This is a genomic window from Thiobacillus thioparus DSM 505 (assembly GCF_000373385.1).
GTDB lineage: Bacteria > Pseudomonadota > Gammaproteobacteria > Burkholderiales > Thiobacillaceae > Thiobacillus > Thiobacillus thioparus.
Genome location: NZ_KB891328.1, coordinates 57,034 through 113,953, shown reverse-complemented (window position 1 = coordinate 113,953; position 56,920 = coordinate 57,034). Strand labels below are relative to the sequence as shown.

54 protein-coding genes and 1 other RNA gene are annotated in these 56,920 nt (G+C 63.6%); 38 read left to right on the top strand and 17 right to left on the bottom strand.

Annotated elements, in window-relative coordinates; translation table 11 throughout:
• Nucleotide 1: 1 nt before the first annotated feature.
• From soxZ to soxB, 3 genes are all read left to right on the top strand, one after another.
• Nucleotides 2–316 (top strand): thiosulfate oxidation carrier complex protein SoxZ, encoded by a 315-nt coding sequence (gene soxZ / locus B058_RS0111110; RefSeq protein ID WP_018508562.1) that lies wholly within the window; start codon nt 2–4, stop codon nt 314–316.
• Nucleotides 317–386: 70 nt separating this feature from the next.
• Entirely contained in the window at nt 387–1,232 is an 846-nt protein-coding gene (soxA, locus tag B058_RS0111105; protein WP_018508561.1) for a sulfur oxidation c-type cytochrome SoxA, read from the top strand.
• A 165-nt stretch (nt 1,233–1,397) separates the two neighbouring features.
• Nucleotides 1,398–3,143: a thiosulfohydrolase SoxB gene (gene soxB, locus B058_RS0111100; RefSeq protein ID WP_018508560.1), complete on the top strand. Its 1,746-nt coding sequence runs from the start codon at nt 1,398–1,400 to the stop codon at nt 3,141–3,143.
• Nucleotides 3,144–3,182: 39 nt separating this feature from the next.
• On the opposite strand, the gene B058_RS0111095 is transcribed toward soxB, so the two are convergent.
• Genes B058_RS0111095 through B058_RS0111070 form a run of 6 tightly spaced genes read right to left on the bottom strand, consistent with a single transcriptional unit; the run spans nt 3,183 to nt 9,679 of the window.
• Nucleotides 3,183–4,649 carry a BatD family protein gene (locus B058_RS0111095; RefSeq protein ID WP_018508559.1) on the bottom strand — a complete coding sequence of 489 codons (1,467 nt, stop codon included), beginning with the start codon at nt 4,647–4,649 and terminating at the stop codon, nt 3,183–3,185.
• Nucleotides 4,643–6,373, bottom strand: a complete 1,731-nt coding sequence (locus B058_RS0111090) for a VWA domain-containing protein (protein ID WP_026240852.1) — start codon at nt 6,371–6,373, stop codon at nt 4,643–4,645. Before B058_RS0111090 ends, B058_RS0111095 begins: the two co-directional genes overlap by 7 nt.
• The gene (locus B058_RS16880) at nt 6,370–7,350 is read right to left on the bottom strand and encodes a vWA domain-containing protein (RefSeq protein ID WP_018508558.1); all 981 of its coding nucleotides are present in this window, start codon (nt 7,348–7,350) and stop codon (nt 6,370–6,372) included. The genes B058_RS0111090 and B058_RS16880 overlap by 4 nt, the downstream gene beginning before the upstream one ends.
• Nucleotides 7,343–7,771, bottom strand: coding sequence for a hypothetical protein (locus B058_RS17900; RefSeq protein WP_018508557.1), 429 nt, complete (start codon nt 7,769–7,771; stop codon nt 7,343–7,345). The genes B058_RS16880 and B058_RS17900 overlap by 8 nt, the downstream gene beginning before the upstream one ends.
• Nucleotides 7,764–8,726: a DUF58 domain-containing protein gene (locus tag B058_RS16875; protein ID WP_018508556.1), complete on the bottom strand. Its 963-nt coding sequence runs from the start codon at nt 8,724–8,726 to the stop codon at nt 7,764–7,766. The genes B058_RS17900 and B058_RS16875 overlap by 8 nt, the downstream gene beginning before the upstream one ends.
• Nucleotides 8,723–9,679, bottom strand: a complete 957-nt coding sequence (locus tag B058_RS0111070; RefSeq protein ID WP_018508555.1) for an AAA family ATPase — start codon at nt 9,677–9,679, stop codon at nt 8,723–8,725. The genes B058_RS16875 and B058_RS0111070 overlap by 4 nt, the downstream gene beginning before the upstream one ends.
• A 223-nt stretch (nt 9,680–9,902) precedes the next feature.
• On the opposite strand from B058_RS0111070, the gene B058_RS0111065 reads away from it, so the two are divergent.
• Complete coding sequence (locus B058_RS0111065) at nt 9,903–10,160, top strand: hypothetical protein (RefSeq protein WP_018508554.1); 258 nt, start codon at nt 9,903–9,905, stop codon at nt 10,158–10,160.
• Here the strand turns inward: B058_RS0111065 and B058_RS0111060 are convergent.
• Nucleotides 10,157–10,708, bottom strand: coding sequence for a DUF1415 domain-containing protein (locus B058_RS0111060; protein ID WP_018508553.1), 552 nt, complete (start codon nt 10,706–10,708; stop codon nt 10,157–10,159). The two genes, B058_RS0111065 and B058_RS0111060, sit on opposite strands and share 4 nt — an antisense overlap.
• Nucleotides 10,709–10,798: 90 nt before the next feature.
• Here B058_RS0111060 and alaS point away from each other — a divergent pair, with 90 nt between their 5' ends.
• The 12 genes from alaS (at nt 10,799) to B058_RS0111000 (ending at nt 27,471) form a co-directional block, all read left to right on the top strand.
• Nucleotides 10,799–13,417 carry an alanine--tRNA ligase gene (gene alaS, locus B058_RS0111055; RefSeq protein WP_018508552.1) on the top strand — a complete coding sequence of 873 codons (2,619 nt, stop codon included), beginning with the start codon at nt 10,799–10,801 and terminating at the stop codon, nt 13,415–13,417.
• An 89-nt stretch (nt 13,418–13,506) separates the two neighbouring features.
• Nucleotides 13,507–15,195: a hypothetical protein gene (locus B058_RS0111050; protein ID WP_018508551.1), complete on the top strand. Its 1,689-nt coding sequence runs from the start codon at nt 13,507–13,509 to the stop codon at nt 15,193–15,195.
• A gap of 195 nt (nt 15,196–15,390) precedes the next feature.
• Complete coding sequence (locus B058_RS0111045; protein WP_018508550.1) at nt 15,391–16,821, top strand: sigma-54-dependent transcriptional regulator; 1,431 nt, start codon at nt 15,391–15,393, stop codon at nt 16,819–16,821.
• Between the two features lie 9 nt (nt 16,822–16,830).
• Nucleotides 16,831–18,141 (top strand): ExeA family protein, encoded by a 1,311-nt coding sequence (locus B058_RS0111040; RefSeq protein ID WP_018508549.1) that lies wholly within the window; start codon nt 16,831–16,833, stop codon nt 18,139–18,141.
• Between the two features lie 17 nt (nt 18,142–18,158).
• Nucleotides 18,159–19,922: a pilus (MSHA type) biogenesis protein MshL gene (gene mshL / locus B058_RS0111035; protein WP_245539300.1), complete on the top strand. Its 1,764-nt coding sequence runs from the start codon at nt 18,159–18,161 to the stop codon at nt 19,920–19,922.
• Nucleotides 19,919–21,040: a tetratricopeptide repeat protein gene (locus tag B058_RS0111030; RefSeq protein WP_018508547.1), complete on the top strand. Its 1,122-nt coding sequence runs from the start codon at nt 19,919–19,921 to the stop codon at nt 21,038–21,040. The genes mshL and B058_RS0111030 overlap by 4 nt, the downstream gene beginning before the upstream one ends.
• Nucleotides 21,041–21,047: 7 nt before the next feature.
• Nucleotides 21,048–22,745, top strand: a complete 1,698-nt coding sequence (locus B058_RS0111025) for a GspE/PulE family protein (protein WP_018508546.1) — start codon at nt 21,048–21,050, stop codon at nt 22,743–22,745.
• Nucleotides 22,746–22,764: 19 nt separating this feature from the next.
• The gene (locus B058_RS0111020) at nt 22,765–23,970 is read left to right on the top strand and encodes a type II secretion system F family protein (protein ID WP_018508545.1); all 1,206 of its coding nucleotides are present in this window, start codon (nt 22,765–22,767) and stop codon (nt 23,968–23,970) included.
• A 232-nt stretch (nt 23,971–24,202) separates the two neighbouring features.
• Complete coding sequence (locus tag B058_RS0111015; RefSeq protein ID WP_018508544.1) at nt 24,203–25,705, top strand: hypothetical protein; 1,503 nt, start codon at nt 24,203–24,205, stop codon at nt 25,703–25,705.
• Nucleotides 25,702–26,304, top strand: coding sequence for a hypothetical protein (locus B058_RS0111010; protein WP_018508543.1), 603 nt, complete (start codon nt 25,702–25,704; stop codon nt 26,302–26,304). Before B058_RS0111015 ends, B058_RS0111010 begins: the two co-directional genes overlap by 4 nt.
• Nucleotides 26,305–26,407: 103 nt before the next feature.
• Complete coding sequence (locus B058_RS0111005) at nt 26,408–26,746, top strand: hypothetical protein (protein ID WP_018508542.1); 339 nt, start codon at nt 26,408–26,410, stop codon at nt 26,744–26,746.
• Nucleotides 26,743–27,471: a type II secretion system protein gene (locus B058_RS0111000; RefSeq protein WP_018508541.1), complete on the top strand. Its 729-nt coding sequence runs from the start codon at nt 26,743–26,745 to the stop codon at nt 27,469–27,471. Before B058_RS0111005 ends, B058_RS0111000 begins: the two co-directional genes overlap by 4 nt.
• Here B058_RS0111000 and B058_RS0110995 read toward each other — a convergent pair.
• Complete coding sequence (locus B058_RS0110995) at nt 27,452–29,182, bottom strand: sensor histidine kinase (protein WP_018508540.1); 1,731 nt, start codon at nt 29,180–29,182, stop codon at nt 27,452–27,454. The two genes, B058_RS0111000 and B058_RS0110995, sit on opposite strands and share 20 nt — an antisense overlap.
• A 267-nt stretch (nt 29,183–29,449) precedes the next feature.
• Here B058_RS0110995 and B058_RS16870 point away from each other — a divergent pair, with 267 nt between their 5' ends.
• Nucleotides 29,450–30,118 (top strand): prepilin-type N-terminal cleavage/methylation domain-containing protein, encoded by a 669-nt coding sequence (locus B058_RS16870; protein WP_018508539.1) that lies wholly within the window; start codon nt 29,450–29,452, stop codon nt 30,116–30,118.
• Here the strand turns inward: B058_RS16870 and B058_RS0110985 are convergent.
• Nucleotides 30,115–32,085 carry a monovalent cation:proton antiporter family protein gene (locus B058_RS0110985; RefSeq protein ID WP_018508538.1) on the bottom strand — a complete coding sequence of 657 codons (1,971 nt, stop codon included), beginning with the start codon at nt 32,083–32,085 and terminating at the stop codon, nt 30,115–30,117. The genes B058_RS16870 and B058_RS0110985 overlap by 4 nt on opposite strands.
• 103 nt (nt 32,086–32,188) lie before the next feature.
• Between B058_RS0110985 and B058_RS0110980 the strand changes: the two genes are divergently transcribed.
• From B058_RS0110980 to B058_RS0110905, 16 genes are all read left to right on the top strand, one after another.
• Complete coding sequence (locus B058_RS0110980; RefSeq protein ID WP_018508537.1) at nt 32,189–33,175, top strand: KpsF/GutQ family sugar-phosphate isomerase; 987 nt, start codon at nt 32,189–32,191, stop codon at nt 33,173–33,175.
• Nucleotides 33,175–33,702, top strand: coding sequence for a KdsC family phosphatase (locus B058_RS0110975; RefSeq protein WP_018508536.1), 528 nt, complete (start codon nt 33,175–33,177; stop codon nt 33,700–33,702). Before B058_RS0110980 ends, B058_RS0110975 begins: the two co-directional genes overlap by 1 nt.
• Before the next feature lie 46 nt (nt 33,703–33,748).
• The gene (gene lptC / locus B058_RS0110970; protein ID WP_040724313.1) at nt 33,749–34,324 is read left to right on the top strand and encodes an LPS export ABC transporter periplasmic protein LptC; all 576 of its coding nucleotides are present in this window, start codon (nt 33,749–33,751) and stop codon (nt 34,322–34,324) included.
• 4 nt (nt 34,325–34,328) lie between these two features.
• On the top strand, nt 34,329–34,865 hold the full coding sequence (lptA, locus tag B058_RS0110965) for a lipopolysaccharide transport periplasmic protein LptA (RefSeq protein ID WP_018508534.1): 537 nt from the start codon (nt 34,329–34,331) through the stop codon (nt 34,863–34,865).
• On the top strand, nt 34,862–35,584 hold the full coding sequence (gene lptB / locus B058_RS0110960; protein WP_018508533.1) for an LPS export ABC transporter ATP-binding protein: 723 nt from the start codon (nt 34,862–34,864) through the stop codon (nt 35,582–35,584). Before lptA ends, lptB begins: the two co-directional genes overlap by 4 nt.
• A 72-nt stretch (nt 35,585–35,656) precedes the next feature.
• Nucleotides 35,657–37,090 (top strand): RNA polymerase factor sigma-54, encoded by a 1,434-nt coding sequence (locus B058_RS0110955; protein ID WP_018508532.1) that lies wholly within the window; start codon nt 35,657–35,659, stop codon nt 37,088–37,090.
• A gap of 157 nt (nt 37,091–37,247) precedes the next feature.
• Entirely contained in the window at nt 37,248–37,583 is a 336-nt protein-coding gene (gene hpf / locus B058_RS0110950; protein WP_018508531.1) for a ribosome hibernation-promoting factor, HPF/YfiA family, read from the top strand.
• A gap of 91 nt (nt 37,584–37,674) precedes the next feature.
• On the top strand, nt 37,675–38,130 hold the full coding sequence (locus B058_RS0110945) for a PTS sugar transporter subunit IIA (RefSeq protein WP_018508530.1): 456 nt from the start codon (nt 37,675–37,677) through the stop codon (nt 38,128–38,130).
• A gap of 16 nt (nt 38,131–38,146) precedes the next feature.
• Nucleotides 38,147–39,100, top strand: coding sequence for an HPr(Ser) kinase/phosphatase (hprK, locus tag B058_RS0110940; RefSeq protein WP_018508529.1), 954 nt, complete (start codon nt 38,147–38,149; stop codon nt 39,098–39,100).
• Entirely contained in the window at nt 39,101–39,937 is an 837-nt protein-coding gene (rapZ, locus tag B058_RS0110935; protein ID WP_018508528.1) for an RNase adapter RapZ, read from the top strand.
• Nucleotides 39,937–40,302: a NusG domain II-containing protein gene (locus B058_RS0110930; RefSeq protein WP_018508527.1), complete on the top strand. Its 366-nt coding sequence runs from the start codon at nt 39,937–39,939 to the stop codon at nt 40,300–40,302. Before rapZ ends, B058_RS0110930 begins: the two co-directional genes overlap by 1 nt.
• Nucleotides 40,283–40,846 carry a Gx transporter family protein gene (locus tag B058_RS0110925; protein ID WP_018508526.1) on the top strand — a complete coding sequence of 188 codons (564 nt, stop codon included), beginning with the start codon at nt 40,283–40,285 and terminating at the stop codon, nt 40,844–40,846. The genes B058_RS0110930 and B058_RS0110925 overlap by 20 nt, the downstream gene beginning before the upstream one ends.
• A gap of 121 nt (nt 40,847–40,967) precedes the next feature.
• A complete protein-coding gene (locus tag B058_RS0110920) occupies nt 40,968–41,585 on the top strand; it encodes a flavin prenyltransferase UbiX (protein ID WP_026240850.1) in 618 nt (205 codons plus the stop codon).
• The gene (locus B058_RS0110915) at nt 41,582–42,178 is read left to right on the top strand and encodes an LON peptidase substrate-binding domain-containing protein (protein ID WP_018508524.1); all 597 of its coding nucleotides are present in this window, start codon (nt 41,582–41,584) and stop codon (nt 42,176–42,178) included. The genes B058_RS0110920 and B058_RS0110915 overlap by 4 nt, the downstream gene beginning before the upstream one ends.
• Nucleotides 42,178–42,729 carry a pyridoxamine 5'-phosphate oxidase family protein gene (locus B058_RS0110910; RefSeq protein ID WP_018508523.1) on the top strand — a complete coding sequence of 184 codons (552 nt, stop codon included), beginning with the start codon at nt 42,178–42,180 and terminating at the stop codon, nt 42,727–42,729. The genes B058_RS0110915 and B058_RS0110910 overlap by 1 nt, the downstream gene beginning before the upstream one ends.
• Nucleotides 42,726–42,929, top strand: a complete 204-nt coding sequence (locus B058_RS0110905) for a hypothetical protein (protein ID WP_018508522.1) — start codon at nt 42,726–42,728, stop codon at nt 42,927–42,929. The genes B058_RS0110910 and B058_RS0110905 overlap by 4 nt, the downstream gene beginning before the upstream one ends.
• A gap of 29 nt (nt 42,930–42,958) precedes the next feature.
• Here B058_RS0110905 and B058_RS0110900 read toward each other — a convergent pair whose 3' ends face one another.
• Nucleotides 42,959–43,687 (bottom strand): tRNA threonylcarbamoyladenosine dehydratase, encoded by a 729-nt coding sequence (locus B058_RS0110900; protein WP_018508521.1) that lies wholly within the window; start codon nt 43,685–43,687, stop codon nt 42,959–42,961.
• A gap of 16 nt (nt 43,688–43,703) precedes the next feature.
• Between B058_RS0110900 and B058_RS0110895 the strand changes: the two genes are divergently transcribed.
• Nucleotides 43,704–43,904 (top strand): DUF2905 domain-containing protein, encoded by a 201-nt coding sequence (locus tag B058_RS0110895; protein ID WP_018508520.1) that lies wholly within the window; start codon nt 43,704–43,706, stop codon nt 43,902–43,904.
• A 33-nt stretch (nt 43,905–43,937) separates the two neighbouring features.
• Nucleotides 43,938–44,498 carry a transcription elongation factor GreB gene (gene greB / locus B058_RS0110890; protein ID WP_018508519.1) on the top strand — a complete coding sequence of 187 codons (561 nt, stop codon included), beginning with the start codon at nt 43,938–43,940 and terminating at the stop codon, nt 44,496–44,498.
• Between the two features lie 9 nt (nt 44,499–44,507).
• Here greB and B058_RS0110885 read toward each other — a convergent pair whose 3' ends face one another.
• Together B058_RS0110885 and purB are read right to left on the bottom strand one after the other, a co-directional pair.
• On the bottom strand, nt 44,508–45,350 hold the full coding sequence (locus B058_RS0110885; protein ID WP_018508518.1) for a thioredoxin family protein: 843 nt from the start codon (nt 45,348–45,350) through the stop codon (nt 44,508–44,510).
• 39 nt (nt 45,351–45,389) lie between these two features.
• Nucleotides 45,390–46,760 (bottom strand): adenylosuccinate lyase, encoded by a 1,371-nt coding sequence (purB, locus tag B058_RS0110880; protein ID WP_018508517.1) that lies wholly within the window; start codon nt 46,758–46,760, stop codon nt 45,390–45,392.
• Nucleotides 46,761–46,906: 146 nt separating this feature from the next.
• Between purB and B058_RS0110875 the strand changes: the two genes are divergently transcribed.
• Both B058_RS0110875 and B058_RS0110870 read left to right on the top strand, forming a co-directional pair.
• Nucleotides 46,907–47,464 (top strand): DedA family protein, encoded by a 558-nt coding sequence (locus B058_RS0110875; RefSeq protein ID WP_018508516.1) that lies wholly within the window; start codon nt 46,907–46,909, stop codon nt 47,462–47,464.
• Nucleotides 47,461–48,141 carry a DUF1345 domain-containing protein gene (locus tag B058_RS0110870; protein ID WP_018508515.1) on the top strand — a complete coding sequence of 227 codons (681 nt, stop codon included), beginning with the start codon at nt 47,461–47,463 and terminating at the stop codon, nt 48,139–48,141. The genes B058_RS0110875 and B058_RS0110870 overlap by 4 nt, the downstream gene beginning before the upstream one ends.
• A 32-nt stretch (nt 48,142–48,173) precedes the next feature.
• Here B058_RS0110870 and recR read toward each other — a convergent pair whose 3' ends face one another.
• From recR to B058_RS0110850, 5 genes are all read right to left on the bottom strand, one after another.
• A complete protein-coding gene (recR, locus tag B058_RS0110865) occupies nt 48,174–48,767 on the bottom strand; it encodes a recombination mediator RecR (RefSeq protein WP_018508514.1) in 594 nt (197 codons plus the stop codon).
• Between the two features lie 18 nt (nt 48,768–48,785).
• Complete coding sequence (locus B058_RS0110860) at nt 48,786–49,109, bottom strand: YbaB/EbfC family nucleoid-associated protein (protein WP_245539299.1); 324 nt, start codon at nt 49,107–49,109, stop codon at nt 48,786–48,788.
• Nucleotides 49,109–50,926 (bottom strand): DNA polymerase III subunit gamma/tau, encoded by a 1,818-nt coding sequence (gene dnaX, locus B058_RS0110855; RefSeq protein ID WP_018508512.1) that lies wholly within the window; start codon nt 50,924–50,926, stop codon nt 49,109–49,111. Before dnaX ends, B058_RS0110860 begins: the two co-directional genes overlap by 1 nt.
• Before the next feature lie 305 nt (nt 50,927–51,231).
• An RNA gene (gene ffs / locus B058_RS17555) (signal recognition particle sRNA small type) lies at nt 51,232–51,329 on the bottom strand.
• Nucleotides 51,330–51,354: 25 nt separating this feature from the next.
• A complete protein-coding gene (locus B058_RS0110850) occupies nt 51,355–52,431 on the bottom strand; it encodes a 3-deoxy-7-phosphoheptulonate synthase (RefSeq protein ID WP_018508511.1) in 1,077 nt (358 codons plus the stop codon).
• A 270-nt stretch (nt 52,432–52,701) separates the two neighbouring features.
• Here B058_RS0110850 and B058_RS0110845 point away from each other — a divergent pair, with 270 nt between their 5' ends.
• Complete coding sequence (locus B058_RS0110845; protein WP_245539295.1) at nt 52,702–56,445, top strand: DUF1631 family protein; 3,744 nt, start codon at nt 52,702–52,704, stop codon at nt 56,443–56,445.
• Nucleotides 56,446–56,920: the final 475 nt, after the last annotated feature.

The following is a 56,920-nucleotide window of genomic DNA, read 5'->3' as shown; positions in this document are numbered from 1 at the left end:
AATGGCTGAACCGATGCGTATCCGCGCCACGATGGCTGGCGATGTTGCCGATGTCAAAGTGTTGATGAACCACCCGATGGAAACCGGTCTGCGCAAAGACGCCAAGACCGGCCAGTTGATCCCGGCCCACTACATCACCGACGTGACTGCCACCGTCAACGGCACCAAAGTGCTGGACGCCGGCCTCTCCGGCGGCATCTCCAAGAACCCCTACCTGGGATTCAGGGTCAAGGGTCCGAAAAAAGGCGACAAGGTCGTCGTCAACTGGGCCGACAACAAAGGCGATAAGAATAGCGCCGAAGCCATCATCGGCTAAGTCGGGTAATACGCGAGCGGGGCCTGAGGCCCCGCTCCCGCTTCAAATCATCAGGTTTCTGGAGGACGGCATGAAACAACAAATCATCATGAAACTGCTGACAGGGATGGCAGGCTTGGGTATGGTCCTGGGGGTTGCTACGGCGCACGCTTCGCCCGAGCAGGACAAGCAGGACCTCATCAAGTACTACTCAACCAAATATCCCAACGTCAAGCTCGAAGATTATGTCTACGGCGCACTGGCTTTCGACCCCGACAGCAAGGCTCAGTACGACGCCATCATGGAATTCCCGCCCTTCGACTCGCAGATCGATGCCGGCCGCAAGATGTGGGAAACCCCTTTCAAGAACGGCAAGACCTATGCCGATTGCCTGCCGAACGGCGGCAAGATGATCGCCGGCAACTACCCCATGTTCGACGAAACCAAGGGCAAGGTCGTGACACTGGAAGACGTCGTCAACGACTGTCGGGTGGCGAATGGTGAAGCACCCTTCAAGCTCAGCGACCCGAAGACCATCGGTGTACTCAGTGCCTACATGCGGACCCTGTCCGATGGCATGATCATGAACGTCAAGGTCCAGAGCCCCAAGGCCATGGCCGCATATGAAGACGGGAAGCGAACCTTCTTCCGGCGTACGGGCCAACTTAACTTTGCCTGCGCCACCTGCCACGTACAGAACGCGGGTACCCGTCTGCGTTCCGAACTGCTTTCGCCAGCGGTCGGACAGGCTGTGCACTGGCCAGTGTTCCGGGGCGGCGAGAACCTCGTGACGCTGCAGGGTCGCTATTCGGGCTGTTTCAAAATGATCCGCGCCGTACCGCCCGCAGAGGACAGCACCGTCATGAACGACCTGGAGTATTTCCACTCCGCGATGTCGAACGGCCTGCCGATGAAGGCTTCGGTGTTCCGCAAGTAAGCCGCTGCAACACACGAAAAAGCCCGGGCAGCCGGGCTTTTTCATTTGGTTTATCGGGCCGGCCCTTTTGAATATGAGCGGGAGCTACTATTTACGGACGGCATTCGTAAACCGACAATGTGAATAATATCCCCTTCCACCCCTGACATCCCCGAGGAAAATTCCATGCACATGAACCGTCGCGAGTTCCTGCAACTACTCGCTGTCGCCGCTGCGTCCGGTATGGCACTGGACAGCAAGTCCGCACTGGCGGGCGGCAAGGTGCCGTCTAATTTCTACGATGTACCGCGCCACGGCAACGTCTCGTTGCTGCATTTCACCGACTGTCATGCCCAGCTGCTGCCTATCTGGTTCCGTGAACCCAACGTCAATCTGGGCGTCGGCAGTGCGCTCGGCAAGGCACCCCATCTGGTCGGCCAGAATCTGCTGAAGCACTACGGTATCAAGCCCGGCAGCGCCGAGGCCCACGCATTCACCTACCTCGACTTCACCGAAGCCGCCAAAGTCTACGGCAAGGTCGGCGGTTTCGCCCACCTGAAAACCCTGGTCGACAAGCTGCGTGCGCAGCGCCCGGGCGCGTTGCTACTCGACGGCGGCGATACCTGGCAGGGTTCGGCCACGTCGCTGTGGACCGACGCGCAAGACATGGTCGATGCCTGTATCGCGCTGGGAGTGGACATCATGACGCCACACTGGGAATCGACCTTCGGCGCCGACCGCGTAGTGGAAATCGTCAACAAGGACTTCAAGAAGGCCGGCGTCGAGTTCGTGGCACAGAACATCGTCACCAACGACTTCGGTGACCAGGTGTTCAAGCCCTATGTCATGAAGGAAATGAACGGCGTGAAAGTCGCCGTCATCGGCCAGGCTTTCCCCTATACGCCGATCGCCAACCCGCGCTACATGGTCCCTGACTGGAGCTTCGGCATCCGCGACGACAGCATGCAGAAATGGGTGGACGAGGCACGCGCCAAAGGCGCGCAGGTGGTCGTGGTGCTGTCGCACAACGGCATGGACGTCGACCTCAAGATGGCCAGCCGCGTCACCGGCGTCGACGCCATCTTCGGCGGCCATACGCACGACGGTGTGCCGCAACCGGTCAAGGTCAAGAACGCCAAGGGCATCACCCTGGTGACCAATGCCGGCTCCAATGGCAAGTTCCTCGGCGTGATGGATTTCGAAGTCAAGGGCAAGCGCGTGGAAAGCTTCAAGTACCGCCTGCTGCCGGTGTTCTCCAACCTGCTGCCGGCCGATCCGGCGATGGACGCCTATATCAAGAAGGTACGCGCGCCCTACGAGAAGAAGCTGAACGAGAAACTCGCCGTTTCCGACGATTTCCTGTATCGCCGCGGCAACTTCAACGGTACCTGGGACCAGTTGCTGGTCGACGCGCTGATGGACGTGAAAGGTGCAGACGCCGCCTTCTCGCCGGGCTTCCGCTGGGGCACTACCCTGCTGCCGGGCGAGGACATCACGATGGAACGCCTGATGGACCAGACCGCGATCACCTATCCGCAGACCACACTGACCAGCATGAGCGGTGAGACGATCAAGACCATCATGGAAGACGTCTGCGACAACCTGTTCAACGCCGACCCCTATTACCAGCAGGGTGGCGACATGGTGCGCGTGGGCGGCATCGAATACACGGTCAGCCCGAACCAGACCATCGGCAAGCGGATCAGCAACATGACCATCAAGGGCAAGCCGGTTGATGCCAAGAAGACCTACAAGGTTGCCGGCTGGGCGCCGGTCGGCGAAGGTGTCGCCGGCGAACCGATCTGGGAGGTCGTCGCCACTTACCTGCGCGACAAGAAGGTCATCAAGGGCCTGAAGCTGAACGAGCCAAAAATCATGGGCGTCGGCAAATCCAATCCGGGTATCGCCGATTACGACGGCGGTTTGTCCTAAACCTGCCACACGACCCAAAAGGGGCGCAAGCCCCTTTTTTTACGCCTGTGAGATGCGCACGCCCATGCGGAGAACCGACCGGAAGGAACGCGATTTCGGGCGGCTCCGTGCCAGTATTTCCAGGAAGCCCTGCTGCAATGCAGTCAAGGGGGACGTGTCCTGCCCGAAGCGCTGACGCTCCAGTCGTCGAACGGCATCGGCCACGTCGCACGCTTCCGTTTCCCACTGCACGCGATGCTGCCATTCGCCGAGACTGGATGCGGCAGCCTGTCCCGTCAGTGAAAACTGCCGCACGGCCTGGTCCAGGCCAGCGATATCCCGGGCCTCGCGGATTGCGCGCAGGCCGCGCCACCGCGCAATCCGCCAGCGAACCCGGCACCTGGCTTGCCAGATCCCCACTGCCAGCAGCAACGCGCCCGCAATGCCCAGCATTCCCTGCACGATGCGTTGCCGGCGCGGGTCGAAAACTGTCAGTGTCTTCCCTGCCAGCTGCATGCTGGCCAGTTGGCCACGCGCCGCGTCATACCATGGCAGGCGCAATGCGGGCAGGTTCAGAGCGCCGCTTGCGCGCGGTTCCAGAAACAGCGTGACGACGTAGCGCGAGAGCGGCGAAGCGGGATCGTCCGGCGCGACTGCTTCGATCAGCGGCGGGTAGATGCCCAGCGCAGGTGAATCCCGCAGCTGCCCATCCAGCAGGGCTCTTAGCCCCTCTGCGCTGTAGCCGCCCAACACCTCGACACGCCAGCTGAACGGCCGTTGCATGGGCCAGCGTTCAGGCAGGGGGTCGGCGTGGATGACCGGCGCGACCGGCGGGACATGATCGGGTAGCCAGGCAGGCAAAGCGACCGCCTGAAAGGCCAGATCAGGCCCGGGAAAACGCAGGCGTTGCCCGAACCGGTTGGCATCGAGCATCGGAACGCCCAGCCTCGCCGTCCCGTCCCGCGTCACGAGCAGCGCCCAGAAATAACGATGCAAGGTGCACGCTTCGCCTCCCATGTGCACGCCGGCATGCTCGTCTTCTCCCAAAACGCGCACGCTCCGCCCTGCCTGCGTCGGCAAATCCGGGCGCTGCCATTGCAGACTGCCGTCGTCGCAGATCGACAGCGTCAAGCGCGTGGGTTGATTGACCCGCGGCATCGCAGGTTCCAGCGTCCAGCCCGCTGTCACGCGTGGTACGGCCTCATTGCCATCGGTCACCTTCAGCGACAGCCCATGTGTGTGCATGTGCTCAAGAGGCAATGCGGGAATCCGCAAGACGCCGGCTGCGCGCGGATACAGCGTCAGCACGAGGGTTTCGCCGCTTTCCCCGCTGCTGCGGGTGCGCGCATACACGTCGAACGTGACACCCAGCGGCGCCAGATCCAGCGCGTCGAGATTCAGGCCGCGCGCCTGCACCGTCAGGTTGACCGGCTCGCCCAGCGCCACGACGGTCCTGTCCAATCGGGCAGTCAGCGATGCCGCATGAGCGGCACCCGCCATCAGCAGGAATATCAGGACTCTCACCATGGCGGCCGTTCCGTGTCGTCGTGCCGGGCATCCTGCTTCAGCAGGTTTTTCAACATGGTTGCCGGACGATCATCCAGGCGTTCGAGCTTGGCCAAGCCCGACAACGTCAGCCTGGGATCGACCGTGGGTGCCTGGCGCGCTGCGGGCACCTCGCCCAGGCGTGTTCCGCTCGCCGCCGCCGGATTGCGGTCCAGCTGCACGCCGGCAGGGCGTGATTCCGGCTCATCCGGCAGGTTCGCGGGTTGGCCGTCCAGTTGGATCCGGCCTTCGGCCAGAAAGCCGCGGCGCCCGCCAAGGTCGCTGTGCATCGGCACCTCGGCACGCTGGCGGCGCAGTTGTTGCCAGGCCTGCTGCAGATTGACGCGCGCCCGGGCGTCGCCGGGCCGCATACGCAACACCGTCTCGAACGCCTCGAATGCCGCCTGCCATCGCTTGCGAGCATACAGCGCGTTGCCCAGGTCGTAGAGCGCATCAGCGCGCTGCTGGTCATTGTCGGCCAGCAGCAGCGCCGCGCCGAAGTGGCGTGCCGCCGCCGTATAGTCCGCCTGTCGCCAGGCGGCCGCTCCCGCCCCCATTCGGCCTGTATAGCCGCCGACCTGCGCATACAGGGTTTGCGCGCGGGCATAGTGTCGTTGTTGCCAGGCCTGCCAGGCAGCGGCCTCATCGGCCAACGCACGAGTCGGCATAGCCGACATGCCACACATTGCGAGGGCGATGAGCACCACCACCCGACGCGGCAGCGACACCGCCATGAACAGCGCCAATGCTGGAGCCAGGCACCATGCATAAAGCTCGTGCCATGCGGTGACATGCTCCGGCACAACGGGATCGCCGGGCAGGCTTGCGATACCCTGGTCATGCAGTGTCAACCAGTCCGTATCACCATCGCTGACCACAGCGAAACGCCCGCCTGTCGCACGTGCCAGCTCGCGATAAGGCGACGCGTCCATGCGGCTCAGCACCGGCGCGCCATCTCGTTCGGCAAAGCCGCCATCAGGCAACGGCACGGGCGCGCCAGCCTCACTGCCCATGCCCAGCACAAACACCGGCACACGGGCCTTGCGCAACGCCGCGCCGGCCGTCTCTGCCGCCGCGTCGAAACTGCCCGCTTCGGCATCGGTCACCAGCAGGATTGCCTTGGCCTGTCCGGGTGCGGCAAGCAATTGTGCGCGCGCCAGGTCGAACGCACCCGCCAGATTGGTGCCCTGTGCCTCGATCAGGCTCGGATTCGCCTGATCGATCGCACGCCGCAGCAGCGCCGGGTCGTCGGTCGGCGGCAGCAGTACGCCCGCTTCACCGGAATAGACGATGAGACCCACGCGTTCACCCTGCAGGCGCGTCAGCCAGTCGAGCAGTTCGAGACGTGCCCGGCCGAAACGATCCGGTACAGTGTCGGTGGCGCGCATCGAGGCCGATATATCCAGCACCACCATCATCGTCAGCAGGTGGCGCGGCGCAGGCTGGCCATCCTGTACGTCCAGGGGCAGACGCGGCCCGGCGGCGGCCAGCGCCAGAAGCAGCCAGGCCAACGCATGGGCCAGCGTCCGCAACGGGCTTTCTTGCTTCACGGCAGACGGGGCCACCGCCCAGGGCAACAACGCGGCATCGGCATAGCGCAGCAACCGGGCGCGGCGCCGGTGGCGCCACGCGCCGAACAGCAGCGGGACCGCAGCCAGTCCCAGCCACAACGGTTCGCGCCAGTGCAATGGCTGCAGTTCGATCATGCGCGATGTCTCAATGCGAGCCAGCGCGCCCAGACCAATGCCACGGCGGCGAATGCGAGCACGGCCCAGTACCCCTCGCGCACTTGCCGATGCCGTGGCGAACGCGGCAGTGTCGGCTCGATCTTGTCGATCGCGTGCATCACGCGTGTGGCGTCAGTCGCGCTTTGGATCGAAAAATACTGTCCCTGGGTGAGTCGTGCCAGATCAGCCAGGCCAGGCTGTGGATCATGGCCGGCCTGTTCAGCACGGCCCGCCGCGTAGGGGTCGCTGCCGAATTGCAGGGCGTGGATCGCCACCCCGGCCTGATGCGCCACTGCCAGCGCTTCGGCCGGCGTCAGCGCGCCGGCATTGTTGTCGGCACCGTCGCTCACCAGAATGATCACCGGTCGCAGGCGACGCGTGCGCACCTGCTTCAGCGCCATACCGAGCGCGTCGCCCAGCGCAGTGTCGTTTCCTGCCATACCGACCTGGATACGCTGGATCTGTGCGATGGCGTGGGCGCGATCGAAGGTCGGCGGCGTCAGCGTCGCCACCTCGCTGCCGAACACGATCACACCGAAGCGGTCGCCGGCACGGCCCTGGATAAACCGGCTCAGCGTGTCCTTCAATACGCTCATGCGTTCGACTTCGCGGTCGCCCAGTTTTGGATCATGGATAGCGAAATCGCGGATGCTCATGGTGAGCGAGGTATCGATCAGCAGCACCATGTCGCGCCCCTCGGGCGGCGGCACGACCCAGTCGCCCACTTCGCGCGGCTGCGCCAGGGCCAGCACCAGCAGGGCGAATGCCAGTCCATAGAGGACGACCGGCCCGCGCAGGCCGGGTGCAGGCAGACGCACCGCCGTCGCCAGCGGCAGTGCCGGATGATTGAGAATTGCATCCGGGGCCTCGCCCTGCGCACGCCGCCAGGCCAGCCAGCCCCAGCCGACGACCAGTAGCAGCAGAAACAGCCAGCCGGGATGCGCCAGTTCAAACACGGTGTCTCCACGGATGCGCGCACTCACACAAACGTCCCAAGACGGCATACGCATCGGGACGCGGCGGCGCAAATCGCAGCTGCGCCAATGTCGCAACCCAATCCGCCCACATGGCCGGATCGAGGCCGGCCGGACAGTTGGCCGCATCCACCCACGCCAGCCCGAAGCGCATGCGCGCCCAGGCGTCGAGCCAGCCGGCCAAGACCGCGGGCGTGTCCTGCCGCTGCGCCGCCGCCGCGGCGATCGCAGCCAGATTGCGCGCCGGACGGCGCCGCCGCCCCAGCCAGGCAAGCAGTAAAACAGCGGTTGCACACATCAGCCCCACCGCGACCCACCACAGCAGGCCATGGCCGGCGGGCACCATCATGGCCGGCGCAGCCGGCGTGATGATGTCGGCCAGTTCGTTGCGCGGGTCAGCCATGTGCAAGCAGTGCAATCAGGTCGTCGGCTTCGCTGTCCACCTGCGAGTGGCGCACTCCGGCCCGCGCCAGCCAGGCGGCCTGTGCCGCCTGGCGATCGGAGAATGCCGTGCGGATGGCGTTGCGAACCGAATCCTGCGCGGTGTCGAGCCATACCCGCCGGCCACTTGCCATGTCGTGGAAACATACGGTTCCCATTGCCGGCAAGCCGCGCTCGGCCACGTCGACGATCCGGATCGCCCATACATCGACGCGCGCGGCCAATCGCGCCAATGGTGCAACGTGGGCATCGGTTAGCCAGGCGAAGTCGCTGATCAGCACCAGCCGCGCGCCGCGTGGCAAGCCGACCTCCAGCGCGGCGAGGCGATCCCCATAGCGCAGGGATTCGGTCGGCGCAGGATCGCTGAGCGGCGGACACGGTGCTGCCGCCTGTTCGATCAGGCCGAGCGCCGCCATCCGGCCATGCCGCGCGGGCAGCGTTTCATCCTGCGTGCCCCACAACGTGGCGCCGATCACGCCATTATGTCCGGCAGCGGTGAAGGCCAGTACCGCGGCCACCCGTACCGCCTGGGCGACCTTGAGGCGGCGGCGCGTGCCAAAGCGCATGGTGGTGCCGCGATCCACCACCAGATGTACCAGCGGTTGTCGCTCTTCGCGGTAGATTTTCAGGTGCGCACGACCGGTACGCGCGGTGGTGTGCCAGTCCATGTCGCGGATGTCGTCGCCTGGGCTGTACAGGCGCGATTCCTCGAAATCCAGCCCGCGTCCCAGCCAGCGCGACGCCCAGTCGCCGGCATGGTGGTCGTGCACCTCGCGTACCGGCAGCGTGGCCAGCAAGCTGTCCTGCACCGCGAGTTCGGCGATGTCGGTGGCTGTGATCAGCGGGATGTGGACCGATGCCGGGGTCTCGGCCTGCACGCGCAGGCGCGCCAGCCGCTTGAGCCGCGCCCGTATCACGGTGCAGGCATGGCCTCGAGCAGGCCTGCGATGAAGGCGTCGCGGTCGAGCTTCAGCAAACGCGCGTCGAGGCTCAACATGATGCGATGACGCAGGCAGTCGGCAACCAGATCGCGCACGTCGTCCGGCGTCACGTAGTCGCGGCCGCGCAGGTACGCCGCAGCGGCCGAGGCATGCAGGAGGGCGAGCGAGGCGCGCGGGCTGGCACCCACGTCCACCGCCTGCGCCCAGTCGGCGCGCCATTCGCCGGGTTCGCGTGTGGCACGTACCAAGGCGACAATGTAACGCTCGACCTCGTCCGACACGTGCACTTTCTGCACGTCCTCGCGCGCGGCCAGCACGGTGGCCGTATCGATCACCGCCGCGACCGGCGCATGGCCCGCGCCCGTCGCCTGTGTGCGGTCGCGGCGCAGGATGTCGAGTTCCTCCGCATCGCTCGGATAACCCAGCGCCACATGCAACAGAAAGCGATCCAGTTGTGCCTCGGGAAGCGGATAGGTGCCCGCCTGTTCCAGAGGATTCTGCGTCGCCATCACCATGAACAGCGGCGGCAGCGGGCGCGTCACCCCGCCCACCGTGATCTGGTGCTCCTGCATCGCTTCCAGCAGCGCGGCCTGCACCTTGGCGGGGGCGCGGTTGATCTCGTCGGCGAGGATGATCTCGTGGAACAACGGCCCTTCGATGAATTCGAACTGGCCTTCGTGGTAGATGTCGGTACCGGTCAGGTCGCCCGGCAGGAGGTCGGGGGTGAACTGGATGCGGCGGAAACTGCCGTGGATCGCAGCAGCGAGCGTCTTCACGGCGGTCGTCTTGGCCAGCCCCGGCACCCCCTCCACCAGCACGTGCCCGCCGGCAAGCAGGCCGACCACCAGGCGATCGAGCAGGCTGTCTTGGCCGACGATGACGCGCGACAGTGCCTGGCGCAGTTCAAGAACGCGGGATTGATTCGACATGATTATTCCAGCCCTCCATAAGGCACCAACCTTAGCGGGGCGTCGCAAGGGCCGCAATGGGTGCTAAGTCCCAAGGGTTGAAAGTCAAGTGCGTTTACCCCCAACTTAACATGTATTTAATTTATATGTTAAATTGGTTGTCCTTGCGGAAAGGACGGCCAGTACTGATGACCCTGCCGCCAAGCTTCTCGCACACCTCTATTTTTTCCATGAAAGAGCAAACATGAAAACCGAGACCCTACATATCGTCGGATCCGTCAGCGCCGAAGCAGCGGAACGTGCCGCTGCACGTCTGAAAGCGATCCCTGGCGTGCACGACGTATCATTTCTGGATTCCCCTGCACGCTTGTTTGCGCGCATAGACGATAAAACGACGACACGTACGCAGTTGGTGGCAGCGCTCGCCGAAGCGGGCGTGCTCGTCGAGGCACCACAATCCCCGCATGCGAACGGGAGTTGTTGCGGCGGTTGCGGCAGCTAGGATTTGGCATGGGTTGCCCACAGGGTGGCCCATCCCGTATGCCCTAAAGCCTCAAGCGTCTCGATGTTGCGCTCATAAATCGTCCCAGCCTCGGGAAACGCCGCCACCGCACGTTCGATACTCGCCTCGCGCAGCAGATGCAGCGTGGGGAATGGCGCGCGGTTGGTGAAATTGCCGATGTCGTCAGGCTGGGTACCCTCGAACTGGAAGTGCGGATGGAAGCTGGCGAGTTGAATCACGCCTTCCAGGCCATGCTCGCCCACCGCCGCTTCGGCCAACTGCATGAAATCGTTGAAATCGAGGAAATTCGGCAGCAGCGTGGGATGGACCAGCAGTGTCGTGTCGACGGCCTCGGGATCGGCGGCGGCGAGAAAATCCAGTTCGCGGTCGAGATCTTCCAGCAGGCCATCCAGATGCGGCGCATGGCTCACCACATAGCGCACCTGGTTTTTCACGTAGACCGCCTTGGCGAACGGGCACAGGTTGAGCCCGATCACTGCCTTCTCGATCCATTGCCGCGTCGCCGCGATGACCGCTTCGTCGTCCATGTTCCCTGCCCCTGCCGCCTGTAAGGGTGGAACTTTAACGGATACAATGCCTTATTGTCCGACGTTCACGCACGACACCACACCAAAACTATGAAAAGCAGCGCCATCCGCCAGAGCTTCCTCGATTTCTTCGCTTCCAAGGGCCACACCGTCGTCCCGTCCAGCCCGCTGGTGCCGGGCAACGACCCGACCCTGCTGTTCACCAACGCCGGCATGGTGCAATTCAAGGACGTCTTCACCGGCCAGGACAAGCGCGCCTACACCCGCGCGGTGTCGTCACAGCGCTGCGTACGCGCGGGCGGCAAGCACAACGACCTGGAAAACGTCGGCTACACCGCGCGCCATCACACCTTCTTCGAGATGCTGGGCAACTTCAGCTTCGGCGACTACTTCAAGCAGGACGCGATCAAGTACGCCTGGGAATATCTCACCACGGTGCTCAAGCTGCCGACCGAGAAGCTGTGGGTCACGGTCTACGCCGAGGACGACGAGGCCTACGACATCTGGCACAACGACATCGGCGTGCCGAAGGAACGCATTATCCGAATTGGAGATAACAAGGGCGCGCGCTACGCCTCCGACAACTTCTGGGCGATGGGCGACACCGGCCCCTGCGGCCCCTGCACCGAAATCTTCTATGACCACGGCGAAGGCATCTACGGCGGCCCGCCGGGAAGCCCCGAGGAAGACGGCGACCGCTACATCGAGATCTGGAACAACGTGTTCATGCAGTTCAACCGCGACGAGTCCGGCACCATGCATCCGCTGCCCAAGCCCAGCGTCGATACTGGCATGGGCCTGGAGCGCATCTCCGCGGTGATGCAGCACGTGCACTCGAACTACGAGATCGACCTGTTCCAGACGCTGATCGCCGCCGCCGCGCGCGAGACGCAGACGAGCGATCTGACAAACAACTCGCTCAAAGTCATCGCCGATCACATCCGCGCCTGTTCCTTCCTCATCGTCGACGGCGTCATCCCGGGCAACGAGGGTCGCGGCTACGTGCTGCGCCGCATCATTCGCCGCGCCATCCGCCATGGCTACAAGCTCGGTGCGCGTACGGCCTTCTTCAACCGCATCGTGCCCGATCTGGTTGCAGCGATGGGCGCCGCCTACCCCGAACTGGCCAAGGCGCAGGATAGGGTCATGGACATCCTCCGGCAGGAGGAGGAACGCTTCTTCGAGACCATCGAACACGGCATGGGCATCCTCGAAACAACGCTGAAGACGTTGCCCGCAGGCGGTACCTTCGATGGCGAACTGGCATTCAAGCTGCACGACACCTATGGTTTTCCGCTCGACCTCACTGCCGACATCTGTCGTGAAGCGAACGTCAGCGTCGACACTGCGGCCTTCGACGCCGCCATGGCCAGGCAAAAGAGCCAGGCACGTGCCGCCGGCAAATTCAAGCTCGGTGCTGGGCTGGAGTATTCAGGTGAGGCGACCATCTTCCACGGCTACGACACGCTGACGCACGACGCCACCGTGCTCGCCCTGTACAAGGACGGCGCCGCCGTCAACGAACTGAAGGAAGGCGAACTCGGCGTCGTCGTGCTCGACCACACGCCCTTCTATGCCGAGTCCGGCGGCCAGGTCGGCGACCGCGGCGCCCTGCAAAGCACCAACGGCGTGTTCGAGGTTGAAGACACGCAGAAAATCCAGGCGCAGGTCTTCGGCCATCACGGCGTGGTGAGAACCGGTTCGCTGGTGGTGAGCGACGCCGTGCTCGCCCGCGTCGATGAGGACGTGCGCGCGCGCGCCATGCGCAACCACTCGGTCACCCACCTGATGCACAAGGCGCTACGCGAGGTGCTGGGCGAGCACGTGCAGCAGAAGGGCTCGCTGGTGGACAGCGAGAAGACCCGCTTCGACTTCGTGCAGCCGAGCCCGATGACCGCGGCGCAGATCCGCGAGGTGGAGGCGCGCGTCAACGCGGAAATCCTCGCCAACACCACGACGCAGGCGCGCGTGATGCCGATCGAGGAAGCACAGAAGACCGGCGCGATGATGCTGTTCGGCGAGAAATACGGCGACGAGGTGCGGGTGCTCGACATCGGCAGTTCGCGCGAGCTGTGCGGCGGCACCCACGTGGCGCGCACCGGCGACATCGGCGCCTTCAAGATCCTGCTGGAAACCGGCGTCGCGGCGGGCATCCGCCGGGTCGAGGCAACCACCGGTACCGGCGTGCTCGCCTACCTCGGCGAAACCGAAAAGAACCTCGGCGCCATTGCGCAACTGGTCAAGGCCACGCCGCTTGACGCCGCCGAGCGCGTGGCACAGCTGATGGAGCACAGTCGCGCGCTGGAGAAGGAGCTCGACCGCTTGAAATCGAAACTCGCCTCGAGTCAGGGCGACGACCTGATACAGCAGGCCGCCGACGTCAACGGCGTGCGCGTACTGGCGGCGCAACTCGACGGCATCGACGCCAAGGCTTTGCGCGAAACCGCAGACAAGCTGCGCGACAAGCTGAAATCCTGCGCCTTGGTGCTGGGCACGGTGGCCGACGGCAAGGTCAGCCTGATCGCCGCGGTGACGCCCGACGTCGCCGGCAGGATCAAGGCGGGCGAACTGGTGAACTTCGTCGCCACCCAAGTCGGCGGGAAAGGTGGTGGTAAACCGGACATGGCGATGGCGGGCGGCAGCGAGCCGGGGCACTTGCCCGCTGCGCTAGCATCGGTACAGGCCTGGGTTAAGACCAAGCTGACCTGACGAATGGAATACCTATGGCATGGAATTTGCTGGGAACATGACCAAGTACCTCAAGGCACGCTTCGTCACATCGGGATTGTTTTCACACCATGACTTCACTGGCAGATAAATTTGCTTCGCGCCTGGCCAACCTGACGTCGTTCGGCAAACGGAACGACGATCCGCTGGCCAATCTCAAGGCGGCCTCCCGCTGGGTCGAGACCTTGCCCATCGGCGACGCCTTCAAGTGCCAGGAAGCTATTCTCAGTGCACTCAAGCGCTTCAACGAGAACTCGACGCAATACACGAAAGATCGCCTGGCCATTTTCATGCTGCTGGACGAAAAGTCACGTGACCTGCAGGACACACTTGTGCGCCAGTACCTGCGCAATCCGCGCATGTCGCGCCCGGTCGAAAGCCAGCTCTGGCACGCCGTGTACGGTCTCTACTGGGAAGTCGCGCGCGGTTATCACGCCTTCGTGCTGCATCTTGCACGTACCGCCGGCAAGGTGCAGCACGAAGACGCGATCCCGCTGATTACCCTGCGCGCCATCCGCACCTTTGGACAACTGCTGAAATGGCGTGCCATCCGCTATCTGCCCGGCGGCGACAAGCTGTGGCTGCGACTGCACAACCTGTATCGCATCGCCGAGACCGAAGGCTTTCATCGACGGTCTCTGCAGGTCTACACCGAGGACACAGCAGACTGCAATTGCGAAACGGCCTATCTGCATATCCTGATGCTGAGTTTGGCCCACTCCGGCACGCTCTATCCGCGCCAGCTCGACCAGACCGATCGCTGGCTGTGCGGGTGGCACGACATGCTTAAAATGGACCGCAGGTTCGACGCGAACAAAGACAACTTCGTGGTCGACCTGTCTGCCGACCACGGCCCGCGCCGGGTACGCAAGCCCGATACCGACAAGCCCTTGCGTTTCTGGGCAACCGCAGACCTGCTGCTCAAGCTGCAGGAACTGCACGCGGCACTCCAGGCTGGCACGTCTCCGGCGCAACTTGGCCTGACCGAAACCGCGCGCACGGCCGAGAGTCTCGATTTGCTCGAACACCTGCAGCGCCAATGGGCTTCGCTGGCCACGCGCGAGCAACGCCGCGCGCCGCGCGAATCGGTCAAGCGGCTGGTCGACGTGACCCACGGCCTGAGCGCCATCATCAACCAGATCAAGGCCGCCGACACGCCCGCCAGCGTCTCGCCCTATGGAACCGGTCTGAATTACAACGAGGCCGACGATGTGCAGGTGTATGGTTTCATCACCGACCGCACGCGCGAACGCGTCTCGCAAATGACCGTGCCCGCCACTCAGCTTTCGCCGGATGTCGAGCGCTGGGTCATGAACGACGAAAGTGAATACGGATATGGCGCCATCGTCGAATCGCGCGACAAGGACTGGTTGCGCGTAGGGGCGCTCATCGGCGTCAAGTCGCACGACAGCCGCGACTGGCAGCTGGGGGTCGTGCGCCGGCTGTCCCGCCTCAACGACGACACCAGTTCGGTCGGCATCGAAACCCTGGCTGGAAAACCCACTCTGGCCATGCTGTACGATACCGCCACCTCGGGGTATACCGTCAACGGGTTCGACAATAGCAGTGCCAGCCTCCCCCATCCCAGCCTGTGGCTGGACGGCGACCAGGCGACCCTCATCCTCGATCCGATCCATTTCACGCTGGGCAAAGTGTTCCAGATTCAGGGCATGCCGGAACGCAAGTTCATCGCCCTGGGCAACCCGATCGAACGCAGCGAGGGCTGGACCCGGGCGGCCGTTGAACCGGTAAACAGCTGACCCGTCTCAAGTCCACCGCTTCCCGCGCCGCTAACGTCTATTCGCGTGCGGTCGCGGATGCCGCCCCCAATGTGCGCTCTGGTTTAACTTTGACCAGGTCTCTGGCACAATCGTCGAAAATCCGACACGCACGCAACAATTTCTCCTGTACGCAGATACAGGCGCGCTTTCGGTACCAATCGACCTGGAGGACATGTGGTCCAAACCAACAAGCCTAGCCTGCTGATCGTCGATGACGATCCGCTGATCTCCGACACGCTCACCTACGTTCTGAGCAAGGACTTCGATATCTCCGCTGCCGAGTCGCGGGCGCAGGTGAAAAGCCTGATGATGCAGCTGGACGAGCCGCCGCAGCTGGCCTTGGTCGACCTGGGCCTGCCGCCGCAGCCGCACAAGCCCGACGAGGGCTTCGCCCTGATTGCCGACCTGCTGAGCATCTCCCCCAGCATCAAGATCCTCGTCCTCTCCGGCCAGAGCGACGAGGCCAATGCGCGCCACGCGCGCGCGCTCGGGGCGATCGATTTCGTCGCCAAGCCGTGCGAACCCGAACGGCTGAAGTCCCTCCTGTTCAACGCGCTGCTGGTGCAGGATGCCGAGCGCAGCGCCGACAAGACGCCCGCCCCCGCCAAGGATTCGGGCATCGTCGGCGACAGCCCGGCAATGGACAAGCTGCGCGAACAGATCAAGCAATACGCGGCCGCGCCCTTCCCGGTGCTGATCGAGGGCGAATCCGGGAGCGGCAAGGAACGTGTCGCGTCCAGTCTGCACGGCTTGTCGCCGCGCGCCGCCAAGCCCTATCTGGCGCTCAACTGCGCGGCGATTTCGCCGACCCTGGTCGAGCCCACCCTGTTCGGCTACGCCAAGGGCGCCTTCACCGGCGCCACCAGCGCGCGCGCCGGTTACTTCGAGGAAGCCGAGAACGGCACCCTGTTCCTCGACGAGATCGGCGAGCTGCCTCTGGAACTGCAGGCCAAGCTGCTGCGCGTGCTGGAAAACGGCGAATACCAGCGCGTCGGCGAAACCCAGCCGCGCTTTTCCAATGCCCGCGTGGTCACCGCCACCAACCGCGACCTGCGCGCCGAGATCAAGGCCGGGCGTTTCCGCGCCGACCTCTACCACCGGCTGTCGGTGTTCTCCATCGCCGTGCCGCCGTTGCGAGAGATGGGGCAGGACAAGCTCACGCTGCTTCATCATTTCCGCGATTTCTACGCCCGCGAAGCCAAGACCCAGCCGTTTTCGCTCGACCCTCGTGCGCAGCAGATGTGGGAGGACTACCACTTCCCCGGCAACGTGCGCGAGCTGCGCAACATCGCCATCCGCCTGACCACAAAATACCCCGGCATGTCGGTCAATGCGCAGCAGCTGGAAGCCGAACTCGACACCGACCAGGCCTACCCGCAGGAAATCCCGCTCGCCAACGACAGCAAGGCGCTGATCGAGTTGGCGCGCAAGCAGTTGCAGACGCTGGCCAATTTCAATCTGGACGTGACCCTGCGCCAATGGGAAAAAGCCTACGTCGAGGCCGCGCTCAATATGACCCACGGTAACCTGTCGCAGGCCGCCAAGCTGCTCGGCATCAACCGCACCACGCTTTACAGCCGTATGCAGACGTACGGGACCGAATAAACCGTCACTGTGTATTTTGACTATTTCGGTCTGAAAGAAGCCCCCTTCCGCATCACGCCGAATACCGAATACTGGTATGCCGGCGGCCAGCGGGGGCAAATACTCGCCGCCTTGCAGTACGCAATCGGTCAGGGCGAAGGCATCATCAAGGTCGTGGGTGAAGTCGGCAGTGGCAAGACCATGTTGTGCCGCAAGCTGGTGGCGCAACTGCCCGACACCATCGACAGTGTCTATCTCGGCAATCCCACCCTGTCGCCCGACGACATGCTGGCCGCCATCCTCTCTGATCTGGGTATCGACACCGCCGAAGGGGGCCGGCAGGCCCGGCTGGCACAGCTCAATGCCGCCCTGCTCGCCCGCCACGAAGCAGGCCGGCGCGTGGTGGTGTTCGTCGAGGAAGCGCAAGGCATCGCGCTCGACAATCTGGAGTTCCTGCGGCTACTGACCAATCTGGAAACCGCCACCGACAAGCTGCTGCAGATCATCCTGTTCGGCCAGCCCGAGCTCGACACACAGTTGGCCGATCCACGCATCCGCCAGTTGAAGGACCGCATCACCCTGAGCCTGAATCTGTCTCCACTGACCGAGCCCGAAGTCGCCGAGTATTTGCGGGCGCGGCTCGCGGTGGCCGGCTACCGCGGACCCGACCTGTTTTCCGCGGCCCTGATCGCGCGACTGACCGGCCTTTCCGGCGGATTGTCGCGCCGCATCAACGTATTGGCCGACAAAACCCTGCTCGCGGCCTATGCCGGACAAACCCATACGCTCACCGCGGCGCATCTGGACGCAGCGGCAGGCGACGCCGAAATCCGCTCCCCTGCCCAAACCGCACACAAACCACGTCTGCCGCGCTGGGCGTGGCTGAGCGCCGGTCTGGCCGCCGGGCTCGGCCTGCTCGCGTTCGTCGCCTGGCAGACGCGCTCGCCCGCGGCCTCGCCGTCTGCCGTACCGCCCCAAGCGGCGGGCATGCCTCGCCTGCCCGCCCCCATTCCGGTCAGCCGCGTGACCGAACTGGCGCGGCAAACCCAGCGCTGGCTTGTCACCGCTGCACCCGACACCCATGTAATCCAGATCGCCTCGGCTAAAGAAGCCGCGCAGGCAGCCGTATTATTAGGGGATCTGAACGCCATTACGCCGCAGCCGGTGAGGGTGCTGCATGGCCTGAGCCAGGGCGCCCCCGCCTGGATGATCCTGGCGGGCGAATTCCCCAATCGGGACGCAGCCGTGGCGGTCATGCGCACCTTGCCCGCCACGCCTACAGGCGTGCCGTTTCTGCGCACGGTCGGCAAAATGCGCAGCGTAGTCTTGCCAACGGGATAAGGGTCGTGATGAATGCAGTGTTGAAACGCTCCGTATTGACGGGCCTGGCTCTGTCCAGCCTCGTGCTGGCGGGTTGCGTGCCCCCGCGGGCATTCGACACCTCGCCCGACCATATCACCCGCCCCAGCCCGACAGCCGTTCCTGTCAGCCCGCCGCCCGCGCCCGTCAAGGCCATCCCCGCCTTGTCCCCGCCCAAGCTGAATGCACCGGTTCCGACCTATACCGTCGTGGTCAACGATGTGCCAGTGAAGGATCTGCTGTTTTCCATCGCACGCGACACCCAGTACAACATCGACCTGTACCCTGGCATCTCAGGGAACGTCTCGCTCAATGCCGTGCAGGAGCCGCTGCCTGCCATTCTCGACCGCATCGCGCGGCAGGCCGACCTGCGCTACGAGATGAACGGACGAACGGTGTCGATCATGCCCGACACCCCCTACGTCAAGACCTATACGGTCAATTACGTCAACGTCGCCCGCAATACGACCTCCAGCGTCGGCGTAGCGGCGCAGATCGCCAGCACCGGCGGCGGCATCGGCACGGGAACCGGCAACACGTCCGCCTCGACCAACGCCGGCAACTCCTCCACCACCACCGTCGCCAGCCAGTCGAACAACGACCTGTGGACGGTATTGGCCGACAATATCCGTACCATGCTCGCCGGCACGCGGGCCGTCACCCAGAGCAACGAGGAGCGCGCGGCGCGGCTGGAGGCCGAAAAGGCCGAGCGCGCCGAACGGGTCTCGCAGGCCGAAGCGGCCAGCAAGGCCGGAGCGGGCGCCGCCAGCCTGTTCACCGCCGCGTTTGCCAACCAGCCGGCGGGCGACGGCAAATACGATGTGGCGGTCAACCCGGTCGCAGGTACCGTGACGGTACTGGGCACGTCCAGACAGCAGGAACTGGTACAGCAGTACCTGGACCGCGTCATGCAGTCCGCGCAGCGTCAGGTGCTGATCGAGGCGACCATCGTCGAAGTCACGCTCAAGGATCAATACCGCGCCGGCATCGACTGGTCGAAAGCCCTGCAGGGCGCCACTGGCTGGACGATCAATACCGTAGGCGGCGGCACCAATGCCCTGGCGGGCGCGCTTTCGCCTTTCATCCAGGCCACTTACACCAACACCGGCAATAACGGCTTCACCGCGGCCATCGACCTGCTGGAATCGTTCGGCAAGACCAAGGTGCTGTCCAGTCCCAAACTCATGGCACTGAACAACCAGACGGCCCTGCTCAAGGTGGTCGACAACCTGGTCTATTTTTCCGTGCAGTCGCAGCAGGGGGCGTTATCCTCCACAGGTTCCGTGCTCCAGCCCGCCACGTTCACGACCACCGCACACACCGTGCCCATCGGCGTGGTGATGTCTGTGCTGCCGCAGATCAACGAGAACGGCATGGTGTCGCTGACCGTGCGCCCCACCATCTCGCGCAAGGTGGGATCGGTGGACGATCCCAACCCCGACCTTGAAAAAGCGGGTGTCAAGAATTCCATTCCTGTCATCCAGGTGCGTGAAATGGAATCGCTGCTGCAGGTACGCAGCGGCCAGACCGTGGTCCTCGGCGGTTTGATCCAGGACGACAGCAACAATGCGCGCGATGGCGTGCCCGGCCTGTCGCGCCCCGAAGGCATCGGCGCCCTGTTCGGCCAGCATGAACGCATCAACAGCCAGACCGAACTGGTGATTTTTCTGCGGCCCACTGTGGTATCCAACCCCACGCTGGACAACGACGCGCTTCAGCCATTCCAGCGGCTGCTGCCCGACAGCGCCCGGAGCCAGCCTTGAGCCTGCTGCTCAAAGCATTGAAACAGGCCGAGGCCGCCCATCCTGGGCGGCTTGCGTCGGACAAGTCCGATCCTGACAGCCGCCGGATCGAGGGCGACCTCGAACTGGAACCGGCCCTCCCTGGCACCGCGAAAGCGCGCGAATGGGTCGAACCGCCCGGCCTGCTGTTCGGCAACAACGAACCTGTGCCCGGCACCTCGTCTCCCAGACTGCGCTGGCCGCAACTTTCGCTGGTGCCGCTCACCGCGCTGCTGGCCGTCCTCGTCGCGCTCGGCTACGGGACATACCTCTATTTCGCCCTGCAACCGCCGGCCACCACGCCACCGCCGGCCATGGCGCACGCTGGCACGCCTGCGGCGCCGGTTCCCTTGGCGCAGCCGATGCCGACCGTATCGACAGCACCGCCCGAACGCCGTCCCGAGCCCATTGCCGCCGCCCGTCCCGCGCTTGCCGAACCTGCGTCCCCTGTTACCATGCATCCCCGCCGCAGCGTTCCGCCTGCTCCCAGCGTGCAACCGACGATGGCCACGCCTGCGGTACTCCAGTTCCAGCCCGACGCCCAGACGACCCTGCTCACCCAGGCCTACGCCGCCTATCAACGCGGGGCGCTGGCCGAAGCGCAACGGCTGTATACCCAGGCGGCCACACATCGGCGCACGGCGGATGCGCTGCTGGGACTCGCAGCCATCGCCAGTGCGCAAAACCGCGATGCGGATGCCCGGCGCCTGTATCGCGAAGTGCTTGAGATCGATCCCCGCAATGCAGCCGCCCAGGGCGCCTTGCTCGACTTGCTGGGCAATACCGATGGCCAGGTGAGCGAAAGCCGGCTGAAAATGCTGATCGAGCGTGCGCCCAGCCCGCAGCTCTACCAGACGCTCGGCAACCTCTACGCCGAACAGGGGCGCTGGAACGACGCCCAGCCCGCCTATTTCGAGGCCTATCGGGGCGCGCCCGACAATGCCGATTACGCCTTCAACCTGGCCGTCAGCCTCGACCAGCTGCATCAGTATCCAAGCGCACTGATGTATTACGAAAAAGCGCTCGCCGGCAATGGCGTGCACCGTTACGACCGTTCCCAGGCCGAAGCGCGCGTGCAGCAGTTGAAATCGATCCGGTAAGGCCGCCATGGAGCGCCGCAAGAAACTCCGCATGGGCGAAACCCTGGTCACCCAGGGGCTGATCACCCTCGACCAGTTGCGCATCGGACTGAAGGAGCAGAAAACCACGGGCCTGCCGATCGGCCGCCAGCTCGTCGCGCTCGGATTCATCACCGAAGCCGTGCTGCGCGACCAGCTCGCCAACGCACTCGGCAGCCAGGGCATCGATCTCACCCAGGTCGTGGCCGACCCCGAAGCGCTGCAACTGGTCCCCGAGGAATTCGCGCGCCGCCACCACCTGTTGCCGATCGCCCACGATGCCGCGCGCAACGTGTTGACGCTGGCGACCACCGACATGTTCAACGTCGTCGCACTCGACCAGTTGAAAGCCTCTCTCGGCGGGCAGATCGAAATCGACACCTTGCTGGCGGCGGAAGCGCAACTGCTCGAATGCATCGACAAGTTCTATGGTTTCGATCTCTCGCTCGACGGCATCCTGCGCGAAATCGAAACCGGCGAAGTCGATTACGCCAGCCTCAATCCCGATACCGAGGAATACACCCAGCCGGTGGTACGGCTGGTCGGCGCGCTGCTGACAGACGCGGTGAAACGCGAATCGAGCGACATCCACTTCGAGCCCGAGCACGCCTTCCTGCGCATCCGTTATCGCATCGACGGCGTGCTGGAACAGATCCGCAGCCTGCACAAGACCTATTGGCCGGGCATCCTGGTGCGCCTCAAGGTGCTGTCCGGCATGAACATCGCGGAGACGCGCGCACCGCAGGACGGCCGCATGTCGCTCACGCTGAACGGGCGTCCGATCGATTTCCGTGTCTCTTCGCAGCCCGGCATCCATGGCGAAAACGTGGTGCTGCGCATCCTCGACCGCGAAAAATCCATCATGCCGCTCGATTACATGGGCTTCACGCCCGACGCGCTGCGCGAACTGCAACTGATGATGGCGCGGCCAGAGGGAATCCTCGTCGTCACCGGACCGACCGGTTCGGGCAAAACCACCACGCTGTACTCGATGCTGTCGCATCTGAACAACGAGACCGTCAACATCATGACGCTGGAGGACCCGGTCGAATACCCGGTCACACTGATGCGCCAGAGCTCGGTCAACGAGACACTCAAGCTCGACTTCGCCAACGGCATCCGTTCGATCATGCGGCAGGACCCCGATATCATCCTGGTCGGCGAGATCCGCGACAAGGACACCGCCGAGATGGCGTTCCGCGCCGCCATGACCGGCCACCAGGTGTTCACCACCCTGCACACCAACTCCGCGCTCGGCGTATTTCCGCGCCTGATGGACATCGGCATCCAGCCTGGCATCCTGTCGGGCAACATCATCGGTGTCATCGCGCAGCGGCTGGTGCGCAAGCTATGCCCGCACTGCCGGGAAGCCTACACGCCGGACGAGGACGAGGCGCGCATCCTCGGCGCCGATCCGGCCCAGCCGCCGCAGATCTACCGCGCCGTCGGCTGTCCGGCATGCAGCCACAAAGGCTACAAAGGCCGGCTGGCGCTGATCGAACTGTTGCGAATGGACCCGACACTGGACGAACTGGTCGCCAACCACGCGCCGCTGCACGAAATCCGTCGCGCCGCATTCGAACACGGTTACCACCCGCTGGCCGAGGACGGCATCAAGCGTGTGCTGGATGGCGTGACCTCGTTGTCGGAAGTGTCGCGGGTAGTGGACTTGACGGGGCGGGTGTGAGATGAGGCGCACCTGATCCATGCCCTTCTTCGACTACCGCGCCATCGACCAGACCGGCCGCAACGTCAGGGGTACCCTGTCTGCTGTCAACGACGTCGATCTCGAGCTGCGCCTGAAGCGCATGGGACTCGATCTCATCACCTTGGTCGAGCTGTCACGCCAGTACGCCCCCACCGGCCGCGAGCGCGTGACCCGGCGCGATCTGGTGACGTTCTGCATCCATATGCGTTACATCACCCGCGCGGGCATTCCCCTGCTCGAAGGTTTGCGCGATCTGCGCGACACCATGGAGAAACGCGGGTTTCGCGATGTCCTGACCGCGCTGCTTGAAGACCTGGAAGGCGGCAAGGTCCTGTCGCAGGCATTGGCAGCGCATCCGGCGGTATTCGGCGCCGTGTTCGTGCACAGCATCAAGGCGGGGGAGCAGACGGGCCTGCTCGACACGGTATTCGAGCGGCTGGCCGAGTCGCTCAAATGGCAAGAGGAAGTCGCCTCCAAGGCCAAGCGTCTGATGATCTACCCCGCGATGGTGCTGGCCGTCGTCGGCGCGGCCATCCTGTTTCTGCTGATCTATCTGGTGCCGCAGGTGCTGGGGCTGGTCAAGACCATGGGCGTGCCACTGCCACTGCCGACGCTGATCCTGATGGCGGTGTCGAATGCGCTGCGCTCGTACTGGCTGATCGGCCTGGCACTTGCGCTGGCAGTGGGCATCGGGCTGCCCTTATGGGTGCGCAAGAGCGAAGCCGGACGCGAATGGTGGGACCGTACCCAGCTGCGATTGCCGGTCATCGGACCGATCGTGCAGAAGATCGTGCTGTCGCGCTTCACCAACACGCTGGCAATGATGTACCGCTCGGGCGTCACCGTGCTCGACGCCCTGCGCGCCGGCGAGATGATCGCCGGCAACCGCGTGATTGCCGACGGCATTCGCCGCGCCGCCCAGCAGATTGCCGACGGGCGTGGGTTGTCGGAAAGCTTCCAGTCGCTGGCATTGTTTCCGCCGCTGGTGATCCGCATGCTGCGCGTGGGCGAAAGCACCGGCGCGCTCGACGAGGCCCTGGACAACGTAACGTTTTTCTACAACCGTGAAGTACTCGACTCGATCGAAAATGGTCTCCGGGTTCTGGAGCCACTGCTCACGGCCATTCTGGGCCTGCTGCTCGGCGGCATCCTGGTGTCGGTGCTGCTGCCGATTTACGACCTGATCGGGCATCTGCCGCTGTGATCATGGAAACCACAGTTGAACGCGTTCGATGGTGCGGCTGGGCAAGTGGCTGCCGCGAAGCGAAGAGGCAGCAGGCTGTTGCCTGCAACGACGAGCGACAAAGGCAGGCGCATGACCAGTCGTACCAGCGGATGCGTAGCGGATTCAATTTCCCGGTACACGTCATCGAAGGCAGGGAAATCAATTTCCGTGCGGTACTTCTGACATTTATGAGCGGTCTACTGCGGTTTTCATGATCATGTTCGACCATCGCCTGCTTCTCTTTGCTACGCCCCGCCAGATCGGTGTCCTCGACTGGCGCCCAGGCCATATGCACTGGTTGGGCGAATTTTCGGCCGATACGGAAGGCTTGGCGGCATTTCGCAAAATCGTGATCAGGCATGCACATCTGCCTGTACTGCTGGTAGCCGACACAGTCGACGAGGATTACCGTAGCGAGGTTCTTCCACATGTGCAGGGACGCGCACGCGACGAACTGCTGGCGCGCAAGCTCAAGCAGATCTTCCGCAACACGCGCTTTACCGGCGCATGGCGGCAGACGCGCGAAACGACCGGGCGCCGCGACGACCGCTATCTGCTCGCGGCCCTGCCCGACGCCGAGTGGCTGACCCCCTGGCTCAGCGTGCTGCACCGCGAACACGTGCCGCTCGCGGGCATCACGCCGCTGGCGTTGGCCTACCAGCATCTGCTGGAAAAACTGCGGGAACAGTCGGCGCATACCTTGCTGGCGTGCCGTCTCAACAACAGCCTGCGGCTCTCCTACTATCACAATGGCCTGCTGCGTTTTTCACGCCTCATCGGCGGCGACACACCCGCGCAACTGCCCGGAAACGCCGCGGACGAAATCGCGAAGACGCAGCTCTATCTCAGCGGACAGCGTATCCTGCCGCGCGAAGCCCGGCTGCATGTGCTGCTGCTCGATCCCAGCGGTCAGCTCGATAGCGCACAGGCACAGCTCAATGCCGATCCGGCGTTCAGCACGCGACTGATCGACATGTCCAGCCTCGCACGTGCATTGCGCATTCCCGACGACTTTCTGGCCGCCACGCCGGAAGTCGTGCCCCTGGCCGCCATCGCGGGTGAAACGCTGAAACTCAATCTGGCGCCGCCCGAATTGCTGCAGCATCACATCGAATTCCGTTGGCGGCGCGGCCTGCATGCAGCTGCCGGCATCGTCGCAGTACTGGGCCTGGGTATCACGGCCGCCTATTGGCTGCATGCCCGGGACCTGGACGATCAGGCACGCCAGCTGGCCCAGCAGTATCAGCAATTCGATGCCCGCTACCAGGCCATTGCGCGCACGTTTCCCACCCAGCTCATGGCCCCCGAGCAACTCGTCCAAACAGTCAACCTGGCGCGCCAGCTCGGCCAGGCACGGACCGATGCGTCCACACTCTTCGCAACGATCGGACAGAGCCTGCTGCCCACGCCCGATGTCGTGCTGGACAGCCTGGGCTGGACCGATGAGCCGCCAACAGCGAACGGCGGGGTCAAGATCAACCTCGATGCCGGATTGAGCCCGTTCGATGGTAATTACCGGGCAGCCATGCGGCGTATCGAAGAATTCATGCAGACGCTGCAGGCGATGCCGGGTGTACACGACGTGACCCTGCGCAGCAGCCCTGTGAATGCCGACTCCAGCAGCACGCTGTCCGGCATGACACTCAACGCCGATGCGAGCGCACCGGCAGCGCGTTTCAGCCTCAGCCTCCTTTTCCGCGAGGCCCGGCCATGACCCGCCCGCCCTTCTTCATCCTCAAACTGCCCCTGCTGATGCTGGTGGCCGCGCTGCTGCTGGCATCCGGCGGCATCCTGTGGGGACAACGTCAGGCACACAATGCCGAAGCGGCTTTGCAACAGCAGCACACGGCGCTCAACCAGGCACGCCAGCAACTCGATCGCAGCCGTCAGCAGCAGCGACTTATCGCCACCCATCTGGGGGATTACCAGGCGTTGGTGGCACGCGGATTCGTGGGAGCGGAAGACCGTCTGGCCTGGATCGAGGCCGTGCAACTGGCCAACCGCGATGCCGGCCTGTATGGGTTGAGTTACCGCCTGATGCCCCGCGCGGCCTCGCCGTCCTCGCTGGCACAGGGCCTGCCGCTTGGGCAAACCCGCATGACTCTCACCTTCCCGCTGCTGGTGGAAACCGATCTCCCGCGTTTCCTCGACGCGCTCAAGACGCGCGCGTCCGGGGTGTATCACGTTCAGGGATGCCGCCTGTCGCGCCCGGACAATACGCCATTCGAAGCCGTCAATCGCCCGCATTTACAGGCCGAATGCGATCTGCTGTGGTTCACTGTGGCAACGACAACGGAGAACCGCCATGAATAACCGGCTTCTCCGACCCGGCCATCGCGCGCGCGCAATACACAGGTGGCACAGGCTCCCTGGTGTCTGGATACTGGCGCTGTATCTGGGCGGCACTGGAACCGGCATGACGGCCCCGGCCGATCCGGGCCGCCTGTTTTTCACACCGGCGCAGCGCGCCCAGCTTGAGGCCGCGCGCGCGCGCAACGCCACCTCCTCTGGTCCGGGCCACCCGCTGTCGACCGACAGCGTCCCCGCACCGCTACGCTACGATGGCGTGGTCATCCGCTCCGACGGCAGCACCACGCGCTGGGTCGACGGCAAGGCACAGCGCGATGGTTCGGCCGTATCGGGCCTGAAACCCGGCCAGATCCGCGCCAACGGCCGGGTATATGAGCCCTATCAGGTTCTGCGCCCCCGTTCTCCCGAACCGGTCAGCCCGGATACGAAGGACTCCGCACCATGACACGCTCGCGCGGTTTCACCCTGATCGAGATGGCCATCGTGCTGGTCATCATCACCATCCTGATCGGCGGACTGGCCATGCCGTTGTCGGCGCAAATTCAGGCGCGGCGGATCGCGGAAACCAGAACAACGCTCGAAGAAGCGCGCACGGCACTCTTGGGTTATGCGATGACGCATAACGCGACCAACGTACCCACACATCATTATCTGCCTTGCCCCGACACCAACGCTGATGGACGCGAAGACAGGGTATCCGACACACAATGCGCGGCTTACCGTGGCTTGTTACCGTGGGTCGATCTGGGCATCGCCCCACAGGACGCCTGGGGCAATCGTTTGCGGTATGCGGTTGTCACGCAATTCATTGACAAATCCAACGGATTTTCCGCCAGCACCCCGGCGGCCTCGGGGCCTCCGTCATATGGGTTCGACCCAATCAAGATATGCAGTACACATACCTGCTCTAGCCCGGATGTCGCCGACAACGTCGTATTCGTTCTGGTTTCCCTTGGCCCCAATGGGTGGGGAGCGCAAAACATCAATGGCACCACCCTGGCGGCACCGACAGGCCCGGACGAAGCAGACAACCTCAACGCAAACCCCACCTACATCAGCCGATCTCCTACTACGGCAGACGCAGCCAGTGGAGAATTTGATGACCTTACTGTCTGGGTCTCTCAGTCCGCGTTGATCGCCAGCGTATGCCCTACGGGTTGCCCGCCGTAGCCTGCAAGCGGAATGTCACTCGCCCTGCTCGGTTATCTGGCAGTTCCAACCGATACCCCGAGCGCGCCGCCTGCCGTGCAGCCTGATACAGCCCCACGCCCAGCCCGAAATCCGATGCCACCGGGCTGAGGAACAGATTGCGTGCCACGTGTTCGGGCGCCGCGGCGCCGCTGTCGGTCACGGTCAGGCTCATCAGCGGATGCAATGTCAGGCGCACTTCCACCGCGACATCCGGGTGGCTCTGCCGCTTGCGCAGCGCATTGGTCAACAGATTGTCGACAACACTATCGAACAGATCCTGAGGCAAAGGGGTGTCGTCGAGCACCTCGGCGAAAAACTGTACGTCGTCGTGCTCATAGCGCGTCTGCAGCGCAGTCCACCACGTGTGCGCGGCCACATGTGCGACGTCCATTTCCGCCGGCTGCTTGAGCTTGTCGACGGTTTGCGAGAGACGCGCCGCCAGTTGCGGCAGCTGGCGTTTCATCAGCGCGAGCAGACGTTCGCTGTCTTCCGGGGTGGAAGTATCGGCGGCGGCAAGCAGGGTCTTCAACGACTGCAGGATATTCTTCACGTCGTGCGTCAGGCGTGCGCCGGTATCGTGGATGGCCTGGCTGTAGGCCTGCTCGCGCAGCGTCTGCTCGCGCACCTTGGCAGCGTAGAAATAGCCCAGCAATTGAGACAGCAAGCGAACATGCAGCGCCAGCGCCGGCGTGAGCGGACGCACCGACTGCCAGGTCAGGGTCAGGCCATGGAATGCATGGACGATGGCATGTTCCGCAGATTCGCCGAATGTCCCCTCGCCGCGCGCCGCCTGCCAGCGGCCGCCACGTATCCAGGTCAACTCGTGCAAGTCGGACAGCGCGTCGCGCACGAAGGATTCCGGATCGCGCTCGCGTTCGGCCAGGGTGGCGAGCCGCTGCGCCCAGCCCTCGAACGGCAGCCCTACCGATAGCAGATAGCGCGAGGTCACCTGCCCCAGCCCGGCGAATCCGGCACGCGGATTCCACAGCCAGGACAAGGCCAGCAGCAGCGCCGCCATGCCCAGTAGGGTCTGCACCAGCGCCCAGGCATAGCTCACTTTGGCTACCGCCACCACGGCGAACACACCGAGCGCCATCACCATGATGAGCAGCGACAGCATCAGCCCGTAGATGAAATCGAGCGTCGACGAGCCGCTGCGCTGGCGGCTGGCCGGCAGGAACAGGATCGCCGCGGGCAGCAGCAGCAAGCCATAGCGCACCGCAATCCGCAGCTCATTCGGCAACGACGTCCCGCCCAGGCTTTGCGGCAACACCCAGGCCAGCAGCAAGGCCAGCAGATAACCCAGCGCCAGCAGATAACCCAGACGCTGGGTACGTTCGTTCTGCGACGCCGCCACGGCGCCCACCAGTCCCGCAAGGATCGCCAGCCACAAGGCCATCACCCAGGTACTGTCGACCAGGACCAGCAATGCGGCCATGGCAAATACCGGGAACGCCAAGCGCGGCTCGATACGCACTTCGCTGCGCACCAGCGGCTGCCACAGAAGGAACAGGCCGTAATGCGCTAGCAGAAAGGCCCGTGTCACCGTCGCGTCGGCATCGAATACCACGGCCACATGCAGGGCCAGCAGCATCGACCCGAGCCAGCGTCCCGGCGCCACACGCGTGAAGCGCGTGGCGAGTGAGGTCAGCCAGGTCAGAGGAGATGCAGTTTCAGCGCGTTCGTTCATGAAGGGGGAATCGGAGGGGAATGCAGGACGATCAGCATGCCCATGGTATCGGCATTCCGCCCCGGAAATGGAGAGGATACCGATGTTAGGCCATGCACAAAGTCTGATGGAAATCTGGCATCAGCGTTGTATTTTCGTCAAAATTGGGGTGGATACGACGCGCTTGATGGTATTTTTTCCTTTTTAATCATGGCACTATAGCCACAAACATCATGGCACGCATTTTGCAAATTGGCCCTCAGGAGAAAACCACTGGAGAGCCTCACCATGCCGCACCCCCACATCGCGCGACGCCAGTCGGGCTTCACCCTGATCGAGATCGCCATTGTGCTGGTCATTATCGGGCTGTTGCTCGGCGGTATTCTCAAGGGCCAGGAACTTATTACCAGCGCACGCGTTCGCAACATCATCGCCCAACTGGACGGCACTAAGGCTGCCTTTTTTGGATTCCAGGATCGCTACCGCGCTTTACCTGGAGATTTCAACGCAGCGACAACCCAGATTGCGGGCGCCACACAAAACGGTGACGGAAACGGACAAATAACGGGAACTGAAGCGATTGCAGTCTGGGATCATCTATCGCATGCAGGCTTCATTAATGGCACTTACGTCTATAACGCTACAGAGAGTGCAACCACAACGCCCAACAATCCTTATGGTGCGCGTCTTCAACTCATTTACGATGACGTTTACGCCGACAGCGGCACTCCCACAGCTCGCACCAATCTCAAGACAGGCCCGCAAATACCTGTGAATATCCTCGCTGAAATCGATCGGAAAATCGATGATGGCAACGCACTGCGCGGCAGCATGCGTTTTTCCGTCTATGCTGCTGGTGGCACAGCGCCCACGGCCGCTAACTGCTACGACACAACTACAGGGGAATGGAAAGCCGGGAGTGGCGAAACCAATTGTGGTGCCGCCATCCTGTTTTAACCCTGTAATACCCTGAACTCCGCCGCCGCCAGACCATCGGCGGCGCCCCGCAGCACCAGCACATCCCCAACCTGGATGCGAGTGTCGGGCTGGGGATCGACGCCCTTGATCCCCTGACGGCGGATTGCCACCACCTCCACGAGTAGTTCGCTCAGCCGCAGTTCCTCCAGGCTATGTCCCGCCGCCACGGCGCCCTGCGTGACCAGCACGGTATGCAGACGAGGCTGGGCATGCTGATCGAGTTCGTCGTCGGCATCGCTGGCGCCACGAAAGAAACCGCGCATCATGGCGTAGCGCGTTTCACGGACTTCGCGGATACGTTTCAGCACCTGGCTCAAGGGTACGCCGAGCAACATCAGCGCATGCGAAGCCAGCATCAGCGAACCTTCCATCACTTCGGACACCACTTCGGCCGCACCGGCCGCTTTCAAGGCATCGATGTGGGTGTCGTCAATGGTGCGCACCACGACCGGCAGGTCGGGCCGCAACTCGCGGACGTGGCGCAGGATGGCCATGCTGGAGTGCAGGTCGGAATACGTCACCACGATGGCCTGCGCACGGCTGAGGCCGGCGGCGACCAGCACTTCGCGCCGGCTGGCATCGCCGTAGACGACGCTGACGCCGGATGCCGCCACCGCACGGATCCGCTCGGGATCAGCGTCGAGTGCGATGAATGTGATGCCCTCCACTTCCAGCAGACGGGCCAGGTTCTGTCCACTACGGCCGTAGCCGCAAACGATCACGTGCTGGGTCTTGCCGAAGGTCTTGACCGCGATGTCGTGCACCTCTTTGGCACGACCGGCCCATTCGCTGCCCGCGATCAGCCGGGTCAGCACGTCCATGCGATTGATCAGGAGCGGAGCGATCAGCATCGACAGCACCATCGCCGCCAGCACTGGCTGAGTAATCGGAGCGCCCAGCAACCGCAGATCGGCTGCCTGGGCCAGCAATACGAAGCCGAATTCGCCTGCCTGCGCCAGTCCCAGCGCAGTCCGCACCGAGGTGGGGCGGGTGTTGCCGAAGGCCAGGGCCAGGCCGCCGACCATCAGCCCCTTGCCGACGACGATCGCCACGACCAGCAGCAATACATCGCCCCAGTTCAGCATGACCTGCATCAGGTCGAGCCGCATCCCGATCGTAACGAAAAACAATCCCAGCAACACGTCGCGGAAGGGCTTGATGTCGTCTTCCACCTGGTAGCGGTATTCGGTCTCTGAAATCAGCATGCCAGCCAGGAACGCACCTAGCGCCAGCGACAAGCCGACACTCTCGGTCAGGAACGCCAGCCCCAGCGTGAACAGCAGCAGGTTGAGCGTGAAGAGTTCGGGCGACTTGCGGCCCGCCACCCATTGAAACCACGGACGCATGATGCGCTGCCCGACAAACAGCAGAAATCCCAGCACCACGATCGCCTTGAACACGGCCAGCCCCAGAGTGATGGCCATGGTGTCGGATTCTTTCGCAAACGCAGGGATCAAAATCAGCAGCGGCACCACCGCCAGATCCTGGAACAGCAATGCACCGAAAATCTGGCGGCCGTGCGGTGTCTGGATTTCCAGCCGTTCGGCCAGAAGCTTGGACACGATGGCCGTGGACGACATCGACATGATGCCGCCCAGCGCCAGCGCCGCGAGCAGCGGCAAATGCAGCAGCCAGGCGATCACCGCGGTCAGCGCGATGGTCAGGCCGACCTGCGCGCCGCCAAAACCGAACACTGTCGTACGCATGGTCATCAGGCGCGCCAGGCTGAATTCCAGGCCGACCGAGAACATCAGGAACACCACGCCGAACTCGGCCAGGTAACGCGCTTCTTCACTGTCCGGAATCCAGCCCAGGGCAAACGGGCCGATGGCAATGCCCGTCACCAGATAACCGAGCATGGTAGGGAGGCGCAAAGCACGCGCAGCGGCCGCCACCAGCACGGCGACTGCAAGTAGAATCAGGACCAGCTGGAGGCTGCTGTGCATAGGTATTTCATAGGCTTCAGCCCATATTTTCTGTCGAGGTCATCCTGCCGAAACCGCAGTAAAAACGCGGTCGGACAGGCAGGCTTTAGTATACTTGCCGACCATGCGACCCCAACCCATCTCCGCCGAACATTTGCTTGCGCTTGCGCGTCAGGTGCTCGATATCGAAGCCGATGCCCTGCGCGCCCTGTCGACCCGGCTCGACGCCGGTTTTGCGGATGCCGTGCAGTTGATCCTGGTATGTCGCGGCCGCGTGGTGGTGTCGGGAATGGGCAAGTCCGGCCATGTCGGGAGCAAGATCGCCGCCACCCTGGCCTCCACCGGCACCCCCGCTTTTTTCATGCACCCGGGCGAAGCCAGCCACGGCGACCTCGGCATGATCGCACCCGATGACGTTGTGCTGGCCCTGTCGAATTCGGGCGAGAGCAACGAGATCGTCAGCATCGTGCCGCTCATCAAGCGGCGCGGCGCCAAGCTCATCGCGATGACCGGCAATCCCGGTTCGACCATGGCACGGGAAGCCGACGTCCACCTCAATGCCGCAGTCGACAAGGAAGCCTGCCCGCTCAACCTGGCGCCCACTGCGAGCACTACTGCGGCACTCGCGCTGGGCGACGCCTTGGCAGTGGCGCTGCTGGATGCACGCGGCTTTTCGGCCGACGATTTTGCACGCACCCACCCGGGCGGCAGCCTGGGACGGCGATTGCTGGTCCATGTGCGCGACGTCATGCATGCCGGCGATGATCTGCCGAAGGTCGGCCGCGACGCCTCGCTCAAGGCCGCGCTGTTCGAGATGACCCAAAAGGGACTCGGCATGACCGCAGTGGTCGAGGCGGACGGCAAGGTGGCCGGGCTGTTCACCGACGGCGACCTGCGGCGCGCCCTGGAGCACACGATCGATCTGCAACAGGCAAAGATTGCCGACCTGATGACCCGAAACCCGAAGACGATCCGCGCGGACGAACTCGCCGTGGCGGCAGTGGAAAAAATGGACACACTGAAAATCAATGGCCTGCTGGTGGTCGACACCGACCATATCCTGGTCGGGGCACTCAACATGCACGATCTGCTGAAAGCGGGGGTAGTGTGATGACGACCGATCTGATTGCACGCGCGCAGAAAATCAAACTGGTCGCATTCGACGTCGACGGCGTGATGACCGACGGCACCCTGTTCCTGGCGGACGATGGCCAGGAATACAAGGGCTTCAATTCGCTCGACGGGCATGGCCTGAAAATGCTCAACGGCAGCGGGGTCGAACTGGCCATCATCACCGGACGCAACTCGCGGGTGGTGGAACATCGGGCACGGAACCTCGGCATCGGGATCGTGCATCAGGGCGCGCACGACAAGCTCGTCGTGTACGAAGCCTTGTGCCGCGAGTTGAACCTCGATTGCGAAGCCACCGCCTACATGGGCGACGACGTAGTCGACCTGCCCGTGATGCGGCGTGCCGGTCTGGCCATCACCGTGCCGGCCGCCCCCGAACTGGTGAAAGCCTACAGCCATTACACCACCACGCGTGAAGCGGGCCACGGCGCAGTGCGCGAGGCCTGCGAGTTCCTGATGCGCGCGCAGGGCACGCTGGACGCGGCGCTGGCGCCGTATCTGAGATGACAGGCTGCATACGCTGCGCCCTGAACGCCACCCGTTCGGGGACGGCATGATCTCACGCGGATCATTGTGGCTGCCGCTGGCCATCTTGCTGCTACTGGCTGCGCTCAGCTTCTGGATCGAACGCATGGTGGAGATCCCGGCCAACGGCGGCGCGTCGCCTACCCGCACCGACCCCGAAGGCATCATGGAGAACTTCAATGCGATGCGCACCGACCTGGACGGCAAACCGCAGTACCGGCTATCCGCCAAGAAATTGAAGCATTACTCGGACAGCAAGTTCACCGAGTTGGAACTGCCCCACTTCACCCAACTGGACAAACAATCAGGCGACGTGAGCGCAGTGTCAAAACAGGCGACCGTGTCTCCCGACGGCCATGAGGTCGACCTGCGCGACGACGTTCTCGTGGAACGTGCCGCGCATGCAGGACAATCGCTCATGACCATGCGTTCGGCGCGACTGCTGGTTTTTCCAGAACGCAACCAGATGCGCTCCCCCGGCCCGGTGGTGATCCATGACGCCACCCTGGATCTGCGCGCAGACGCGATGGAGTACGACGCCAAGCAACGTATCCTCAAACTGACAGGACGGGTGCATGCCCGTTATATTTCCGGAAAAGGCTAGCGCCATGAATAAATTGAATACCAGGCTTTACGCGGTGCTGTGCGCCGCCTTGCTGGCCACCTCCGCCCATGCGGAAAAGGCCGACCGCGACAAACCGGTCAACCTTGAAGCGGACACCGTCACCCTCGACGACATCAAGAAAATCAGCGTCTACCAGGGCAATGTCGTATTGAGCCAAGGCACGCTGATGCTGCGCGCCGATCGCGTGCAGGTGACCCAGAATGCTGACGGACTCGACAAGGTCAGTGCGATCGGCCGCCCCGTGGCGTTCCGCCAGAAAACCGACAGCGGCGATGAATTCATTGAGGGCTTTGCCAATCGCATCGAATATGACGGCGTCACCAGCCAGCTCGAACTGATCGGCCAGGCACGACTGCGACGCGGCAGCGACGAACTGCACGGCGCGCAGATTTCCTACAATGCCAACACCGGATTCTATAAGGTCGTCGGCCAGCCCAACGCCCAGACCCCGAGCGGGCGCGTGCGCGCCGTCATCCGCCCGAAACCGCGCACCTCCGAGCAACCCGCAGCCAAACCATGAGCCAGATTACCGCCCAGGGCCTGCGCAAGACGTATGGCAAACGCACCGTGGTGCACGACGTCTCCTTCGAGGTCGAAAGCGGCGAAGTCGTCGGCCTGCTCGGCCCCAATGGTGCCGGCAAGACCACCTGCTTTTATATGGTGGTGGGCCTGGTCGCGGCCGACGGCGGTAGCGTGCAGATGGATACGCACGACCTTACCCATATGGCGATCCACCAGCGCGCACGCCTGGGCTTGTCCTATCTGCCGCAGGAACCTTCGATCTTCCGCAAGATGACCGTGGAAGACAATATCCGCGCCATTCTCGAGCTCAAGTCCTACGACAAGGCCGAGCGCGAGGAACACCTCAACAATCTGTTGGAAGACCTGCACATCGCCCACCTGCGCGAAGCGTCCGCCGTCAGCCTGTCCGGCGGCGAGCGCCGCCGTGTGGAAATCGCCCGAGCACTGGCGATCAACCCGCGCTTCATCCTGCTCGACGAACCTTTTGCCGGGGTTGATCCCATTGCGGTGATCGACATCCAGAAGCTGGTGCATTTCCTCATCGAGCGCGACATCGGCGTCTTGATCACCGACCACAATGTGCGCGAAACCCTGGGTATCTGCGATCGCGCCTACATCATCAACGAAGGGCGCGTGCTGATCGCCGGCACCCCCGACCTCATCATTCAGGACGACAACGCCCGCAAAGTCTATCTCGGCGAAAATTTCCGTCTGTAACAACCGCCATCCCCCGGCGAATCGCGTTAAACTGGTCTCAAGCCGGCACGCTTTTTGCCGTAGTCAAGATTCATGAAACACAGCCTTCAACTCAAGCTCGGTCAACACCTCACGCTGACACCTCAACTGCAACAGTCGATTCGACTGCTGCAGCTGTCGACGCTGGAACTGAATCAGGAACTGGAGCAGATGCTGCAGGACAATCCCCTGCTGGAGCGCGAGGAAGAGGACGAAGCCAGCTATACGACGGCAGAGGTGCCGGCGCATACAGCCGAGGCCGAAGCACAAAGCACGGAAACGGCGCTGCCCGACCATGCCGAGTCGGAACCTGTCACAGCACTGGATGACTCCGACTGGAACGACTACAGCGTGGCCAGCGGCGATGACGAGGACAACGATTACACCCAGGGCTCGATATCGGGTGCGACCCTGCGCGAACATCTGCTGAACCAGTTGATCGTCAGTCCACTGACCTTGCGCGACCGCACCCTGGTCGCTGCGCTGATCGACGACCTGGACGATTCGGGTTTCCTCACCCAGCCGCTGGAAGACATTACCGCCAGCCTGCAAACCGAACTCGAGGAACTCGAGCCCGAGGAACTGGACACCGCGCTCAAGCATCTGCAGAACATGGATCCGACCGGCGTCGGCGCACGCAACCTGGCGGAATGCCTGACCCTGCAACTGCGCGCGCTGCCCCCGGACACCCCTGCACGCGACGCCGCCATGCGGCTCACCACGCATTATCTGGATCTGCTCGCCGCACGCGATGTCGGCAAGCTGAAGAAAATGCTCGGCATCGACGATGCCGCGCTGCGTACCGCGCGTGCCCTGATCCTGTCCTTGAACCCACGTCCGGGCGCGGCCTTTGGGGCGGACGACACCCACTACGTGATTCCCGACGTCTATGTGCGCAAGGTCAAGGGCATGTGGATCGCCAGCCTCAACGCCGATGCCATGCCCAAGCTGCGCGTCAACCGCGTCTATGCCGACATCCTGGCGCGCCACCGCGAAAGCGGCGGCAGCCAGCTCGCCAGCCAGCTGCAGGAAGCCCGCTGGCTGATCAAGAACGTACAGCAGCGCTTCGATACTATCCTGCGCGTCTCGCAGGCCATCGTCGACCGCCAGAAACAGTTCTTCGAGCATGGCGAGGTGGCGATGCGTCCGTTGGTGCTGCGCGAAATCGCCGATGCCGTGGAATTGCACGAATCGACCATTTCGCGCGTGACCACGCAAAAGTACATGATGACGCCGCGCGGCTTGTACGAGCTGAAGTATTTCTTCGGCAGCCACGTCTCGACCGACAGCGGCGGCGCCTGTTCCTCGACCGCGATTCGTGCCCTCATCAAACAGCTGGTTGCCGCCGAAAGCACCAAAAAACCGCTGTCGGATGGCCAATTGGCGGAAGTCCTGGGCCAGCAGGGTATCGTGGTGGCCCGCCGCACGGTCGCCAAATATCGCGAATCACTGCAAATCCCACCCGCCAACATGCGCCGCGCACTTTGATCGCAAAGGCTTTTCCTGCGCAGTCCGCCTGACAATCCGTACCGCGCTTGAATGTACCGGGCTTTCGTCCCACAATGAAATCGAGCACAACAGATCGCTCCTGGAAGGTTGGCAGCATGCCGGCCTCCAGTCATGTTCAGCAGACTTAGGAGGTTCTATGAATTTGACGATTTCCGGTCATCACCTGGAAGTGACCCCAGCCATCCGCGACTACGTTTCCGAGAAACTCGACCGCGTCAAACGCCATTTCGACCATGTCATCAACGTGACGGTCATCATGCAGGTGGAAAAACTGGTACACAAGGTGGAAGCCACGCTGCATGTGAAAGGCCATGATTTCCATGCCCACAGCGAGGACGGCAACATGTATGCCGCAATCGACCTTCTGGCGGACAAACTGGATCGCCAGATCGTCAGGCACAAGGAAAAAACCTCGGACGTCCATCAAGGCGGAGGCGCACTGAAGCACCAACCGACGGAAAGCCCTGCCTGACACCGCATTGCCCCGCCCGGAGGCCTCAAACAGCCTTCGGGCGTATAATCTGCAGAAGCCGGACAACCTCTTTCCCCGGCTGTGCAAAGGCATGAACCTAATCGCCCCCCTTATCACCCTCGACACCACCTTGCTGGACATCAGCTTCACCAGCAAGAAAAAACTGTTCGAACATGCAGCCGACCTGTTCGCTCAGACCCGCGGTCTCAAAGCCTCCGACATCTTCACCAGCCTGTTCGAGCGCGAACGCCTGGGCTCGACCGCGCTCGGCCATGGGATCGCCATCCCGCACGGGCGTATCAAGGGGCTGAAGGAGGCGTGCGGCGCATTCTATCGCCTGAAGAGCCCGCTCGAATTCGATGCGCCGGACAGCCAGCCGGTGACGTTGTGTTTCATTTTGCTGGTTCCCAAGGACGCCAATGAACGGCATCTGCAGATTCTGGGCGAGCTTGCGCAACTGTTCGGCGACGAGACCATGCGCACGCAGATGCTGGATGCCGCCACCCCGTCCGATTTGATGGGACGGCTCGAATCATGGTCAAGCTGAGTGCGCAGGCCGGCGCATGGATGGCGAACTAAGCCACGTTTCGGTTGAAACCCTGTTCCGCGATCTGGCGGAACAGCTCGGCCTGCAATGGGTAGCCGGACGCACCGGCGGCGATCGCACCCTATCCTCCGAAACCATCCAGAAACCGACCCTGGCGCTCATTGGACATCTGAATTTCGTCCATCCCAACCGGGTACAAGTCCTGGGCTGCGCTGAAATGGACTATCTGCGCGGTTTGTCCGAGTCCAGCCTGCAGGAAGCGATCGACCACCTGTTTTCGAACGAGCTCGCGGCCATCGTCATTTCCAATGGTGAAGCCGTCCCACCGGTCTTGCGCGATACCGCCGAGCGCACCGGCACGCCTTTGTTTTCCTCGACGCTGGCCAGCCCGATCCTGATGTCCTATCTGGGCCATTACCTGACGCAAAGCCTGGCAGAAACAACCTCGCAGCACGGCGTGTTCCTCGAAGTACTGGGCATGGGCGTCCTCATCAAGGGCGATGCCGGCGTCGGCAAAAGCGAGCTGGCGCTGGAGTTGGTCACGCGCGGCCACCGGCTGGTGGCCGACGACGTCGTCGAACTCAAGCACGTCGCCCCCGAAACGCTCGAGGGCAACTGTCCCACGTTGATCCGCGACTTTCTCGAAGTACGCGGTCTCGGCATCCTCAATATCCGCTTCCTATTCGGCGAGACGGCGGTCAAGCTGCAAAAGAACCTCAGGCTGATCGTCGAACTGGTTCATCCGGAGGAAATCGGCGAAGTCGGGCTCAACCGGCTCGACATGGTCGCCTCGACCGAGAATATCCTCGGCGTCGCCATTCCCAAGGTGCGCATTCCGGTTGCAGCCGGCCGCAACCTTGCAGTGCTGGTCGAGGTGGCCGTGCGCAACCACATCCTCAAGAGCCGCGGCATCAATCCGGTCGAACAGTTCATCAAGCGCCAGCAGGCCGCCATCGACGGAGACGATTGAATGCAAGTCGTACTGGTATCGGGATTATCAGGTTCGGGAAAAAGCATCGCCATCGCGGTACTGGAGGACGTCGGCTATTACTGCGTCGACAACCTGCCTCTGGCGATGCTGCAGCCCCTGGTCGACTATCTGAAGCACGAAGGGCATGAACGCATCGCCATTGCCATCGACGCCCGCAGCAGCGCAAGCTTTACGCAGCTGCCGCAGATCGCGGAGGCCCTGCGCGATCAGGGTGCCGACCTGCGGGTCATTTTCCTCGAAGCCAAGACCCTGACGCTGGTCCAGCGCTTTTCCGAAACGCGACGCCGCCACCCACTCTCCAGCGACACGGTCTCGCTGCAGGAAGCCATCCAGCTCGAACGCGAGATGCTGGCCGACATCGCGCCGCTGGCGCACCGCATCGACACCAGCGACCTCTCCGCCGCCGCCTTGCGCCTGTGGATCAAGGATCTGGTCGGACAGGACCGTTCGCGCATCACGCTGTTGTTCGAATCCTTCGGTTTCAAGCACGGCATCCCGCTCGACGCCGATTTGGTATTCGACGTGCGCTGCCTGCCCAATCCGCACTACGTGGCGGAGCTGCGTCCGCTCACCGGGCGCGACCAGCCGGTCAAGGATTTTCTCGAGGACAGCCCCAACGCCATGGCGCTGCTGGCCGATATCCGTGGCTTCGTGGAGAACTGGCTGCCGTGTTTCATTCGCGACCACCGTGCCTATCTGACGGTCGCCATCGGCTGCACCGGCGGTCAGCACCGCAGCGTGTATTTCGCGGAAACGCTGGCCGCCGCCTTCCGCGAACGCGAGCAGGTGCTGGTGCGGCACCGCGAACTCAGCTGATGACGACCCTGCGCGCCGGCGATCTGGGCGTGCTGCTGACAGGCGGCGGCCTCGTCGTCGCGTTGACAATATGGGCCTGGGGTGGCGACCACGGCGACACGGTCGTCATCCGTGCTGCCGGCCGGGTGGTGGAAACCGCATCACTCGCACAAGCCCGGACCTTTGCCGTCGCCGGACCGCTCGGCACGACACATATCGAGATCGAACCCGGCCGCGCGCGCATTGCGCGCGATCCGTCGCCGCGCCAGTTGTGCGTCAAGCAAGGCTGGCTGACACAATCCGGACAGGCGGCGCTGTGCCTTCCCAATCAGGTCAGCCTCGAAATCCGCGGCCGGACCACGGCCTATGACACGCTCGGTTATTGAACTGCCGGTCCATGCGGACGACCGCCGCATCGCGCGGCTGGCGGCGCTGGCGATCGGCCTCACGCTCGCGGAGGCCGCACTGCCGAGCCCGGTCCCCGGCGTGAAGCCGGGACTCGCCAACATCGTCATCCTGCTGGTGCTGCTGCAATACGGCTGGCGTGCGGCCGCCTGGGTGTCGGGCTTGCGCGTACTGGCCGGCGGCCTGCTGCTGGGCAGCCTGTTTGCACCCGGTTTCTGGCTGTCGGCCGCCGGCGCGCTCGTCAGCCTCTCGGTGCTGGCGCTGGCGCGTTACCTGCCCCGCCGCCATTTCGGCCCGGTCAGCCTGTCGGTGCTGGCGGCATTCGGCCACATCGGAGGGCAGCTCGCACTGGTGGGCATCTGGTTGTTGCCGGCCGCTGCGCTGATCAAGCTGCTGCCCGTGTTCGCCACCGCTGCGCTGGTTTTTGGCACGGTTAACGGACTGATCGTGATGCGCATGCTTGCCACCTCGACACCGGAGCCGAACATGTCGCCCGATATTCTGGCAGGCACTCGCAAGGGATAGGCCGGGCGGATGATGCCCAGAGGGCCGGCATCCCGTCCCGCAGGCAATTTCGCGCACCGAACGAGTGCCAATCGCAGTCGCATAGTGGATTATTGGCGGCATCCGGGCGACAATCCGCGCCATGCACCCTACCCTGAATACCGTTACCCTTGCGCTCTCCGGCGCCTCCGGCATGGCCTACGGCCTGCGTCTGCTCGAATGTCTCCTGGCCGCCGACTTGCGGGTCTATCTGCTGGTGTCGCAGGCGGCGCACATCGTCGCCAAGCAGGAACTCGGCGTGGCGCTGCCTGCACGCGCCAGCGATCTTGAGCGTCAATTGTCGGAAAGCCTGAATACACGCGACGGCCAGCTGCGCGTGTTCGGCCGCGAAGACTGGAATGCGCCGGTCGCATCCGGTTCCAATCCGGCCGATGCGATGGTGGTCTGCCCGTGTTCGATGGGCACGCTCGCCGCCATCGCCCACGGCCTGTCCGACAACCTGATCGAACGCGCCGCCGACGTGATGCTGAAAGAACAGCGGAAGCTCATCCTCGTTCCCCGCGAGGCGCCGTTTTCCACCTTGCACCTGGAAAACATGCTGACGCTGTCGCGGATGAACGCGGTCATCCTGCCGGCCAATCCCGGCTTCTATCATCAGCCGCAGTCGGTTTCCGACATTGTCGACTTCGTCGTCGCGCGTATTCTCGACCAGCTCGGCGTCCAGCACGAACTCATGGCACGCTGGGGCGATAGCCGGTGAACGCCGCCGCCAAACGGACCCGCCTGCCGCTGTTTCCGCTGAACACCGTGGTGTTTCCCGGCGGCCGGATGCCGTTGCGGATTTTCGAACAACGCTATGTCGACATGGTGAAGCAGGCGATCGCCGACGACAGTCCGTTCGGCATCTGCGCCATCCGGGAAGGGCAGGAAACCGGCGCGCCCGCCGTGCCTTATTCAATTGGCACGCGAGTCCGCATCACCGACTGGGACATGCCCGAAACCGGCATCCTGCACATCGACACCCAGGCCGACACACGGTTCGTCATCCGCCACACTCAGGTCGAGCCCAGCGGGCTACTTATCGGCACGGTTGACGAAGTCAGTGCCGAACCGACCAGCGCGATCCCTCGCGAACTCGAACTGGCCGTGGAAATCCTGCGCCACATCATCGACGAATACGGTCACGCGCACTTCCCGGCCCCGCATACATTCGACAATGCCGTATGGGTCGGCTACCGGCTGTCCGAAGTACTGCCGTTGAAGCTCAGCGTCAAGCAGAATCTGCTGGAGATGAACGACAGCGTGGCGCGCATGCGCATCCTCACCGAATTCCTCAAACGGCAGATCAACTGATGGCACGCGTCTATCCCGCCCTCGAAGAAAAACACCGCGCCTTCATCGCCGCGCAGCAGATGTTTTTTACCGCCACCGGCACCACCACGAGCCGCCTCAACCTGTCACCCAAAGGCATGGATAGCTTGCGTGTATTGTCCGAGGTCTGCGTCGCCTACCTAGACCTCACCGGCAGTGGCAACGAAACCGCGGCCCACCTGGCACACGATGGCCGCATGACGATAATGTGGTGCAGCTTCGATGCCGATCCACTGATCCTGCGCTTGTACGGACGTGGACGCGTCGTGCGCAGGCAGGATCCGGAGTGGGGCGAACTCCGTCGCCATTTCCCTGCCCTTCCCGGCGAACGCCAGATCATCGTGCTCGACGTCGAATCGGTGCAGACCTCGTGCGGCTACGCCGTGCCGCGCTACACCTATGCGGGTGAGCGCGACACTCTGGCGCGCTGGGCCGAGAAAAAAGGACCGGTCGGCCTGCTCGATTACTGGCGCGAGAAAAACCAGATCAGCATCGACGGTCTGCCCACCGGATTATTGGAGGATACGAAATGAAAGGGTTCCTGATCCCGCTTGCGCTGCTCCTGTCCGCCTGCAATCCCACGCCGCCCCCGCAACCCAAAACCGAAGGCAAACCCAACCCGGTCTTCGACGCACAGATCCAGTCCATCGGGAAAGCCCGGGCCGTGGAAGGTCAGGTCATGGACGCCGCCGATGCGCAGCGCAAGCAGATCGACAACGCGACGCAGCAGTAAACCCGCGCAACCGGGCGGTTACGGCTGCGTCAGGGTTCGATCAGGCGCTGCACCACCGCGCCCGCCAGCATCAGGCCGAACAACGGCGGCATGTAGCTGATGGTGCCGTTGACCGCACGGTCGCGGCCGCGGCCTTCGACCGGCTGCGGCGGCAAGGGCGGCCGTCCCTCCTCGTCGGAAAACACGGTGAGCACGCCTTTGGGAATGCCGCGTTTCCTGAGCCGCTTGCGCATCACCGAAGCAAGCGGACACATCTCGGTCTTCGAAATATCGGCGATCCGGATTCGGGTGGGGTCGAGCTTGTTGCCGGCCCCCATGCTGGAGGCAACCTTGAGGCCGCGCTCGACGCTGCTGGCAACCAGCGCGACCTTGCAATTGAGCGAGTCGATGCAATCGATGACGAAATCGACGTCGGCAGGCACCATGTCGGCCACGGTTTCGGGGATGAGGAACTCGCGAATCACGGTCAGTTCGCACATCGGGTTGATGTCGCGGATGCGCGCGGCCATCAGCTCGGCTTTCGGCTGCCCCACGGTGGACAGCAAGGCAGGCAACTGGCGGTTGATGTTCGACACGGCGACCACATCGTGGTCGATCAGCGTCAACCGCCCCACCCCGGCGCGCGCCAGCGCCTCGGCGCAATACGAACCGACGCCACCCAGGCCTGCCACCAGCACGTGTGCCTGCGCAAGTCGCGCCTGTTCGCCGGCATCGAGCAGAATCCGTGTGCGTTCGAATTGCGGCAGGCTTGCGTCCATCGGCTAGAATCCCCTCATGATGAAATGGCTGGTCACACTCGTTCTGGCGTTGTTGGTATTGGGCCTGCTCACTCCCTGGCTCAATCGGCTGGGCCTGGGCCGGCTGCCCGGCGACGTTCAGATCCGGCATAAACGAGGCGTATTCTACTTCCCCTTCGCCAGTGTCATTCTCATGTCGCTGGCGCTCTCGCTGCTCGTCCATCTGTTCGGCCGATGAACACGGCCCCGCCCAAAGGACGCTTTCCCCAAAATGAATAAAGCATTCGTCAAGGAAACCGACGCACCGGATGCGGACGAGGACGAGATCGATGCGCCCGCGCTCCCCGCCGGGTCGAAGAACTACATGACGCCCGCTGGCTACGCGCAGCTCGACGCCGAATTCAATCAGCTGTGGAAAGTCGAACGCCCCAAGTTGGTGGAAACCATCTCGTGGGCGGCCAGCAACGGCGACCGCTCCGAAAATGGCGACTACATCTACGGCAAGAAGCGTCTGCGCGAAGTCGATCGGCGCATCCGCTTTTTGTCCAAGCGTCTGGAGCACGCCGATGTCGTCGACCCAGCCACCCGCGAGGACACCGACCAGGTGTTCTTCGGCGCCACCGTCACCGTCGCCGACAAGGATGGCATTGAGGCCACGTACGCCATCGTCGGCATCGACGAAGCCGACGCCGGGCGCGGCCGCATCGCATGGATCTCGCCGATGGCGCGTGCACTGCTGAAAGCACGCGAAGGGGACACCGTCAGCGTGCAGACGCCGGAAGGGCGACGCGAGGTGGAAATCGTCGAGGTGCGCTACCAGGCGCTCGACTGAGCCGACAGTTCAGTTGAGCGCGCTGGCCAGCAGCCGACGGTAGCGACTCACGAGTTCGCCGCCCCCCAGCAGGTTGAATACCGACAGCAGGGTCTTGCGTCCGATGTCGTCCTCGAAGCCGCGATCGCGGCGGACGATTTCCAGCAACTGGTCCATGCCCGCTTCGTACTGCCCCGCGGCAACCCGCAGGTTGGCGAGTTTCAGACGTGCATCGAGATCGTTTTCATTCGCCGCCACCCGCGCGGTCAACGCCGCTTCATCTTCGCCGGCCGCGCCCATGAACTGCAGGCGGGCCTTCAATGCGGGCACACGCGGATCGGCATCATCCGGCATGCTTCCAATCAGGCGGCGGGCCTCCTCGGCCTCGTTCAGATCGAGCATGATTTCCGCCGCGTCGAGCCTGACCCCCAGATGGGCGGGGTCGATTCTCGATGCATCGGCCAGCAATTGCAGCGCGCCGGGCGCATCGCCCGCATGGCGGGCGTCGGCCGCCTGGCGGCGCAGTTCGTCCGCCGGGCCAGGAACGAGCCGGTCGAGAAAGACCCGTACCTCGCCTTCAGGCAACGCACCGGAAAATTCGTCGACCGGTTCGCCATCGACGAAGGCCTTGACACTGGGGATACCGCGCACGCCGTAGCGTGCCGCAAGCTCCTGGTTCTCGTCCGAATTGATCTTGGCGAGCAGGAACTTGCCGTCGTATTCGGCCGCGAGTTTTTCCAGGATGGGCTTTAGCTGCTTGCACGGGCCGCACCAGGGTGCCCAGAAATCGACCACCACCGGGCGATGCTTCGATTCTTCGAGGACGCGTTGCGAAAAGTCGGCGAGACCGACGTCGAGAGCATGTTCGGACATGGAACCTCCGCGTGAATCCGTGACGAGGACCGGCCGAGCCTAAATCTGTCTGGCCAGCTCGGTCGCCATACCGGTATATGACGCCGGCGTCATCGATTTCAAGCGGGTCTTCTCGGCCGCCGGAATCGTCAGCCCGTCGATGAAGGCATGCAGCGTCTCGCGCGTCATGCCGGCCTTGCCGCGGGTCAGTTCCTTCAACTGCTCATAGGGATTGGCCACGCCATAGCGGCGCATCACGGTCTGGATCGGTTCGGCCAGCACTTCCCAGTTGGCTTCGAGATCCGCAGCCAGGGCGGCCGGGTTGGCCTCGAGCTTGCCCAGCCCGCGCAGGCAGGATTCGTAGGCCAGGAGGCTGTAGCCGAAGCCGACGCCCATGTTGCGCAACACGGTCGAATCGGTCAGGTCGCGCTGCCAGCGCGAGACCGGCAGTTTTTCTGCGAGATGGCGCAGCACTGCATTGGCCAGCCCCAGGTTGCCTTCGCTGTTCTCGAAGTCGATGGGATTGACCTTGTGCGGCATGGTGGACGAGCCTACCTCGCCCGCCTTCACTTTCTGCTTGAAATAACCCACCGAGATATAGCCCCAGATATCGCGGTTGAGGTCGATGAGGATGGTGTTGGTACGCGCAATGGCGTCGTACAGTTCGGCCATGGCGTCGTGCGGCTCGATCTGGGTGGTGTAGGGGTTGAAGGTGAGCCCCAGGCATATCACGAATTCGCGGGCGAAGTTTTCCCAATCGAGTTCGGGATAGGCCGACAGGTGTGCGTTGTAATTACCGACCGCGCCATTGATCTTGCCAAGCAGTTCGGTCGCGCCGATGACGTCCCAGGCGCGGCGCAGGCGATAGACGACATTGGCAAGCTCCTTGCCGACGGTGGTGGGCGACGCCGGCTGGCCATGGGTGCGCGACAGCATCGGCAGGTCGGCCAGTTCGTGCGCCAGTTCGGTCAGGCGCGCGATGACTTTTTCCAGGGCCGGCTGCAGTACGCCATCGCGCGCGCCTTTGAGCATCAAGGCATGCGACAGGTTGTTGATATCTTCCGACGTGCAGGCGAAGTGGATGAACTCGGATACCGCGGCAATTTCGGCGCTGGCCCGGGTCTTCTCTTTGAGGAAATACTCCACTGCCTTGACGTCGTGATTGGTGGTGGCCTCGATCGCCTTGACGCGCTCGGCGTCGGCCACGGAAAACGTGTCGGCGATGCCGTCGAGCAATGCAATGGCCTGATCGGAAAACGCCGGCACTTCGACGATGGCGGGTTCGGCCGCCAGCGCCTTCAGCCATTCGATCTCGACGATGACGCGGTATTTGATCAGGGCGTATTCGCTGAAGAAATCGCGCAGCGGCGCAGTTTTCGAGCCATAGCGGCCATCCAGCGGCGAAAGTGCCGTCAGGGCGTTGAGTTCCATCTTGTCCTCTCCGTTCAAACAGGGCGCCTCGGGGCGCGTGCATCCCGGATTATCCACGAGAACGGGCATCTAGCGGGCGACACGCATGCCATTCGCGCATTCCAACCCGTCATCGTGTCCCACGCGGCGCGCTCTACAATCCATGCATGGATATTGCAGTCCTCATCGCACAGTATGGCTATGCAGCTGTCTTCCTCGGTGCCCTGTTCGAAGGCGAATCCGTACTGCTGCTGGCCGGTTACGCGGCACATCGCGGCTATCTCGATTTCGCCGCGCTCACGGGCGTGGCCGGGATAGGCGCGATGACGGGCGACCAGTTCTTTTTCTGGCTCGGCCGCCGTCACGGACAAGCGTTGCTGCTGCGCCGTCCGGCTTGGCGCAGCAAAGTCGCGCACGCGCTCGATCTGATCCGGAAACATCCGGTCGGCGTCATTCTGGCGATGCGGTTCATGTGGGGCTTGCGCATCGCGCTGCCTGTCGCGGTCGGGCTCAGCGACGTGGCCCGCTGGCGCTTTTTCTGGCTCAATCTTGCGTCCGCCGCGCTGTGGGCACCTCTGGTAGGCGGTGCCGGCTATGTGTTCGGCGCACTGCTGAGCACCCATCTGGCCGTGCTGCATCGGGTCGAGCACTGGGTTATGCTCGGTCTGGTGGTCGTCCTGCTGGCCTTGCGCGGCTTTCTGCATTCACGTCATATCCGAGCATGAAATTTCTGCTGCCCTATCCGCACCGTGAGCTTCACCCCGTAGCCCGCCTGCGCGCATGGCATCGACTGTCGCTTGCGCTGACGCTCGGCGCTCTGGGCGCGGCATCAACGTATGCCGACGTATGGGAAACACGGCTGCTGGCCGGCTGGCTGGCCGGCAGCCTGATGTATCTGGTGCTGGTATGGTGGGGCGTGGGGCGGCTCGACACCGCCCAAACCCGACTGCGCGCTTCCAGCGAAGACCCCGGCGCCACCGCACTGTATGGCGTGCTGATCGCGGCGTCATGGGTCAGCCTGATTGGCGTGCTGCTGGTCACCGATGCAGCCAGGACGTCGACGGGAATGGTGCGCGGGTTGCACATCGTCCTCGCGCTCGGCACGCTGGCATCGACCTGGCTTTTGATCCAGACCTTGTTCGCGCTGCGGTATGCGCGCCACTACTACCGGTCGCATGGGGGCAAGGACACGGGCGGGTTGACCTTTCCCGGCGCCCCGCCCCGCTACGCCGATTTTGCGTACTTCGCAGCGGTCATCGGCATGACCTCGCAGGTGGCCGACGTCGCGATTACCACGACGGCGATGCGCCGGCTGGTGCTGGTGCACGGCCTGGTGTCGTTCGGCTTCAATCTGCTGGTGCTGGCGCTGACGATCAACCTCGTCGCCAGCGCGCTGGGGTAGATGCGGTCAGACGGTACGCCTGTTGCGCTATTTCATACGGTTCGCCTGTCGCGCACGGCCTGCGCCAGCGTGCCGCTGTCCACGTATTCCAGCTCGCCGCCCACTGGCACCCCGCGCGCCAGCCGGCTCACCTTGAGGCCGCGCGCCTTCAGCAGTTCGCCGATGGTGTGCGCGGTGGCCTCGCCTTCCGGGGTGAAGTTGGTCGCCAGGACCACTTCCTCGACCACGCCGTCGAGCGCACGGCTGATCAGACGGTCCAGATGGATCTCGCGCGGACCCATGCCGTCGAGCGGGCTCAGGCGCCCCATCAGCACGAAATAGAGGCCGCCGTAGCTTTGCGTGGCCTCCATCATGTTGAAGTCGGCAGGCATTTCGACCACCGCCAGCTGCCGCTTGTCGCGGTTCGGACTGGCGCAGACCTCGCACACTTCCGCCTCGGAAAAGTTGTTGCACAGCCGGCAGTGATGCAGATGCGTCAGCGCATGATTAAGCGCGCCGGCCAGTGCCTCGGCACCGCGCCTGTCGCGTTGCAGCAGGTGATAGGCCATGCGCGCCGCCGACTTGGGGCCGACGCCGGGCAGCACGCGCAGGGCAGTGATCAGGTTTTCCAGCGCGGCCGGTTGCATCTCACTGTTTCCATCTGATCAAAAAGGCAGCTTCATCCCCGGTGGGATCGGCAGGCCGGCGGTCACGCTGCCCATTTTTTCCTGTACCGTGGATTCGACCTTGCGCACCGCATCGTTCACCGCCGCGGCCACCAGGTCTTCCAGCATTTCCTTGTCGTCACCCATCAGGCTGGGATCGATGGCGATGCGGCGCACGTCGTATTTGCAGGTCATCGTCACCTTGACCATGCCGGCACCGCTCTGCCCCTCGATTTCGATTTCGGCCAGCTTGGCCTGCATCTTGGCCATGTTTTCCTGCACCTGCTGGACCTGCTTCATCATGTTGCCGATGCCGCCTTTCATCATGTTGATTCTCCTAATGGCTGTATGGTCGATGCGTCGATCTGGCCGCCAAACTGGTCGACCAGCTCACGCACGAATGGGTCTGATTCGATGGCCGCCACGGCCTCGGCCTGGCGGGCTTCCTTGATGCGCGTACGCACCTGCTGCGGGGTCCGCTCGGCCGCGGCGCCGATCTCGAATGTGATCTGAAGTGCCGCACCAAATTTGTCTTTCAACGCCGAAACCAGCTTGTCCTGATAGGCACGATCAAGCAGATGTTTGTGCGACTCGCCCACGCGCAAGGTCACCGCATCGCCCTCCTGCGACACCAGTTCGCAGTGATCGGCCAGCATCTTGGCCATGCCGCCGAGGCGCAGCCCGGCTACCACGGCGAGCCAGTCCCAGGCTCCGCTCGGCCTGGTTTCACGGGCTGTCAATACAGGTGTGGATGGCGCACCCGCTTCAGCCGGGGCAATCGCCGAGGTGGTTTCACTCGACACAGTTTCGCTCGGTGAAGCTTCGGCAACCCGCTCAACTGGCGGTGCTGGCGATGGGGGTACGCCGGACTCGGCTTCGCGGCTGGCGGTACGCACCGGCGGTTCGGCTCGCATCTCGGAAACAGCGGCCCGCGTCACAGACTCGGCACGCGCAGCGGGCGCGACGCGTTCCGCTGCGGCCGTTCCGACAGGCGTCGATCCACTACGCACATCAGCACGTGCGGAATCACGTGAACCCGGGGCAAAGGCCAGCATGCGCAGCAGCGTCATGCAGAACCCGGAAAACTCGTCCGGTGCATACGGCAGATCGCGGCGACCGTTCAACGCGATCTGGTAATACAACTGCACGGTTTCGGCGTCCAGCTGTGCGGCACACGTCTGCATGCGCTCGGCATCCAGACTGCTTTCCACCGCGCCCGGCGCGTGCAGCAACAGGGCCAGCTGGGTCAGCAGGTTGCCAAAGTCCTGCAAGGTGGCGTCGAAGGCGATGCCGCGCTCGGCCAGTTGCCGCGCCTGGTCCAGTAGCGCATCGCCGTTGCGCGCCGCCAGGGCGTCGAGCAGGTCGAACAGATAATCGCGCCGCACCGTACCGAGCATGGCTTCGACCGCGGCCGCCTCGACCTTGCCGCCGCCGTAGGCAATCGCCTGGTCGGTGAGCGACAAGGCATCGCGCATGCTGCCGGCTGCGGCGCGCGCCAGCAGGTTCAGCGCTGCCGGTTCGGCCGTCACATTCTCCTGCTCCAGCACTTCGCCCAGATGCTGCGCCACCAGGGCGGGCGGCATCGGCTTCAGGTTGAACTGCAGGCAGCGGCTCAAAACCGTCACCGGAATCTTCTGCGGGTCGGTGGTGGCGAGGATGAACTTCACATGCGCGGGCGGTTCTTCCAGCGTCTTCAGCATGGAGTTGAACGCCGGCTTCGACAGCATGTGCACTTCGTCGATGATGTAGACCTTGTAGCGCCCCACCGTCGGCGCGTACTGCGCGTTGTCGAGCACCTCGCGCATGTTGTCGACGCCGGTGTTCGACGCCGCGTCGAGCTCGAGCAGGTCGACGAAGCGTCCGGCGTCAATCTGCGTACAGGCCGAGCACACGCCGCACGGCGTGGCCGTGACGCCGGTTTCGCAGTTGAGACATTTGGCGAGAATGCGTGCCAGCGTGGTCTTGCCAACGCCGCGCGTGCCGGTCAGCAGGTAGGCATGATGCAGCCGGCCTTGCGTCAGCGCATTCGACAGGGCCTGCACGACATGCTCCTGGCCTTTGAGGTCGGCAAACGCGCGCGGACGCCATTTACGGGCCAGAGCCAAGGCTGGTTGGGAAGATTCGCCGAACAGGTCAGTCATCGTGCCGATTTTATCAGAGCGGCACCCCCCTGCCCGGCCAGACAAATCTTTCAGTGCTTAAAACAGATAGGCAAAGCGGATTTGCTGGAAAGAGGAAGTGTGCGCCGATGGCGACCTCCCCCATAGGGCAGCGAGCCGCTGTTCGCCTTGGTCTGCAAGCGGAATACCAAAGGAAACCCGAACTCGACCGCCATTCCGTTGGCTGCCCTGCTGGAGGGTGCCAGCCGCAAACTTGCGATCGGCGATAAAACCAGGAGTCTGTTCATTCTGCCTGCACCCTGGACGAAAACAGGCAGAAGTAATGGGGTGGCGAGCCAGAACCCCGGCACTGGCATCGGTCGCTGTGGCTGCTTCCTTCCGGACCTGACCCGATTCACAACTTAGCCATGCGGGGAGGCCCGCCACGCGCATTTTAACCCGAAGCGCGGCTATTCCTCATCCGCCGGCACGGTCAGCCGGCGTTTTTTCACCGCGTCGGCCAGCATCCTCAGCAATGGCACGGTGTCGTCCCAGCCGATGCAGGCGTCGGTGATCGACTTGGCGTATTCCAGCGGCTGGCCGACGACCAGATCCTGACGCCCCGCGTTCAGGTGGCTTTCGATCATCGCGCCGATGATGCGGTTGTCGCCGCCGGCCACCTGGGCCGCCACGTCGGCCCCGACGTCCATCTGGCGCTGGAACTGCTTGCTCGAATTGGCGTGCGAGAAATCGATCATCAACTGCTGGCGCAAGCCCGCCGACGCCAGCTCACCGCACGCCAGATGGACGCTGGCCGCATCGTAATTGGGCGTCTTGCCGCCGCGCAGGATCACGTGCGTATCCTCGTTGCCGGAGGTGCTGAACACGCCGACATGGCCCGACTTGGTGATGGAAATGAAATGGTGGCGCGCGGCCGCCGCCTTGATCGCATCGACCGCAATGCGCAGGCTGCCGTCGGTGCCGTTCTTGAAGCCGACCGGGCACGACAATCCGGACGCCAACTGACGGTGCGACTGCGATTCGGTGGTGCGTGCGCCGATAGCCCCCCAGCTCACCAGATCGGCGATGTACTGCGGCGAAATCAGGTCGAGGAATTCGGTCGCACACGGCAGACCGATCTCGTTGACGTCCAGCAGCAGCTTGCGCGCCAGCCGCAGGCCCTCGTTGATGTCGAAGCTTTCGTCCAGATGCGGGTCGTTGATCAGTCCCTTCCAGCCCACGGTGGTGCGCGGCTTCTCGAAGTACACGCGCATCACGATGATGAGATCGTGTGCCAGCTCGTCGGCCAGCGGCTTCAGCTTGCGCGCATAATCGAGTGCGGCGGCCGGATCATGGATGGAACAGGGGCCGACGACGATGAACATGCGGTCGTCCGCCCCACGCAGCACATCATGGATGGCACTGCGCGCATGGGCCACGTGGGCCAGCACGGTTTCGTTGGCGCGCAGTTCGCGCATGACCTGCATCGGGGCGAGCAGTTCGCCGCTTTGCTCGATGCGGGTATCGTCGGTTCGGGTGGCAGACATGTTCAGGCTCCGGTTGGTGTGCTTCGATCGCGGCGGCTTAAACAAAAAAACCGCCAGCGGGCTGGCGGTTTCGTCAAGGCGTTGCTGCTCATCTCAGCGCCTCCCGACCGCCTGCGGCGTGGGATAAAAGCGGCTAAAAAAAGAACTTTGCGGCACAATTCATGCATGGGAGTCTACCAAAATCAGGCGGAGTCCGCCAAGTGCCTTCCAGCCCGGCCGGGCCGTTAGTATTGAGCAAATGGGGAAAAACCAAGGGAAAGTGTGGAAATGATGGCTAACGCGACAGATAACCAACATACCGGGCAGGAATTGCGGCGCGACCGGCGCTTCCAAGTCTCACAGGCCGCCATTATCACGCAACCGGGATACACGGAAATCGCCTGCGAGATTCGCGATTTCTGCCAGGGCGGCCTGTTTCTCAAGTTCACCAACCCGGAAGCGGCGATCACTGCGCTGGCCAAGCGCGCCGATGCCGCGGTGGAAATCGTCTTCACCCCGGTGTCGATCAGTACGACCCAGACCTTCCGCGTGCCTGCACAACTCAAGCGCCTGAGCCCGCTCGGGGTCGGGGTTGCGTTTGCCCGCCAGCCGGTCGACGCGCTGCGTGCACTGCAAAGGCTGCGCATGGCAGGACACCGGCAAAAACTGGCTGCCTTGCCGACCTCCGCTGCATACCCTCATCTGCGCGAAGCCAGTACCACCCTGCTGAGCGAGACCCTGTTCCAGGTGCACGACCAGATCATGCGTGTACTGGGCGACAAACTGAGCGCCGCGGCCGTACAGGCATCCGGCATTGCCGAACACAGCGGCCTGCTGAGCGCCGTACATGAATTCGCCAATCACGGCCCGGCCGTGCAGACCCGTTTTGTGCAAGGCGTGCTCGATGCGCTTAAACAGGCGCGGCCGGTCCAGACCCAGGCTACCCGCGACACCATGGACGGCGGATTGGCGCTGGTCGACGAACTGGATTTCGAAGACTGGCTTGCCACCTCAAGCGAGGCCAACAAGCTGGAAGAACAGTTCCGCGAACAGCTTTCGGACATCGAGCCTCGTATCGGCCAGCTGTTCGGTTTCGCCTGCGATCACAACAACAACCCCTTCGGCCCGGCGGTCATCGGCCATGCCTACCGTGGCGCATTGCAGGACGTGCCGGTGCTGGCCAAGGCACGCCAGGTCGCCTACGCCACGCTGCGCGACGTGTTGACCGAGTTGCTGGCGCCGTTGTATGCCGAACTGCTGGCCCTGTTGCCCGTTTCGCAGGCCGAGGTCGAGCGCCATAAACCTGCCGTGTCGCCGCAGCACGCCGCCCCGGTCAGCGCCGACGCGTCGGCCCTCGCGCAGCCTGAAGGCCTGGCATCGCCGCCTTCCATTCAACCGCGCGGCACACTCAATCGTCTGGCCGGCTCGTTGCTGGACTTTTTCCGCGGCCAGCCGACCGCGCCTGGCTCCGCGCCCCCTACGGGCGCAACGGGCACCCCCGCCGCAGGCGGTGCCATGCCAGGTTATGCCCCGCAACCGCAGGGAATGCCAGCGGCCGCGGGCGGCGGCGCGGCCGGCCAGGCCATGATGCCCGGCACACCCGGCATCGCCCACTCTCCGGTACTGCAGCGTCTGGCCGCCGCCGGCGCCCTGCCGCCGGCCGTCACCCATGAAATGCAGCGCTCGGTCGACATGTTCGGCGCGCTGTTCGACACCATGCATGCCGAGAAATCGGTCAGCGAAGGCATGCGGCCGTTTTTCCAGCAACTGGAAACCAGCCTCATCAAGCTGGCGATGGCCGATCCGGAATTCCTCGCCTCGCCTGCCCACCCGGCACACAAGGTACTGAACACCCTCGACCGCATCAGCATGGTGGCCGGCGACGACGGCAAGATTACGGACGCGCGTCTGCTACGGCTGATGAGCCGTTGGACCGATCGCATCAACGCCGAGGCCGACAAGAATCCGGGGGTGTTCGAGGAAGCGCGCACCCAGTTGGAACGCGTGGTCAAGCCGCTGCTGCATGAGCGTGCCGCGCGCGTGTTCCGCCTGCAGGAAATGTGCGAAGGCCGCCAGCGCGCCGAGGTCATCAAGCAGCGCATCCTGCGCGATCTGCTGAAGCGGCTGGAGAACGAGCGGGCGGTGCCGAATGCCGTCATCGAACTGCTGAACGGCGGCTGGCGCAATGTACTGCTGATCGCCGAGATGCGCCACGGCATCGACAGCGACGAAGCGCGCGAGGCCTGGCAGGTGTTGCAGCAGCTGTGTACCTGGCTGGGTACGGACCAGACCGAGCCGCCCACGACCGCCCAGATTCAAACCCTGCTGCAGCAAATCGACCAGGCCCTGACTCAGGTATGCGCCGACAAATTCGCCCAGGACCGCATCGTCGATCAGCTCGCGACCGCGCTGTTCGACGAAGGCAAATCGCAACATCAGCGCACTTCGGTCGCCGCACGCCTTGACGACGCGGCCAGCGAGCCGCTCTCCGAGGCGCAGGACAACCTGGCCGAACGCCTGCGCGTCGGCGACTGGCTGCAGTTCAAGTCGCTCGACGCCCCGCTCAACCTGATCTGGATCGGCGACCAGCCGCCGGTGTATGTCTTCGCCAATTACCGCGGCATCAAGAAGCTCGACCTCAAGCGCCAGGATCTGCTGCAGTCTCTGGAAGACGGCGAAGCGCAGTGGACCGAGGATCTGGAATTGCCATTGATGGATCGTTCCTACAGCGCAATGATCCAGAAAATGCAGCGCGACCTGCTGTGGCAGGCATCCCACGATCCCGCCACCGGACTCGCCAATCGCAAGAGCTTCTTCCGTTCCATCCGCCGCAACTGGCTGCGCAGCCAGACGGCCGACAGCGGCTACGCCATCGGCGTGATCCAGTTCGACATCAGCAAACCCACGGGCGAAACCGCCGGCGTCGAGATCCGCACGCCCATCCTGCGCGATTACGCCCAGATCATGCCCACGCTGTTGTCGCCCAATGCGCTGCTTGCACGCTCCGGCGAATCCGGCATTGCGTTCTGGATCGAGGCGGCCGGTCAGGCCTCGGCCCAGGCGCAGACCGAAGCCCTGCTGCACGCCCTGACCGCCCACCCCCTGGAAATCAACGGCACCCGCTACCGCGTGCAACCTGCGGCTGGTCTAGCCTGGGCGCGCGACTGCATCACTCCCGAGATCTACTACGACAACGCCAATGCCGCCTGCGCGCGCGCGCGCGAGTCTGACGTGTCCGTCGTCCAATACGACAGCGAAGCGGACGAGAGCGGTGTGCTGGCGCTGGCCGAATGGGCACACGAGCTGACCGCCATCCTCGCCAACAACCAGCTCAGCCTCAATTGCCAGCCGGTGGCCGCCGCGGCCGATGCCGCGCGGACCCCGCTGTATTACGAAGTACTGTTACATCCCACCGCAGAAGGCGAACGCAGCATCGCCACGCGCGACCTGATCGCCGTGGCCGAACGCCTGCAACGCATCACCGAGATCGACCGCTGGGTGGTGCGTCATGTCCTGCAGTGGATGCGTGCCCACAGCGACGCACTCGCCCGGATCGGCGGCCTGTCGATCAACCTGTCCGGACAATCGGTCACCAATCCGCTGTTCCTGAAATACCTGCAGGCCGAGCTGGCGCGCGGCGACCTCCCTGGCAACAAGCTCATCTTCGAGATCAGCGAGGCCGACGCCGTCGAAGGCCACGCACAGACCCAGTTATTCATGCGCCAATTGCAGCGCCACGGTTGCCGCTTCACCCTCGATGAGTTTGGCGCCGGCAACAGCTCCTACACCAGCCTGAAGAGCATGAAGCTGGATTACCTGAAGATCGACCGTGCGCTGGTGCGCGAAATCGGCACCAGCATGATCGACGAGGCGCTGGTGCGCTCGATTCTTGAAACCGGCAGCTTCCTCGGGATCAAGACGGTGGCGGGATTTGTCGAGAACGAAGAGGCGTTGGCCAAGCTGGCGGAGATGGGGGTGGATTGTGTGCAGGGGTATTTGATTGGGGAGCCGAGGGCGTTGGCGACGCTGGCCTGAGGCTAGCTTTCAGCACCCTTCGCCCTGAGCTTGTCGAAGGGCTGTCAACTGTAGCCGGGGACCTCGCAAGACTACTGACCCTTGGCCGGGGGTAGCCCGGCAGCTAGTCACTTTTCTTGTCTCGCCACGAAAAGTAACCAAAAGAAGGCGCCCCCGACATCCCCGAATTCCCGAAAACCGAACCCGCCGGACGGGCGGCGAAGAACTCGCCCGCCTTGCTGTTTTTAACTTGTTTTTTGTGGGCAGGGCTCAAACACCTTCGCCGCTGATCCGCCCGGCAGGCTCAACTTTCGGCGGGGCTGTAAGGGGAGGAAAGTCAAAACCAGGATGGTGATGACGGGACGTTTTGCGTGTTTGTGTTACGGCACGTCATTCAGTGTTTTTTTAACTAACTGCCACCATCCCCACACAACCAACCCTGCAGCACCGGCTACCAAAGGTAGCATGTATCGCCCGCCAGTTAGCCCGAACAACC

What these genes read in the sequence shown, in the direction of transcription:
- soxZ (WP_018508562.1), top strand. Translation starts at nt 2, where the DNA reads ATGGCTGAACCGATGCGTATCCGCGCCACGATGGCTGGCGATGTTGCC.
- soxA (WP_018508561.1), top strand. Translation starts at nt 387, where the DNA reads ATGAAACAACAAATCATCATGAAACTGCTGACAGGGATGGCAGGCTTG.
- soxB (WP_018508560.1), top strand. Translation starts at nt 1,398, where the DNA reads ATGCACATGAACCGTCGCGAGTTCCTGCAACTACTCGCTGTCGCCGCT.
- B058_RS0111095 (WP_018508559.1), bottom strand. Translation starts at nt 4,649, where the DNA reads ATGGTGAGAGTCCTGATATTCCTGCTGATGGCGGGTGCCGCTCATGCG.
- B058_RS0111090 (WP_026240852.1), bottom strand. Translation starts at nt 6,373, where the DNA reads ATGATCGAACTGCAGCCATTGCACTGGCGCGAACCGTTGTGGCTGGGA.
- B058_RS17900 (WP_018508557.1), bottom strand. Translation starts at nt 7,771, where the DNA reads ATGGCTGACCCGCGCAACGAACTGGCCGACATCATCACGCCGGCTGCG.
- B058_RS0111070 (WP_018508555.1), bottom strand. Translation starts at nt 9,679, where the DNA reads ATGTCGAATCAATCCCGCGTTCTTGAACTGCGCCAGGCACTGTCGCGC.
- B058_RS0111065 (WP_018508554.1), top strand. Translation starts at nt 9,903, where the DNA reads ATGAAAACCGAGACCCTACATATCGTCGGATCCGTCAGCGCCGAAGCA.
- B058_RS0111060 (WP_018508553.1), bottom strand. Translation starts at nt 10,708, where the DNA reads ATGGACGACGAAGCGGTCATCGCGGCGACGCGGCAATGGATCGAGAAG.
- alaS (WP_018508552.1), top strand. Translation starts at nt 10,799, where the DNA reads ATGAAAAGCAGCGCCATCCGCCAGAGCTTCCTCGATTTCTTCGCTTCC.
- B058_RS0111050 (WP_018508551.1), top strand. Translation starts at nt 13,507, where the DNA reads ATGACTTCACTGGCAGATAAATTTGCTTCGCGCCTGGCCAACCTGACG.
- B058_RS0111025 (WP_018508546.1), top strand. Translation starts at nt 21,048, where the DNA reads ATGGAGCGCCGCAAGAAACTCCGCATGGGCGAAACCCTGGTCACCCAG.
- B058_RS0111020 (WP_018508545.1), top strand. Translation starts at nt 22,765, where the DNA reads ATGCCCTTCTTCGACTACCGCGCCATCGACCAGACCGGCCGCAACGTC.
- B058_RS0111015 (WP_018508544.1), top strand. Translation starts at nt 24,203, where the DNA reads ATGATCATGTTCGACCATCGCCTGCTTCTCTTTGCTACGCCCCGCCAG.
- B058_RS0111010 (WP_018508543.1), top strand. Translation starts at nt 25,702, where the DNA reads ATGACCCGCCCGCCCTTCTTCATCCTCAAACTGCCCCTGCTGATGCTG.
- B058_RS0111005 (WP_018508542.1), top strand. Translation starts at nt 26,408, where the DNA reads ATGACGGCCCCGGCCGATCCGGGCCGCCTGTTTTTCACACCGGCGCAG.
- B058_RS0111000 (WP_018508541.1), top strand. Translation starts at nt 26,743, where the DNA reads ATGACACGCTCGCGCGGTTTCACCCTGATCGAGATGGCCATCGTGCTG.
- B058_RS0110995 (WP_018508540.1), bottom strand. Translation starts at nt 29,182, where the DNA reads ATGAACGAACGCGCTGAAACTGCATCTCCTCTGACCTGGCTGACCTCA.
- B058_RS16870 (WP_018508539.1), top strand. Translation starts at nt 29,450, where the DNA reads ATGCCGCACCCCCACATCGCGCGACGCCAGTCGGGCTTCACCCTGATC.
- B058_RS0110985 (WP_018508538.1), bottom strand. Translation starts at nt 32,085, where the DNA reads ATGCACAGCAGCCTCCAGCTGGTCCTGATTCTACTTGCAGTCGCCGTG.
- B058_RS0110980 (WP_018508537.1), top strand. Translation starts at nt 32,189, where the DNA reads ATGCGACCCCAACCCATCTCCGCCGAACATTTGCTTGCGCTTGCGCGT.
- B058_RS0110975 (WP_018508536.1), top strand. Translation starts at nt 33,175, where the DNA reads ATGACGACCGATCTGATTGCACGCGCGCAGAAAATCAAACTGGTCGCA.
- lptC (WP_040724313.1), top strand. Translation starts at nt 33,749, where the DNA reads ATGATCTCACGCGGATCATTGTGGCTGCCGCTGGCCATCTTGCTGCTA.
- lptA (WP_018508534.1), top strand. Translation starts at nt 34,329, where the DNA reads ATGAATAAATTGAATACCAGGCTTTACGCGGTGCTGTGCGCCGCCTTG.
- lptB (WP_018508533.1), top strand. Translation starts at nt 34,862, where the DNA reads ATGAGCCAGATTACCGCCCAGGGCCTGCGCAAGACGTATGGCAAACGC.
- B058_RS0110955 (WP_018508532.1), top strand. Translation starts at nt 35,657, where the DNA reads ATGAAACACAGCCTTCAACTCAAGCTCGGTCAACACCTCACGCTGACA.
- hpf (WP_018508531.1), top strand. Translation starts at nt 37,248, where the DNA reads ATGAATTTGACGATTTCCGGTCATCACCTGGAAGTGACCCCAGCCATC.
- B058_RS0110945 (WP_018508530.1), top strand. Translation starts at nt 37,675, where the DNA reads ATGAACCTAATCGCCCCCCTTATCACCCTCGACACCACCTTGCTGGAC.
- hprK (WP_018508529.1), top strand. Translation starts at nt 38,147, where the DNA reads ATGGATGGCGAACTAAGCCACGTTTCGGTTGAAACCCTGTTCCGCGAT.
- rapZ (WP_018508528.1), top strand. Translation starts at nt 39,101, where the DNA reads ATGCAAGTCGTACTGGTATCGGGATTATCAGGTTCGGGAAAAAGCATC.
- B058_RS0110930 (WP_018508527.1), top strand. Translation starts at nt 39,937, where the DNA reads ATGACGACCCTGCGCGCCGGCGATCTGGGCGTGCTGCTGACAGGCGGC.
- B058_RS0110925 (WP_018508526.1), top strand. Translation starts at nt 40,283, where the DNA reads ATGACACGCTCGGTTATTGAACTGCCGGTCCATGCGGACGACCGCCGC.
- B058_RS0110920 (WP_026240850.1), top strand. Translation starts at nt 40,968, where the DNA reads ATGCACCCTACCCTGAATACCGTTACCCTTGCGCTCTCCGGCGCCTCC.
- B058_RS0110910 (WP_018508523.1), top strand. Translation starts at nt 42,178, where the DNA reads ATGGCACGCGTCTATCCCGCCCTCGAAGAAAAACACCGCGCCTTCATC.
- B058_RS0110905 (WP_018508522.1), top strand. Translation starts at nt 42,726, where the DNA reads ATGAAAGGGTTCCTGATCCCGCTTGCGCTGCTCCTGTCCGCCTGCAAT.
- B058_RS0110900 (WP_018508521.1), bottom strand. Translation starts at nt 43,687, where the DNA reads ATGGACGCAAGCCTGCCGCAATTCGAACGCACACGGATTCTGCTCGAT.
- B058_RS0110895 (WP_018508520.1), top strand. Translation starts at nt 43,704, where the DNA reads ATGATGAAATGGCTGGTCACACTCGTTCTGGCGTTGTTGGTATTGGGC.
- greB (WP_018508519.1), top strand. Translation starts at nt 43,938, where the DNA reads ATGAATAAAGCATTCGTCAAGGAAACCGACGCACCGGATGCGGACGAG.
- B058_RS0110885 (WP_018508518.1), bottom strand. Translation starts at nt 45,350, where the DNA reads ATGTCCGAACATGCTCTCGACGTCGGTCTCGCCGACTTTTCGCAACGC.
- purB (WP_018508517.1), bottom strand. Translation starts at nt 46,760, where the DNA reads ATGGAACTCAACGCCCTGACGGCACTTTCGCCGCTGGATGGCCGCTAT.
- B058_RS0110875 (WP_018508516.1), top strand. Translation starts at nt 46,907, where the DNA reads ATGGATATTGCAGTCCTCATCGCACAGTATGGCTATGCAGCTGTCTTC.
- B058_RS0110870 (WP_018508515.1), top strand. Translation starts at nt 47,461, where the DNA reads ATGAAATTTCTGCTGCCCTATCCGCACCGTGAGCTTCACCCCGTAGCC.
- recR (WP_018508514.1), bottom strand. Translation starts at nt 48,767, where the DNA reads ATGCAACCGGCCGCGCTGGAAAACCTGATCACTGCCCTGCGCGTGCTG.
- B058_RS0110860 (WP_245539299.1), bottom strand. Translation starts at nt 49,109, where the DNA reads ATGAAAGGCGGCATCGGCAACATGATGAAGCAGGTCCAGCAGGTGCAG.
- dnaX (WP_018508512.1), bottom strand. Translation starts at nt 50,926, where the DNA reads ATGACTGACCTGTTCGGCGAATCTTCCCAACCAGCCTTGGCTCTGGCC.
- B058_RS0110850 (WP_018508511.1), bottom strand. Translation starts at nt 52,431, where the DNA reads ATGTCTGCCACCCGAACCGACGATACCCGCATCGAGCAAAGCGGCGAA.
- B058_RS0110845 (WP_245539295.1), top strand. Translation starts at nt 52,702, where the DNA reads ATGGCTAACGCGACAGATAACCAACATACCGGGCAGGAATTGCGGCGC.